Below are 57,671 nucleotides of genomic sequence, written 5' to 3'. Positions count from 1 at the left end.
GCTTTAATAACTAATGATTTTTTTTTTGTTTTTTCGAATATTTCTTTTGCTGCTATTACAGATTCTTCAGGAGTGTTAGAAACAATTCCGTAAGGAACCTTAATGGAAAAAGAATTCAATATTTCTCTTCCCTGAAATTCATGTAAATTCATTTGGAACAGTTTTTATGTGAGAAAATAAATTTAAACCAAAATTCGTTTATTTTTGAAACGTTTTTTTTGGTTTATTCAAAAGAAGATTTTTAAATTTACATAAAATTTCTATGGTTCAAGCTGAATATATATATAAATCATTTGGAAATGATGAAATCTTGAAAGGAGTTACTCTTGGAGTAAAAAAAGGAAGTATAATATGTATATTAGGAGAATCTGGATCTGGAAAAAGTACATTACTACATATATTAGGGACATTAGATAAACCTACTTTCAAGAAAAAAAAAAAAACTGTCTTAAAAATAAATGGAGAAAATGTGTTGTCTCTTTCAGAAAAAAAACTTTCTAAAATTAGAAATGAAAAAATTGGTTTTGTTTTTCAAACTCATCAACTTCTTCCTGAATTTACAGCATTAGAAAATGTTTGTTTACCTGGATTTATAAAAAAAAATGACAAAAATTATGTAAAAAAAAAAGCAAAAGAACTATTAAATGAATTAAATCTTTCTAAATATGAAAATTCTAAACCTGAAGAATTATCAGGAGGACAGAAACAAAGAATCAGCATTGCAAGAGCTTTAATTAATGATCCTAAAGTAATTTTTGCTGACGAACCTTCTGGAAATTTAGATGAAAAAAATGCTGAAATTCTACATAATATTTTGTTTTCTTTTAGAGAAAAATTGAAACAAACATTTTTAATAGTTACCCATAATCTAAAATTAGCAAACATGGCTGATCAAATACTTAGAATAGAAAAAGGGATAATAATCAAAAGTAAAGAAAAATGCATTTAAAGAATAAACTTTCTATTAAACACATTATAAAAAAACCAGTTTCGGGAAATATTCCTACTCTTTTTTTGATGATTCACGGATATGGAAGTAATGAAAACGATCTTTTTTCTTTAAAAAAAGATATTCCAGAAAATTTTTTTATAATTAGTATACAAGGAATTTATTCAATTGGATCCAACAAATATTCATGGTACAATATAGATTTTTCTAAAAAAAATCAATTCATTAATAACATATCACAAGCTAAAAATGCAATAGATAAAATCTCTTTTTTTATAGATGAAGCTATAGAAGAATATCAACTAAACAAAAATCAAGTATGGGTATGTGGATTTAGTCAAGGGGCAATATTAAGTTATGCAATAGCTTTAAAAAAAACTGATAAAGTAAAAAAAGTTATTGCGTTAAGTGGATATTTGGAAAAATGTTTTTTACCAAAAGAAATAAACATTACTTCTTTTTCAAATTTAGAAATTTTCATTTCTCATGGAAAATATGATCCGATTATTCCTATAGATTGGACCAAAAAAGGATTTGATTTTTTGAAAAAAAAGAAAATTATTTCTTTATATTATAAAGAATATGATTCAGGACATACTTTATGTCGTTCTAATTATCAAGATCTTATTAATTGGATAAAAGAAAAACAGAAAAAATTTTAGGAATGAAAAAACATACAAAAATAGTCTTATTTTTAATTTTATTAATAGGATCTATTTATTTTTTTTTTCAAAAAAATTATTTTTTTGGGGGAATTCTAGTTTTATTAAGTGGAATTCCTATTTTTTTAATTTTCAGAAATGAATTTTTGTTATTAGCTTTTCTTAAAATACAAAAAAAAGATATGAAAGGGTTAAAAAAATGTCTAGAATCTGTGAAAGATCCAAAATTGCAACTTACAAAAAGTCAAATATCCTATTATTATTTCCTAAACGGGATCTGCTATTCAGAATTAGATATTCGTAAATCGGAAAACTATATGCAAAAAGCTTTAGATTTTGGATTAAAATTTAAGCACAACATAGCCATAGCCAAATTAAATTTGGCAATAGCTTCTTTATCAAAAGGAGATAAAAAAAAAGCTGAAATATTACTATCAGAAGCAAAAAAAACAGATGTTACAGGATTATTACATGATCACATTCAAATTATAAAAAAAAAAATTAAAAGAACAAATAATATAAGTAGAAATAATAGAAGAAAAAATCATTTTTATTGAAAACTTATAATTCCAATATTCTATGAATATTTTTTTCACTTCCATTCATTAAAAATTTTATTGGATTTTCTATTGCTTCTTTTACAGAAACTAAAAATCCTACGGATTCTCTTCCATCAATTATTCTATGATCATAGGATAATGCCAAATACATTATAGGACGTATTTTTACTGATCCATGAATTACAACAGTTCTATCCATTATTTTATGCATTCCTAAAATAGCACTTTGAGGGGGATTAATAATTGGAGTAGAAAGCATAGATCCAAATATTCCCCCATTAGTTATGGTAAACGTACCTCCAGTCATTTCATCAATGGAGATTGTTCCATTTCTAACACGTTCTGATAATCTACTAATTTCTTTTTCAATTCCTCGAAATGATAGGTTTTCTGCATTTCTTATTACTGGAACCATGAGTCCTTTTGGTCCAGATATAGCAATGCTAATATCACAGTATTCAAAATTAATTTTTTCTTCTCCTTCTCCACTAATCATTGCATTAACATCTGGATATATATTTAATGCTCTAACACATGATTTAGTAAAAAAAGACATAAAACCTAAATTTACCCCGTGTTTTTCTTTAAAAATATTCTTATATTTTTTTCTTAAAATAAATATTTCCTGCATATCCACTTCATTAAATGTAGTTAATATCGCAGTTTTATTTTTAACAGATACCAACCTTTCAGAGAGTTTTCTTCTTAAAGAAGAAAGAGGGGTTTTCGTAAAATACCGAGACATTATAGTTGGTTTTTCACCTACAGGAGAGAAATATCTACTAGTCATTTCATCAGTAGTAATAGAATCTGAAGATGACGATGCAAAAATACAATCTCTCTTTGTAATTCTTCCATGTTTTCCAGTTCCTTGAATAGATTCCACTGAAATATTTTTTTCTGATAATATTTTTTTTGATGCTGGAGAAGGATATTTTTTAATTGTTTTCTTTTGTTTTCTTTCAGTTTCTTCTACCTGAGAAATAGAAATATTTGATTGATTCTTTTTTTTTTCATTTTTCTCACAAGAAGAAGTTTTGATGAGACATATAATATCTCCTACTGGCACTTTTTCTCCTTTTTTTTTCATTAAGGTTATTATTCCATTTTCTTCTGCTGAAATTTCCAAAGTTGCTTTATCTGAATCTATTTCTGCTATGATTTGTCCTTTAGAAACGGAATCTCCATCTTTAACAAGCCATGATGAAACCTCTACTTCTGTTATTGACTCTCCTGGAGAAGGAACTTTAACCTTTATTGTCATATATATTTTAAAATAATTTTATTCTTTAAAAAAAGCTTTTTCTAATATTTGATTTTGAATTTTCAAAAAACATGAATAAGAACCTGTAGAAGGACTGGAACTTTCAGATGGAGAAATTAAATGAAAAGGAATACTATTTCCTAATTTTCTCAAAATAAAACTCCATAATCCCATATTTTCTGGTTCTTCTTGGACCCAAAGAACACTTTTTTTGTTATTGTATTTATTCAGTAATTCTTGAATTTTTTTTTCTTTTAAAGGATAAATTTGTTCTATACGAATTATAGCTGTTTCTTTATCCTTTATAGATTCTTTTTTATTTAATAATTCATAGTATATTTTTCCAGAACAAAAAATTAATTTTTTGATTTCTTCAATTTTTTGAACAAAAGGATCATCCAAAATTTCTTGAAATTTTCCTTCAGAAAGTTCTTCTATTGTAGAGATACATTTTGGATGACGAAGTAAACTTTTTGGTGTAAAAACTATCAGAGGTTTTCTAAAATTTAATTTCATTTGTCTTCTCAAAAGATGATAGAAATTAGATGGAGTTGTGCAATTTACAACAAATAAATTGTTGTTTGCACAAAGTTGGAGATAACGTTCTATACGAGCAGAAGAATGTTCTGGGCCTTGCCCTTCATATCCATGAGGGAGCAACATGACGATTCCATTTCTAATTTTCCATTTATTTTCTCCAGAAGAAATGTATTGATCTATAATAATTTGTCCTCCATTTCCAAAATCCCCAAATTGAGCTTCCCATAAAGTCAAAATATAAGGCGAAAACAAAGCATATCCGTAATCAAATCCTAAAACTCCATATTCTGAAAGTGGGGAATTATAAACTTGTATTTTTCCTTGTCCTATCCGAATCTGATTCAAAAGTAGAATTTCTTCTTCTTCTTCTGTTTTTATGATTGCATGACGATGAGAAAACGTACCTCTTGCCACATCCTCTCCTGATAAACGAATATGAAATCCTTCATCTAAAAGTGTTCCATATGCTAATAATTCTGCTACACTCCAATCTGCTAAATGGTTTTTGATTACCATTTCTAATCTTTTTTGAAAAAGAAATTTTGTTTTTTTAAAAAAATGTTTTTCAATAGGAAGAGTAAAAATTTTCTTAGAAATTTCTATAATTCTTTCAATTGGAAATTGAGTTTTTACTTTTTTAAATATTTTTTTAGTATTGTATGTTATGGGAAAATTATTCCATTCTTCTTCTAAAAAAGAATTGAGTATATTCCATTTAATAGTTTTAGATTCATTATATCCTTTTTGAAGTATTTTTTCGTACTCATTTTCCATTTTTTTTATATCCAGATTCTTCCCCCATTTTTTTTCTAATTTTTTTTTATATAAATCATATGTACTAGGATGTTTAGAAATAGTTTTGTATAAAGAAGGTTGTGTAAAACGAGGTTCATCTCCTTCATTATGTCCATATTTTCTATATCCAATTAAATCTACAAAAACATCTTCATGATAATGCATTCTAAAATCTACTGCAAAATAAATAGCACGAATAACAGATTCTATGTCATCTGCATTAACATGTAATACTGGAGAAAGAACTATTTTGGAGATATCTGTACAGTAAATACTGGAACGTCCTTCAGTATTGTTTGTAGTAAATCCTATTTGGTTATTCATTACAAGATGAATTGTACCACCTGTCTTATATCCTTTTAATCTAGATAATTGTAGTACTTCATAGACAATTCCTTGACCTGATAATGCCGCGTCTCCATGAATAAGAATAGGGATAATTTTTTCAGAATTGCTGTCTTGATTATAATTAATATCAATCTTTGCTCTAGTAATTCCTTCTACAATAGGATCTACAGATTCTAAATGAGATGGATTGGGGACAAGACTCATTTTTATGATTTTTCCTTGACTGTTTTTTCTAACTTTTGTAAACCCTAAATGATATTTTACATCTCCAGAAAATGTTTTTTCTTTATATTCTTTTCCTTGAAATTCACTGAAAATATGAGAATAATCTTTTTTTAAAAAATTCGATAACAGATTCAACCTTCCTCTATGTGACATTCCTATTATAAAATCTTCTGTTAGATATTTATTGGAAGTATATTCTATCATTTCTTCCAATGCAGGCAATATAGATTCGTTTCCTTCTATAGAAAATCTTTTTTGTCCAACAAATTTAGTATGAACAAAATTTTCAAATACAATCGCCTCGTTTAATTTTTTCAAAAAAAATTTTCTTTTTTCTGTGGAAAAAGAGATTTTTTTTTGAAACCATTTTTCAATCCATTCTATTTTTTTAGGATTAGAAATATACATATATTCTATTCCTATAGAATTACAATAAATATTTTCTAGATGATTAACTATGTTTTTTAATGAATTTTTTCCTATTCCAATTAATCTTCCTGCTTCAAATTGAACATTAAGTACTTTATCTGATAATCCAAAATTTTTTAAATCCAAAGAAGGAAAATGTTTTCTTCTTTTTTTTATAGGATTTGTATTGGTAAAAAAATGGCCCCTTGTTCTGTACGAGTGAATCAAATTGGAAACTTTGAATTCTATATCAATGGAGTTATTCTGAGCAGAATAATTTTCTTTTTGAAGATCAAATCCATGAAAAAAAGCACACCAACTCTGTTCTACAGAATTAGGATTATTTTTATACTTTTTATATAAATATTCTATATCTTTAAAATGGATAGCGTTTAAAAAAGAATATCTATCACTCATACATAGAGAATTTTTACTCTATAAATTTAAACTTTTTATTATTAATTAATTGATTTAACATATTCTGTTATTTCTTTTGAAACCAAATTTAATCCTTCTCTATTACTTCCTACAGAAGTTGCAAAAAATGATTTCCCCCAACATTTTCCATGAATATGATCTGTCATTTTTTGTATAATTTTGTGAGCATGAATATTTCTCTCTTTAATAATGGAATCTGAAATTGATATAAATATCATTGGTTTTTCTTTTTTTATAAAACCTACTATCATAAATAGATTTGATATTTCATGTCGTAAGTCTAAAACTATTTTTTTAATTAGATGAATATCTAACTCTTTTTCTTCATTAGAAATATCACAGATGTATGTGAAAAAAGATAATTGAATAGCTTTTAAAAAATAGTCTCTCTTGAACATTTTTATTTTTTGATAATGCATTTTTTCAATTTCTTTTTTTAATTTTTTATTTATATCTTGTAATACAAAAAAACTCTTTATTGGTGATTCTGTGTAGAATTTCATTTCTTTTTTTAAAATTTCATGTTGAAAATAAATTTCTTTTAAATGTTGAATTGCTTTATTTGAAGTAATTGCTTTGATTCTTCTTATTCCATACGAAATAGAAGACTCTGATAGGACATTAAAAACTTGAATTAATCCAGTATATTTAACATGTGTTCCGATACATAATTCAGAAGTGTCTCCAAAAGTAACGACTCTGACTTTTTTTCCGTATTTTTCATGAAAATTTCCATGGTATCCTTTTTTTATAGCTTCTTGGAAAGGAAAATCTCGTTTTTCATCCATAGGAAGATTAGAGTTAATTAGAGTTTGAACTAATTCTTCTATTTTATGTAATTCTTCAATAGTTATTTTTTGATGATGTGAAAAATCAAAACGTAAGTAATCTTCTCCTATGTAAGATCCTTTTTGTTGAATATGCCCCCCCAAAATTTTTTTCAATGCAAAATGTAATAAATGAGTAGATGTATGGTTTTTTTCTATTTTTTTTCTCCTTTCTTCATTCACTATAGCATGAAAAGACGAATAAATATTTACAGGAAGTTTTTTAACAATATGTAAGATAATAGAATTTTCTTTCTTTGTATTTTCAATGCAAATTTCATCTATTTTATTTTTGATACAACCAGTATCCCCTAATTGCCCCCCTCCTTCAGGAAAAAAAGGAGTTTTTGAAAAAACTAATTCATAATAAGGATCTTTATTTAATCCAATTTCTACTACTCTATATTTTACAATTAAAACATCACATTTTAAAGAATCGTATCCTATAAAATTCTCATTAAAAGATAAATCATCATCGTGAACGTGTATTGAAATCCAATCCTTTTTTATATTCTTATTTTTTTTAGATTTTTCTTTTTGTTGTAGTAATTTTTTATGAAATGATTTTTCATCTATTAAAAAATTATTTTTTTCAGCTAACATTTTTGATAACTCTATTGGAAATCCATAAGTATCGTACAATTTAAATATTGTACTCCCATCAATTATTTTTTTCTTTTTTTCTTTATATTTTTCTATCAGATGTTGAATTCTTTTATTTCCTTTTTCAATCACTTTAAAAAAAGAGTATTCTTCTTCCTTGATTATATGTTGAATATATTCTTTTTTATTTTTCAATTCAGGAAAGAAACTTTCTAAAGAATTGACAAATTTATAAATAAAAGGTTTTTTTTGAGATAAATAACGAGTAATATAAATAACAGATCTCCTTAAAATTCTTCTTATTACATAACCAGCTCCATTGTTTGATGGTAATAAACCGTCTGAAATAGAAAAAACAACAGCTCTTAAATGATCTGCTATCATACGTATAGAAACGTCTTGATAAAATTCTTTTTTATAAATCCTTCCTAAGGATTCTTTTATATCTCGAATTATTGGAAAAAAAATATCAGTTTCATAACTAGAATATTTTCCCTGTAACACCATACATAATCTTTCCAATCCCATTCCTGTGTCTACATGTTTTTTAGGAAGTTTTTCCAAAATTCCATCTATTTTTCTAAAATATTCTATAAAAACGAGATTCCAAATTTCTATCACTTGAGGATGATTTTTGTTGATCAGATATTTTCCATCTAATTTTTCTTTTTCTTCTTTATTCCGTAAATCTACATGGATTTCAGAACAAGGTCCACAAGGACCTATGTCTCCCATTTCCCAAAAATTTTCTTTTTTACTAAAAAAAAGTATATTTTTTTTGCTAACGAATGATTTCCAACATTGTAAAGTTTCTTTATCCATGGATAATCCATCTTTTTCATCCCCCACAAAAATAGAGATATAAATATTTTCCTTTGGGATATTGAAAACTTGTATTAAAAGTTCCCAAGCCCATTCTATAGTTTCATTTCTTGAATAATCACCAAAAGACCAATTTCCTAGCATTTCAAACATAGTATGATGGTAATTGTCGTATCCTACATTTTCTAAATCATTGTGTTTTCCGGAAACTCTGAGACATTTTTGAATGTTAACAATACGTTTATATTTTGGTTTTTTATTTCCTAGAAAGTAATCCTTAAAAGGATTCATTCCGGCGTTAATAAAAAAAAGTGTCGGGTCGTCTTTCAATATGATAGGAAAAGAAGAAAAAATTTTATGTTTTTTTTTTTGAAAAAAATTCAGAAAAGTATCTTTTATATGTTTATATTTCATATAAATGTTTTTTTTTATAATATTTAGGAGATTGCTCTATAGAATCCATAATTTTCTCCATTATGTTTTCAGTAGTCTCCTTGTTGAAATCCAATTTTATTGGTTTTTTAAACTTCATTTTCTGTAAAACTCCTTTTTTTTTGACTCGAATTCCTTTTTTATCATAAGCTTTTTGAAATCCGTCTATAACAATAGGAACAACAACAGGACAAAATTTTCTTATGACGTGAACAATCCCTCTACGTCCTGGTGCAAATGCTTTTGTAGTTCCTTGTGGAAACGTTATTAACCATCCATCATTCAAAGCTCTCCCCATACGAGTAATCTCAGAAGGTTCCACAGATCTATTTACTTTTTTATTTCCTTTCCTCCATGTTCTTTTCACAGTAACAGCTCCAGAATAAGTAAATAATCTCGCAAGAAATCCATGATTCATGGTTTCTTTAGCGGCAACATAATATAAATTAACTTTTGGATTCAAAAGATAAATAGGATTTTTTATTGTGTTGATAAATCCATTTTTAACACTACAGAACACATGAAACATGGCAAAAACATCTGCAAAATAAGTTTGATGATTTGAAACAAAAAGAACTTTTTTGTCAGGAAGATCTTTAATATATTCTGTTCCTTCTAGTTTTAATTGATTAAATCCATTATAACGATTATAAGAAATACACCCAAAAGTGAAAATTAAAAAACGTTTTATAAAATGAAAATTCCCAAAGGCATCTCTAAAAAGAGTACTTTTTTTTTTTTTCAATTTTTTTTACTTTATTTTTATTATCTTCTATTATTAAAGTATTAAAGAAAAAGTAAGAAATAAGAAATACAGGAATATATAGAAAAATATTATTTTCTAATAATGAAATTGTCTATTTTTTTCGTAATGTTTTTTAGAAATATACGATAGAATAGCAACAACAATTAAAAAAAGCGAACTATAATAAATCCAGTAAGGAATAGAAATTGGTTCTCCTTTTGCGTAAGAATGTAATCCAGATAAGTAATAATTTACTCCGAAATAAGTCATAATAATGGAACTTATAGCTAAAACACTGGAAATATTAAAAGAAAATTCCCCTTTAAGCCCCGGAACTAAACGCATGTGTAGCACAAAAGCATAAATCATTATGCTTATGAATGCCCAAGTCTCTTTTGGATCCCAACTCCAATAACGTCCCCAACTATTATTGGCCCAAACTGAACCTAAAAAAGTTCCTATAGTTAATAAAAAAATACCTATTGTCAGACTCATTTCATTAATAATAGTCAGTTGATCAATATGAATTTGAATTTTTTTCTTATAATAATCAAGAATATTATCATTTCCTAATCCTAAAAAAATATATAAAATCAATACTAGAAATCCTAAGAATGCACTTGTGAAAAAAAAACCATAACTTGATGTTATGACCGCTACATGAATGATTAACCAATGCGATTTCAATACTGGAACTAGATTTGTGATTTCAGGATCCATCCCGTTTGCTAACATTAACAAAATAGATGAAATTAATACTGTAATTCCTGGAACAAATTGATTTTTATAAAATATAAATCCTACCCCAACCAAACACCAACTAATGAATATAGAAGATTCATACCCATTACTCCAGGGAGCATGTTCAGATATATACCATCTTGATACTAATCCTAAAAATTCTAAAATAAACAGAAAAAATAAAGTGAAAATAAATATTTTATAAAACCAATCCAAGTATTTTTTTTGAAAAAATATTTTTATAAAAGAAACTGTAAGAATAACCATTCCAATAATAACATAAAAGAAAGATAAATTATAAAAAATATTTAATTTATTATAAAGAATTTCTACATTGATTTTTTTATCAGAAGGAAAAATATGAGATGCATGTTGTAGTTGATATCCCCGAATTTTCTGAATTTCTTTGTTAGAAATATTCCAATTTCTTTGATTTTTAGAATAATACAAGGATTTTAAATAGTTATTTAACATAACTAATCCAACAGGATTAAAACTATTTGAATCTGGATTTATCCAACTAGACCAAGTATGTTTTTTATCATTTGGAATAGGAAAAATACGAAGATATTTTCCTTGAAAAATTCCATGAATAATTCCTACTTTTTCACTAAGATTAATGATAGCTTTATCATACTTATTTCTTTGAGCAGGATTTTTAGAAAAAGCTTTTTCATAGTCTTCTTGAAGAATAAATTTCAATTTTGAAGATTGATTATCTACAACATAAAGGTCTATCAGAGAGACATAATTTTTTTTATTTGCTTGGATTCGAGTTAAAAATTCATTTCCACCTTTTTTATCGACTTTAATAAAAGGAATCTTACTCCAAAAAAGATTATCTTGATGAATAGCAATCAACCATTGATTAGCATCTAAATTTTCTATATGGTTTTTCTTATGTATTTTTCTAAGAAGTTCAATTGCAAGTGTGTTTATCGGCTTAATTCTTCCTTTGTTATCCTGAACTAATAACCGTCCAAAGCTCTCTCCATGTTTTTTAGGAATATGAATATTTTCAGAAATACTCTCTAAAGGAATTTTTTTTAAATCATGCATGTTTTCATGAGCATGAGTAAAAAAAAATTTTCCAAAAAAAAACAAAAATAACATAGAAATTTTAGATAAATTTTTCAATTTTTTTCTTAAAAAACTAAATCTAGTTCCTTTCCAAAATAAAGTAAGAAACATTCCTATGCTCATAAATCCATATCCAATATATGAAAAATTCGTTCCTAGAGAATCGTTATTTACAGAAAAATGCGTTCCTTTTCCATCTGGATCATATCCGTATTGAAAAAATCTATATCCCTTATAACTTAGGACATTATTCATATAAATAAAATGATTTTTCTTTTTTTCTTTATCTGTTAAGGTAACATGACTAGTAAAAAAAGATGGAAATTCAGAACCTGGATAATTTTCTACTTTAAATTTATTTAACTTTAAGGAAAAAGGAAGATTCAAAAATATAGAACCATATCCAATGGACACTTTATGATTATTGTGGAAAAATATAGGAGAACTCATTTCTGTAGTATTGTTTTTACCTCCTAAAAAAGTAACCAATTTTGATTGCTTTTGAAATGAAATCTCTGCAGTAATAGCGTCCCGTAAATTTTTTTTATCACTTTCTTCATCATCTTCCTTTTCACATGATTGAATATATTCTAATTTACCTCTCATAATTTTTTCAGGAACGACCCATTGCATTTCATGTATTTGATCGGTTTTTTGTATTATGTATAAATTTTTTATTTTCAATGGTAGTATCGTATTTTTTAAGAAAAAATCTATTTTTTGAGACATCATATTTATTCTTTTTCCTGAAAAAGAAGATTTAACATAAAGATTATTTTCTTTTTCAAAGATTTGTATTCCAAATGGAATTTTTTTATTTAAAGAAAAAATAATTCCATTAATTTTTATTATTGTACCATTTTTAAGAAAATTTTCAGTTCTTCCTTTTTTGTTTGTTGATACAATTTTTAGAATTTTTTCTTCCGTATTCTTTTGAGAAAGAATCCCTTTTGCACATGGAATATAATTGACAATTTTTATTTTTAAAATATTTCCTTTGAAAAGGAATTTTCCTTTGTACCCATTATGAAAAGAAGATAAAATATAAGGATCTTGATAAAACATGATGTGTTTTCCTTGATCTATTTGTAATTTAATATAGTTTTTTTTAGAAACGATTCTTCTGTTAGTTTCTCCTTCTCTTAGAGAGAGAGTGCCTTCAAAACTATAATATCTAGAAAAAACCCCTCCAATAAAAATAAATATAAATGATATATGAAAAATAAATAAAGGAAACTTGTTTTTATTCCACAATTTATATTTCCATATATTTCCAATCAAATTAATGATAATTAGAAACATTATTGTTTCAAACCAAGTTGATTCATAAATAAATATTTTTGCCACATTTGTAGAATATTTTTTTTCTAAAAAAGTAGCTATAGCCATAGATAAGGAGAGTAATAGAAATAAAATGGAAGTAATTTTTATAGAGAAAAAAATATTTTTTAACGTTCGCATTATATAAGTTTTTTTTAATTTTCATAACAAAATAAAACCTTACATTTTTAAATAAAAAAAATTAAATAAATCAACAAATGGAAGTTTTTTTTTATTAAAAAAATAGAAATGGAAGAAAAAATAGAATAAAACTCTAATGACAATGAATGGAAATGAATTGATTGGAATTTTTTATTAGATTCTAAAAAGTTTTTTACATGAATTTATTAAATAAAAATAATCAATCCATCATAAGACAAATAAACATTTTTAGGAAGTTTTTTTTGAATTTCTTCATGAAATCCTAGAAAATGACTAATATGTGTGAGATAAGCTTTTTTAGGACTAATTTTTTGTATGATTTTCAAAGATTCTGATAATGTAAAATGAGATGTATGTTGGGGGACTTTTCTTAATATATTTAAAACTAAAACATCTAATCCTTTCAGTTGTTTTATTGTTTGAATAGGAATACAACTTGCATCTGTTATATAAGCGAAATCTTCTATACGGAATCCCAAAATAGGAAGTTTTCCATGCCATATAGATAAAGGAAAAATTTTTAAGTATTCTACAATAAAAAAATCCTGATAATTATCTAACTCATGAATGGATATATTCGAAGTAGTAAATTTTTTTTTTTCTGATGAAAAAATATAATCAAACCGTTTTTTTAAACTTTCTAATACACGACGTAATCCATAAACAGGAATAGGTTTTTTCATGATTAAATTGAGAGGTCTTATATCATCTAATCCTCCTATATGGTCCTGATGTTCATGGGTGATAAATATTGCGTTTAATTTTTCATGATTACTTCTTAACATTTGATAACGAAAATCTGGTCCACAATCAATCAAAAAATATTTCTTATTTTTTTCAATGAGAATTGAACTTCTAAGTCTTTTATCTTTTGCGTTTTTTGATAGACATACTGGATGTTTAGAACCAATAATAGGAATCCCTTGTGAAGTACCAGTTCCTAAAAAAGTAATTTTCATATTTGCTTCTATTGAAGATATTTATTAATTATATTTTTTTGCATTTCATTTATAATATTTTTTTTATCTTTTAAAAATTCTCTTACAGAATCTCGTCCTTGACCTAATTTTATATTTCCATAACTAAACCAAGATCCGTTTTTTTTAATAATTCCTAAATCTACACCTAAATCAAGTATTTCTCCTATTTTAGAAATTCCTTCTCCGTATAGAATGTCAAATTCTGCCGTTTTAAAAGGAGGAGAAAGTTTGTTTTTTACTACTTTTACTTTCGTTCTATTTCCTAAAATTTTTTCTCCATTCTTTATTTGACTTCCTTTTCGTATATCTAATCGTATAGAAGAATAAAATTTTAAAGCATTTCCTCCAGTAGTAACTTCTGGATTTCCATATACACCTATTTTTTCACGTAATTGATTAATAAATATTAGGATGCTTTTAGATTTTCCTATACTGGAAGTGATTTTTCTCAAAGCTTGTGACATTAATCTTGCTTGTAATCCAATTTTAGAATCTCCCATTTCTCCTTCAATTTCACTTTTAGGAGTCAAAGCCGCTACTGAATCAACTACTATCATGTCAATGAATCCGGATCTAATTAAATTATCTACTATTTCAAGAGCTTGTTCCCCATTATCCGGTTGAGAAATGATTAATTCCTTTATATCTACTCCTATTTTTTTAGCATAAATACAATCAAAAGCGTGTTCTGCATCAATGAATCCTGCAAATCCGCCTACTTTTTGCGATTGAGTAATTGCATGTAAAGCTAAAGTTGTTTTTCCAGAGGATTCGGGGCCAAATATTTCTATAATTCTTCCTTTAGGAAATCCTTTTATCCCCAAAGCAATATCTAAACTAATCGATCCAGAAGATATAATTTCTAAATTCTCAATCTGAGAATCTCCCATTCGCATGACTGTTCCTTTACCATAAATCTTATCCATTTTATCTAAGACAAGTCTTAAAGATCTTTTTTTTTGTTCAAATTTTTCATTCATAATCTTGAAAATAAATTTTTTCAGTTAGAAAAATGAAACATGATATAAATAATTTATCTTATTTTTTTTCTCTTTTTTTTGTAAAAAGGATTGGAGCTCTTGAGATTGAAAATCTACTGAAAGATACTTTTTCAGGTAAAGTGATATAGTCCATAAAAAAAAGGTATTGTGAATTGAGAAATTTGAAATCTGTAGTATTTAATGATGTAGAAGTAGAAAATAATAATTTGAAAGGAATTTTTTCTTTTTTTAGAGATTTATTAGAATCAATTGACCTTGTTTTTTTGTACTTATTCGAAGTATGGATATTATGTTCTATGTAATAATTCATTATATAATTAATGGCAATAAATTTAGGAATATAATTTTGAGTTTCTTTGGGAAGTGTTTCCCATAGATTCCAAAAATCCTTTCTTTTTTTTTTGTAACGGATTAATTTATCTATTCTTCCCGGACCTGCGTTATAAGATGCTAAAACCAATTCCCAGTTACCTATTTTTTTATATAAATATTTTAAGTATTTACAAGCAGCTTCTGTTGATTTTACGGGATCATTTCTTTCGTCATAACCATTATGATGAATTTTTAGATTATATTTTTTTCCTGTTCGAGGCATAATTTGCCAAATTCCTTTTGCTCCCGCTTGAGAGGTAACAGTAGAATTTAAATTTGATTCTACGATAGCTAGATATTTTAATTCTTTTGGAAGATGATATTTTTCAAATTTTTCTTCAAACATAGGAAAATAGGTATAAGATAATAAAATAATTCTACCTATATATTTTCCCATACGTAGATACCCTTCAACCGCAGCATGAACAAGAGTATTATATTTTAGTATTTTTATTTGTGATTTTTGATTAAGATGGAAGATTCTTGATTTGAGTTCATCAGCATTAATAGTGGTAATAATAACATTTTTTTTATGGGGGGGGGGATAATATTGTTTTAATTTTTTTTCTGGAATATATTTTTTTTTGATTCCAGAAATTTTTTTTAAAGAATTATCTATGTATACTAAATCAACATTTTTTACAGGTGTTTTTTTTAAATAAAAAATAATTACGTTTTTTTGTTCAGAAAATGGTTTTGATGCTGATTGTAGAATCAGGCTTCTTAAGATTAAAATAAAAAACATAATATTTCTTATTGTTATCATTAATTAGTTTTAAAAAAACACGTATCGTATACGTATAATTATCAATAAAATAAAATGAAATTTAACAGAGAATGAAAGAAGTTTCTATTCTTCTTCTACTACAGAATCTTCTTTTTCAGAAGCTTTTTTGAACTCTTTCAATCCTGTACCTAATCCTTTCATTAGTTCTGGGATTTTTTTCCCCCCGAAAAGTAAAAGTGCAAGAATAACAATTACCACAATTTCTGTGGTCCCAAAAGTTCCAAGTAGCATGAAAAAAATAAAAACAAAATCCATTGGATGGAATTTTTATTCAAATATAAAAAAAATTTTTAATTGTTTTTAATTCTGTTAATTAGATTGTTTTAATAAAATATTTCTTTTTTTTTTAGAAAAGAATATTTTATTTTATAGGAATGAAACCCCTTTTGAATTATTCTAAGTTTTTTTTAAAAAAACTAATTAATTAGTTTTTAAAAAAAAAACTTAGAATAATCTCCTAGACTAACTTCTTTTTCTCTTCCAATATAGGAAGTGTAATTTCCAATCATGGAATTGGAAATGTTAGCATGGATAATTTCTGTATAATTTTGGATTAAAGATTTTTCTATTTTACTGTTTTTTATTTTTGTATATTGTCCTATTGAGACATAAGGTCCGATAATACAATTTTCAATAATTGTTTTTTTTCCTATAAAACAAGGTTTTATAATTAAACTATTTTTTATAATCGATTCTTTGTGAATTAATTCTAGTTTGTTATTATTGTGCTCAATAGATAATATTTTTGAATTAGACGAAATGGTACTTTTTTTATTTCCAAAATCCATCCATTCTTGAACTTGTTTTACAACAAATCGTTCTCCTTTTTTTCTCATATTTTCTAATGCAGATGTTAATTGATATTCCTTTTCATTTTTTATGTCATGATCTAATATATATTGTAGTTCTTTTTTCAAAAGAGAACTATTTTTAAAATAGTAAAGACCAATAATTGCTAGATTCGATACAAAATTTTTTGGTTTTTCTATAAAATGAGTAATAAAACCTGTAGAAGGATCACATTTTACGATTCCAAATAAACTAGGATTTTTTACTTTTTTTGTCCATATAATATTATTATTAAATTCATTTTTTAGAAAAAGATTATCATTATAATATAAAGTGTCTGAAAAAGCAACAAAAACAGGTCCTTTTAAAGAATTTTTAGCCTTAAGTAAAGCATCTGCAGTTCCTAACGGTTTTTCTTGATAATAAATGGTTCCATCTAGGCCCATATTATTAGCTATATTTATCAATTTATTTTCTATTTTTTTTTCTAAATTCCTTATAATAAAAATGATTTCTTTCATTGGAATAGATTGAGACAGATTTTCCAATAATCTTTTCAAGATTGATTTTCCGGCAATAGAAATCAATGGTTTAGGGGTATTTAAAGTATGTGGACGAAGACGTGATCCTTCTCCTGCCATAGGAATTATAATTTTCATTTCAATATCATATTGAGTTTTATAAAAATATTTTTATATTCCTGTACTTCCAAAACTATTGCTACCTCTTATACTTTTGTTTAGTTTATTCGATGATTTCCATTTGATTTCAGGAGTTTTAGTAATATCCATGATTGCTATTTTTTCATAAGGTTGAATAATTAGAATGGATTTTAAGGATAAATTGATTATAACTATTTTTATTTGTTTTAAAAAAAAGTCAGTTGGGGATTTTTTTTCTGAGAAATGAATTAAACAGACAGTTCGAGAATCAATTATTTTTTTTTTTATAAAAAAGTGATTTTCATTTATTTTGGATAATTTAATATAAATCGCTGTGGGGATTAATATTCTTTCCAAAAAGTTTATGGAAATAGATTTTTTTATATAAGCCCTTAAAAATAAAAGTGTCAATTTAGATATTCTTTTTTACTTTTTCTTACTAATCTAGTAAACAATTTTCTTTCTAAAAAAGAAACAATAATTAAATACAGAAATTGGAGAAAAATACGAATTTCTATTTTATTTTTATTACTCACTATTACTAAAAAGAATGCAATCAATAAATATACAATGATTTTCCACGTTTTTTTATCTCTACTACAGAATTTAGTAAATTTTTTTTTACTCCAAAAATATAATACTAAAACCATACTTCCATAAGAAGTTAATGTTCCCCATGCAGGAATCATAAAACTAGGAATTAATAAAAAAATTCCATTAAATAAAATGGTAATCAATACACCTATCAAAGAAATATAAGTTCCTATAATAGGTTTATCTATAATTTTATAAAAAATAGATAGATTTATGTAAATCCCTAAAAATAAATACCCCATCATGATTATTGGAATAATGGAAATTGCAACATGGTATTTTTTATCAATCAAAAAACCTAAAAACATAGAAATATTTCCACATATCAATACATAAAATATTAATCCAATAATGACAAATATATATGTGATTTCTTCATAATAATGTCTTGCATCAGAATCTTCTGACTTCTTAAAAAAAAAAGGTTCGATTCCTAATCGAAATGCACGAATGTATAAACTCATAAAAGATGCTATCTTATAGCATGCAGAATAAGACCCATTCATTTCATCAGATAGCCATCTTTTGATCAAAATTTTATCAAGATTTTCATTAAGAGAAAAAGCAATGGTTCCAAACATAATAGGAATTCCATAACACAACATTTTTTGAGCAAGAATTTTACTAAATTTTTTTAGAGAAACTTCCTTTAAAAGAATAGGAAAAACTAAGAAAAAATTAGTTAAAGAAGAAATCATATTCGCAAAAAAAATATAACCAGTTTTATCTGTAAAAGAATTTACCAATTCAAAAATTGAAAAATAAGATTTTATGAGTGGAATGTTTGAATTACTATTAGTAGCATTAGTAGTAGTACTATTATAACTAGTAAACATATATATTATAAAAATAGATTGTATTAAGATGTTTACAATATTTATAATTGTATATTTTATAGCTTTTTCATTAACACGAAGCCAGGCCATAGGCAGAATACAAAGAGTATCAAAAAATATAATAAAAAAAAACAGAAAAAAATATTCTGAATGATTTTTATATCCTGCAATGGAAACTAAATATTTTATAGAATTCACAGAAATGATCAAAAAAAAAGATATGATAAATAATTGGACTATAACTCCTGTTGAAAAAACAACCTTTTTATTATAAGTTTTTTTAGACAAAAATCTGAAATAAGTATTTTCTAATCCGAAAGAGAGAAAAGCTATAACTAAAAAAGAGAGTGCATACATATCACTATAAAGTGAAAATTCTTCTCTTTTTAAATATTTAGTAAAAAATTTTAAAAAAGCATAGTTAATAATTTTTGGAAAAATGGTCCCTATAGAATAAACAATAGTTTGAATCATTAATTTTTTGTACAAACTCAATAAATTTTATCTTAAAACAATTTAACAAAAATCATCTCATAATAATTTCTACATTTTTTATTCATATTTTCATATGAAAATTTTTCGTATTTGTGTATAGATAAGAATTATGAGTAAATTTGAAAAAGATAACTTCTTAAAAATGGATTATAATCACAATAAAAAAAATTCAAAAGAATTTATAAAATATGTTACCAGACATAAACGAATTAATAGTTTAACAATTGATAGGTATATTAAATCAACCACTCCTTATATTGTTGAAGAACGAAAACTGAATGTCGCTCAAATGGATGTTTTTTCTAGACTAATGATGGACCGTGTTATTTTTTTAGGAACACCTATAGAAGATCAAGTAGCTAATATTATTCAAGCTCAATTGTTGTTTTTACAATCTGTAGATTCTTCGAAAGATATTCAAATCTACATTAATTCTCCGGGAGGAGATGTCTATGCTGGGTTAGGAATATATGATACTATGCAAATAGTTGAACCAGATGTTGCCACTATTTGTACAGGAATGGCTGCATCAATGGCAGCTGTTTTGCTTTGTGCAGGAGTCAAAAATAAAAGATCTGGATTAAAACACTCTAGAATTATGATTCATCAGCCAATAGGTGGAACGCATGGGCAAGTTTCAGATATTGAAATCACAGTTCGTGAAATTTTAAAATTAAAAAATGAGCTTTATGAAATCATTTCCATTCATACAGATACTCCCATTGAAAAAATAGAAAAAGATTCAGATAGAGATTATTGGATGACTTCTGAGGAAGCTAAAAAATATGGAATGATAGATGAGGTTTTAAAAGAAAAAAAATCTAAAGTCTCTTAATATCTTAATATTTAGATTAATTCGTGATCACGACAGGATTCGAACCTGTGACCTACTGCTTAGAAGGCAGTTGCTCTATCCATTTGAGCTACGTGATCAATAAAAATATTCCGTTTTATTTATACGTTATGAGCATAATAATAACTTGACTGACATAATGTGATGATAGTAAATTAGTCAGTCGAGTCGGGGTAGCAGGATTTGAACCTACGATCTCCTGGTCCCAAACCAGGCGCGATAACCAAACTACGCTATACCCCGTTGCGGAGAATGTGGGATTCGAACCCACGCGGTATTGTTATACCGACAGTTTAGCAAACTGTTCCGTTAACCACTCCGGCAACTCTCCCCATTTTTTTTAACACAATAATAAACAATTTACAAAATTAAAAAGATCATATCAATAAATAAACAAATTGATTATTTTTTTTTATTGATATGATTATTATACATGGGGTATTCTATCCTAGTATGATAGATGTTTAGTAACTTTTTTTTAAGAACTTGTTTGATTTTTTCTATTTCTTTCAAAGTAATATCTGAATTTGAAAACTGATTTTCTTCTTTTTGTTTATTAATAATATTTTCTACTAAATTCTCTAAATTTTTATCAGATGGATTCTTTATACTTTTTGAAGCTGCTTCTACAGAATCACATATCATCACAATAGCGGTTTCTTTCGAAAAAGGTTTAGGACCAGAATATTTAAATTGTTCTTTTTCTATCCAAATATTAGGATATTTCTTTTTTTGTTTCTCATAAAAATAATGAACCATACTATTTCCATGGTGAGTTCTTATAAAATCTGTAATTGGGTCAGGTAAATGGTATTTTTTTGCTAATTCTATTCCAATTGAAACATGCTCCAAAATAATTTTAGCGCTTTCTTTTGGACTCAAATATTCGTGAGGATTAATTGTTATATTATGCTGATTTTCTGTAAAAAAAATGGAATTTTTGATCTTTCCTATATCATGGTAAATAGCCCCTATTCTTACTAGTAATGAGTTAGCTCCGATAGAAACAGCTGCTTCTTCCGCTATATTTGCTACTGTTAATACATGTTGTAAAGTACCGGGAGCTTTTTTGGATAATAATCTTAATATAGGGGTATTAATATCAGAAAGTTCTAATAAAGAAATATCTGAAGTCAGATTCAATAGTTTTTCGAAAATAAATATTAATGGATGGACAAATAAAGTTAACAGTCCGCTAAAAAAAAATAGTGAAAAAGTGAATAAAGAAATTTTTTCTAAAGTTCCTTCTCTGATTAAAGTAAGTAAACAAAAAATAACTATAGAAGTTCCCGTGATTTTTCCTACAGTAAAAAATAGATTTTTCATTTTAAAAATGTTTTTTTTTGTTAACATGACTAAAAAACCTGTAGTGATTTGAATAAAAATAAATTCGAAACTATTTGGTGTTATTAATGATAACAATAAAATTGTTATTAAATGAATAAAAAAACTTAAGTTGAAATTGAAAAATGCACGAACACTTATGGGAAGAATACAAAAAGGAATTAAATATAATGTTTTAGAATAAAAATTTAAAGTGAATATTGTAATAAATGATATAAATAATATATTAATTACTAAAAAATTAATTTCTCTATTGTTTTGAAATATTTTATTTTGAAAATAAAAAAGATATAGAATAAATATAGAAAATATCACACTAATGATTAAAAAGTGTCCTATCATCAAATAATAGTTCTTTTTTTTATTCCATATTCTTGTTTCATATTCCTTTCTAAAGAAGGATAAAATTCTAAATTTAGATTCATTTATAACATCATTTTTACCGATAATTCTTTCTCCCTTTGCAATTGAATATTTTATTTTTTTAATAGATTTTATTTTTTCATTGAAAATTTTTTCAGTATAGTTTTTTTCATAATTAAGATCGGGAACTATAGTTTTTCTTAATATTTCTTTTACATGAATACTATTTTTAGGGATGACCCTTTCAATAAGGTGATTCACCTTATCAGAGGTGTAAATATTTTTATAAGAAATGTATCTCCAATATTTTTTTTTGTAAATAGAAAAGAAGATATTTTTTTTTGTTGATTGTATTGAAAAATTTTTAGTATTTAGATATCCATATCTGTAGATAGTATTGACTATTTTAAATATTTTTTTTCTAGTTCTAGAAACTAATTTTTTTTTTATTAATTTTTTTTTTATTTCTTTGACTACTTTTGTATTTTTATAATAAAAAAAATTTTTTTCTTTTTTTACATTTTTAATTTCTAGATCAATTTCTTTTTTGTTTTTAAAGACAAAAAAATTAAATGGAGAAAATAAATCTTCATAAATCCAAGGTTTTCCTTTTGAAAATTCGTATTTAAAAATCTTTTTTTTTGGAAAAAAAAATGTCAATGCAAAAATAGCAATAAGTGTAACTAGAAACTTATCTAAAATTTTTTGATATGTATCAAATCTGAAGAGTGTATTATTATACATTACCTTAATAAAAAATTGAAACTATGCAATTTTTTGGAAGGATGAATATTTTACATAGTACATAGATAGAAAATAAATCTCTATTCTCTATACTTAAGTAGTTAAGAGAGGAATGAAATTCCCTATTTTTTTGATTTTTCTATGATATGTGGATTGTTTGTAGTATTATTTTATTCAGTTCTACGTTATTAATAATTTTTCTTACTTAAAATTCAATTCATTAAGATGATTGATGTTTTTGTAATATCTTAGAAAGTAATCTATTTTCATCATTAATGCTTTCCTCAAGACAAATTGTCGACTCTGTTCTAAGAACACCTTTTATTTCTCCAATTTTAGAAATAACATCTCTAGCATCTGAAGGATCTTTGGCTATGATTCTACAAAAAAGATTATATTTTCCGGAAGTAATGTACAATTGTACAATATTTGGAATTTTTTTTAGTTCTTTTTTAACTAATTGGGATTCTCTAGAATCAGATAATATTCCTACAAAAGCTATTAAATGAAATCCTAATGACTCATATCCAATAATCAATGTACTTCCTTTGATAATTCCAGATTCTTCTAATTTTTTGACTCTAACATGAACAGTTCCAACAGATAAAGGTTTAATTTCCTTGCTTATTTGTTTGCTGATTTCAGTATATGGAGTTCTAGCATTTAGGTTAAGTTTTTTGACAATAGTATTGTCTATTTCATCAGTATTATATCTTAGAATCATTGTTTTATATTTTTTTATTAAAGGTATTAAAAATACCAAGATACAAAACTTTCTTTTTAAGATGTATTCTATTCTTTTTCACTATATTTTCATAGTAAACTTTTTTTTTCATAAAAATTTAAGAATTTAAAAAATAAACTATCCGATAAAATAATGAAAAAGATTTATTGTGAATTGAAAAAAAAATAAAAATAAACCAATAAAAAAATTATGAAAAAGAAATTTATTGTAATTGGAATAGAAACCTCATGTGATGACACTGCAGTATCTCTTGTCAATCAAAATAGAAATGTGTTATCTAATATTATTATTCATCAAAAAATTCACGAAAAATACGGAGGAGTTGTTCCAGAATTAGCTGCAAAACTACACGATAGAAATCTTTTTAAGGCAGTTAATAGGGCCATTTCATCTGCAAAAATAAACAGAAATCAAATCGACGCTGTATCTTTTACGTTAGGTCCAGGATTGATAGGTCCTTTATTGGTAGGAGCTTCTTTCGCAAAATCATTTTCAATAGGACTAAGAATTCCTTTATTAAGTGTCAATCATGTACAAGCACATATTCTTTCTCAATTTATACAAGAAAAAAAAGTCTCTTTCAATGAGAGTACTCATCCAAAATTTCCTTTTTTATGTTTAATGATAAGTGGAGGTCATACCCTAATAGTAAAAGTTAGGGATTTTTTTGAAATGGATATATTGGGATCCACTTTAGATGATTCTGTAGGAGATGCTTTTGATAAAATAGCTAGAATGTTGGGCCTTCCTTATCCTGGAGGACCAAAACTTGATTTTTTTTCTAAAAAAGGAAATTCCAAAAAATTCATTTTTTCAAAACCATTAGTAAATGGATTAAATTTCAGTTTTAGTGGATTAAAAAGTCATATTTTACAATTTATTAGAAAAGAATCAAAAAAAAATCCATATTTTATTAGAAATAATTTATCTGATTTATGCGCTTCTATACAAAGAGTTATTGCTGAAATACTTTTGGATAAAGTAAAAAAAGCCATTTCAGATACCGGGATATTTAGAGTTTCTTTATCAGGAGGAGTTTCTGCTAATGATGAAATTAGGAGATTTTTTCTTGAAAAGAAAAAGAAAAAATGGGAAATTTTTATCCCAAAAAAAAAATACGCGACAGATAATGCTGCTATGATAGCTATCACTGGATTGCTCAAATATGAAAAAAATATTTTCGATCCTATCGATATTCCTTCATATTCCAAATTTAAAAAGTTTTAAGTACATGTACAAATTAGATTTCTATCTCCATATCCATCATTTATACGATTTACAGAAGGCCAAAATTTTCTTTTCTTGACCCAATCTAATGGATAAGCCGCTTTTTTTCTAGTATATGAATATTCCCAATTATTCTCTGTTAGTAATTCTAAACTATGTGGAGCATTTTTTAATACATTTTCTTCTTTCGAAAATTTTCCTTCTGAAATTTCATGAATTTCTTTTCGTATATTTACTAGTGTTTCAATAAATCTATCTAATTCTTCTTTCGATTCGCTTTCCGTAGGTTCTATCATCATACATCCTTCTACAGGAAAAGAAATGGTTGGTGGATGAAATCCATAATCTATCATTCTCTTTGCAATATCTATTACATCTATTCCAATAGTTTTCTTGAATTTTCTGCAATCTAAAATCAATTCGTGCGCTACTGTATCATTCTCTCCAGAATACAGAATTCTATAATGATTTTTTAATCTTTCCTTTATGTAATTAGCATTTAATATAGATATTTCTGTACATTTTTTAAGACCATCTGGTCCTAATAAACGAATATAAGCATAAGAAATAGGTAAAATAAGAGGGGATCCATATGGTGAAGAAGAAATTGTTAATGGGATTGTTTTTTCTTTTTTTCTTTGTAAAGAATTAGGAAGAAAAGGAGATAGATGGGGAGCAACACAAATAGGTCCCATTCCAGGCCCCCCACCACCATGAGGAATAGCAAAAGTTTTGTGTAAATTAAGATGACAAACATCTACTCCTAAATGTGCTGGTTTGACTACCCCTACTTGCGCATTCATATTTGCTCCATCCATGTAGACTTGTCCTCCATTTTCATGAATAATATCTATTATTTTTTTTACATGTGATTCGTATACCCCATGAGTTGAAGGATAAGTGATCATGAATACGGATAAAAAATCTTTATGTTCTTTTGCTTTTTTGAATAAATCATTTTGATCAATAGATCCATCTTTTTGAGTGGAAATTAAAATTACTTTCATTCCAGCCATCATTGCGGATGCAGGATTAGTTCCATGTGAAGAAGAAGGAATCAACGCGACATTTCTTTTAGATTCGTTTGATGAATTATGATAAGACTTGATTACCATGAGGCCAGCATATTCTCCTTGAGCTCCTGAATTAGGTTGTAAAGAAATTCCATCAAATCCAGTGATTTCTTTTAAATATTTTTCTAAATTATTGATGATAAATCTGTATCCTTCTGCTTGTATTTCAGGAACGAATGGATGAATGTTTCTCCATTCAAATTGACTTAAAGAAAATAATTCTGCCGAGGCATTTAATTTCATAGTACATGATCCTAATGGAATCATCGAATGTGTTAATGAGAGATCTTTTTTTTCTAATTTTTTTATATAACGCATTAATTCATTTTCTGAGTAAAATTTATGAAAAACTTTATGTTTTAAAAAATTAGAAGTTCTTTTTAAAGAACTAGGAATTCTATTATCAGATTCTTTTTTTTTATTTTTTTTGATTTTTATTTTTTTTTCATTTTCAATATCAACTTCATGAAAAATAGAAAAAATATGATCAATATCTTTTTGACAAGTAGTCTCGTCTAGAGTGATTGTTAAATGATTTTTATCTATATATCTAAAATTTGTTTTTTTACGTTCAGCTACTTCTTTTAATTTTTTTAAAAGATTTGTTTTTTTTATTTTAATTCTTAGAGTATCAAAATAAAATGTATTTATTTGATTGAGCCATTCAATGTCATTCACTACTAATAGTGATTCAAGTTTCTTAGTATTATTATGAATATTTTCTGCTATGATTTTTAATCCTTTTGGGCCATGATATACAGCATACATGGATGCCATTATAGCAGGTAAAACTTGCGAAGTACAAATATTAGAAGTAGCTTTTTCTCGTTTTATGTGTTGTTCTCTTGTTTGTAGTGCCATTCGGAATGCTTTTTTATTTTTTCTATCTAAAGATTCTCCAATAATTCTTCCTGGAATTAAACGTTTATATTTTTCTTGAGTAGAAAAAAATGCGGCATGAGGTCCCCCATATCCCATGGGGATTCCGAAAGACTGTGTAGATCCAACAACTACATCTACCCCCCATTCTCCAGGAGGTTTTAACAAAGTTAGTGCCATCAAATCTGTAGTAGATACTATAACAGATATATTTTTTCTTTTTGCGTATTCTATTGTTTCTCCATAATCATAAATTTCTCCTAAAGAAGTGGGATATGGAAGGAGTAATCCAAATATTTTTTGTCTATTATATTTTTTTATATTTTCATAATAATCTTGAATGAGATTTATTCCTATTCCATAACATCTTGTTTTGATGAGATCAAACGTCTGGGGGAGAATTTCATCTGAAACAAAAAAATATGGAGAATTTTTTATGCGATTTTTTTTTAGATTATATTGATAAATCATAAATATCGCATCAGCTGTTGCGGTCCCTTCATCTAACATAGAAGCATTGCTAATATGCATTCCAGTAAGATCTGAAATCATAGTTTGAAAATTCATTAATGCTTCTAAACGACCTTGAGAAATTTCTGATTGGTAAGGAGTGTATGAAGTGTACCAACTTGGATTTTCTAAAATATTTCTTTGGATAACGGATGGGGTTATAGTATTTTTATATCCCAATCCTATATAGGAACGATAAACTTTATTTTTTTTACCAATTCTATGAATATGATTTAAATATTGGTATTCAGAAACGGAGTTAGGAAGATTTAGTTTTTTTTTTAAACGGATTTCCTTTGGAATTGTTTTAAAGATTAAATCTTTGATAGAATTACATTTTAATATTTTTAACATTTTTGTAATATCTTCATTGTTAGGCCCTATATGTCTATAATAGAATTTTTTTTTCATGAAATCCTCATTTATAATATATAAAATAAAATGTGTTGATTTTTTCTTCTTCTAACAAAGATAAAATAATTGATAAATATTTTTAATTCTTATCAAAATTGATACATTTGTTATATCAAATACATACAATAATAAATAAATGAAAAATGAAAGTTACTATTATTGGAGCAGGAAATGTTGGGGCGTCATGTGCCAGTCTTTTATCTCAAAAAAATATAGTGGAAGAAGTTGTTTTATTAGATGTGAGAAAAAAATTTTCTGAAGGAAAAAGTTTAGATATTTCTCAAATGCTATCCATTATAGAATCCAATACTCATGTTCTTGGAATTACTAATGATTATTCAAAAACAAAAAATTCTGAAATCATTATTATTACTTGTGGAATACCTAGAACACCAGGAATGAGTCGAGATGATTTAATGAATACTAATGCAAAAATTATTCATTCTGTGACAAAACAATCTCTCTTTTTTTCTCCAAAAGCAAAATTTATAATAGTCTCTAATCCACTGGATGTTATGGCATATGTCAGTTATATCACATCCAAAATAGACTCTTCTCGTATAATAGGAATGGCTGGAATATTAGATTCAGTTAGATATCGTTATTTTTTATCAAAAGAGTTAAATTGCTCTCCTCATGATATACAATCTATGTTATTGGGAGGACATGGGGATACTATGGTACCTTTATATAGATATACTTCTATATCTGGAATTCCAATTAGTGAATTTTTATCGAAAGATAAAAATCAGGTAATCATTGAAAAAACTAAAAAAGGGGGGGAAGAAATTGTGAATTTATTAGGAACATCCGCTTGGATGGCACCTAGTGCATCTATTGTACAAATGGTAGAAGCTCTTTTAAAAAACTCTAAAAAAATTTTATTATGTTCTGTTTTTTTAAAAGGAGAGTACGATTTGAAAAATGTGTATTTGGGTGTTCCAGTTATTTTGGGGAAATCTGGAGTTGAAAAAATTATAGAGTTGAAATTAAATAAAGAAGAAAAAAATCTTTTAACAAATTCTGCTAATCATATAAAAAATATGATGAAAAAATTAAAATTAAACGATATTAATTCTATTATCTAGGGGTTCAAAAATGAGAAAAATTTTGTTTTTGATAGCACATCCTAACATAGAAAAATCTATTTTGAACAAAAATATTGTAAAACGAGTTAAGAAGAATAAAGAAATAATTATACGAAATTTATACAACATCTACCCTGATTTTAAAATCAAAATAGATGAAGAAATTAAGATTGTATTAAATGTAAAATTTCTTGTTTTTCAATTTCCACTTTATTGGTACAGTTATCCATCTCTCCTAAAAGAATGGAAAGATAAAGTTTTTACAAAATTATATAATGATGAAAGAAATTCCCTTTCAGGGAAACATCTATTAGTATCTGTTACCTCTGGATCAGAAGAAAATTCTTTTCATGCCGGATCTAGAAATAATTTTACTCTAGATGAGTTTTTACGCCCCATTCAACAAACGGCGTTTGTTCTTAATATGATTTATCATGGATATGTACATATTTCAATGAATAGAATATTAGAAGAAAAAAAGAAAAAATTATATGTTTTAGAAAAACATACGGATCAAATTCTTTTTAAGATTAAAAAATTTATTCTGACTGAATGAGTCAAATTTATCTTTCTATAAAAATTAATAATTCTCCTTTTTCGTAATTTATTTCTATTTTATTTTCAATACTTTCATTCCTGATACCTATGTACTTTCCTATTTCTAAAAATCTGTTAGTAAGAGAATATCTTAATCCATAAGTTGATAGTCCTTCTACTTTTGGAAATGGAAAAAGAGATATTTTTTTATTTTTTCTACCCAAAAGAAAATTTTTTTTAAAAGAAAAAAAATAAGAATGATAATTATCATGAAAAATAATGGATAATTTGTTTTTGTATTTCAATGCAGTAGATAAATTACCTAAAAAATGATCTTGTTCTTTTCCACTAGCTCCCCAAACATTTATATTGTAATAACCTTTTTCATAGATTATTTTCAATGCTTTTTCAAAATCTGTATAATTTTGATCGGAAGTTACGAAAATTTTTTTCGAAAAAACTTTTTTTTTAATACAAGAATCAAAATCCCCTATTACACAATCAACTTGTATTTTTAATTTTTTAAGATAGGAAAAAGCTCCATTTACAGCAAATATTTTTTCGTAGAGAAAATAATATTTTTTATAGTCATTTATTGGAGTTTCTCCATTTAAAAATAATCCAACTTCTGGCCCATCAAAACGGTGATTCATTCCTTTCTATTTTTTGAAAAAAATTTTTGAAATTTTAAATGATTTCCTAAATAAACTTTTTTTGCTATAGGATCTTGTATTAATTCTTGATAAGTTCCATCTTTTATGATTTTTCCTTCAAACATTAAATAAAGACGATCTGTTATAAAAAATGTTTCTTGAACATTATGATCCGTTATTAAAATACCAATTTTTTTCTTCTTTAAAGAAAGAAGAATTTTTTGTAATTCTTCTGTAGCTATTGGATCAATTCCAGAAAAAGGTTCATCTAAAAGAATAAAATCAGGATTTCCTGCTAAACATCTAGCTATTTCAGTACGTCTTCGCTCTCCCCCAGAAAGAAGATCCCCCCGAATTTTTCGTATCTTTTGTAGACCAAACTCTTCAATCAATTTTTCTGTTTTTTTTTTTCTTTCTTTATAAGAATTTTTTTGCATTTCTAATATGCACAAAATATTATCTTCTACAGATAATTTTCTAAAAATAGATGTTTCTTGTGACAAATATCCAATTCCCTTTTTAGAACGATGATAAATAGGATATTTAGTGATATCTTCTCCATTAAGAAAAATTTTTCCTTGATCTGGTCTAATCAATCCTACTATCATATAAAAAGAAGTTGTTTTTCCAGCTCCATTTGGACCTATCAATCCAACTATTTCTCCCCTATTTAATTTTAGAGAAAAATTTTTCACTATGGATTTTTTTTTATGTTTTTTGTACATATTTTTGATTACCAAAGTCATAATTCTTAATTAATGATTTTAAATATTCAAAAATAATTCAATATATTATATTGCAAATTTATTCTAACATCAATCATGATCAAGAAATATTTTTTTATTTTTTTCTGTTATCCACTTTTTTCTTTGGATTTGGATAAGATAAATGGAATTTCTGCGGTAATAGGAAATGAGATTATTTTAACTTCAGAAGTTAAAAATTATTTAGATTTTTCTAATGAAAAAATGTCCCTTTGTAAGGGGTTAGAAAATCTTATGAGTCAGAAATTAATTCTTTTTCATGCTAAAAAAGATCCTGATATACAGATCTCAGAAGAAGAATTGACTGCAAATATTTTTTTTAGGAATCAAAATAATCATTCTGAAAAAGATTTTTATGTAAAATTAATTGAAGAAATAAAAAACAAGCAATACATAGAAAAATTTAATCAAAAAATTTTAAAAAATATAGAAGTATCTCCAGAAGAAGTGAGATCATTTTTTTATAAGAACAAAAAAAAATTCTCCAATGTTCCTAAACAAGTTTATATATCTTATATGATTTTTTATCCAAAATTGAGTAATTGTCATAGAAAAAAAATTCTTGATCGATTAAGAAAAATAAAGAATGAAATACATTCTGATATAGATTTTTCTCTGAAAGCTATTTTATTCTCTGAAGAAATCCATTCTGCACTCAAAGGAGGACTTATTCAGGGGATCAAAAAAGAAAACCTATCAAAAGAATTTGAACGTACCATTTTTTCTTTAAACGAGAAAGAAATTTCAGAACCTTTTGAAACAAATTTTGGATTTCACTTAGTAAAAGTAGAAAAAAAAATAGGAGATAAGATAGATATAAGACACATTTTTATTAAACCTAAATATACAGAAAAAGAATTTTCTAGAACAAAATCATTTATTAATTCAATCAAAAAACGGATCATAAATCAGGAAATGGTTCCTAATACTAAAACTAAAACAATTTCCAATGAAAAAAATGCAGTAGTGAATAATTCTTTTATATGGAAAAAACAATGGATTGAAGAAAATAATCTTCAGGAAAAAATGAAAAAGGCATTATCTCATTTAAAAAATGGAGAAATTTCTGATCCTTATAAAGAAGTTTTAAATAATAAACAAGAAGTTTTTTTCCTTGTTAAATTATTGAAAAGTATCCCTTCTCATAAAATTTCTTTAGAAGAAGATTACACAAGATTAAAGAACCTTTTAAAGAACATTAAAAAAGAACATGAAATTAAAAATTGGGTAAAGGCTCAATTAAAGAGAACTTATTTTAGAATAGAGGAAAAATCTTGTACATAATACATAAAATTAATTATATTAATTAAAGGATTCTTTATACAATTCAGAATAATATCCATTTAGTTTATTAATTAATTCTTCATGAGTTCCTTTTTCTACAAGAAATCCCTTATTAATTACTAATATTTTATCTGCGTTTTTTAACGTAGAAAGACGATGAGTAATAATAATTGAAGTTTTATTTTTAGTCAGGCTATCTATAGCATGATAGATCAATTTTTCTAATTCTTTATTTAAAGAAGTTGTTGCTTCATCTAGAATAAGCATAGAATAAGGATGCATTTGGACTCTTAAAAAAGAAATTAACTGTTTCTCTCCAAGAGAAAGGAGATCGCCTCTTTCTTTGACTATATATTTATATCCCTGTGGTAAAGATGTTATAAAACTATGTATTCCTATTCTTTTTGCCATGTTTTCTATTTTTTCTCTGCTGATAGAAGAATCTCCTAAAGTAATATTATTAATAATAGAATCATTAAATAAAAATGGATCTTGTGTAATAACTCTTATATGAGATCTTAAATTTTTTAGTTCAATATCTTGAATATGAGAGCCATCAATTAAAATACTCCCTTTCTTTATTTCGTACAACCTGGATATTAAATGCGTAATTGTAGATTTCCCTGAACCAGTGGCTCCTACTATAGCTACTTTTTCTCCCGGGTTTATTTCAAAAGAAATTCCTTTTAAAACCATTTCTCCATCAATATAGGAGAAATAAACATCATTAAATACAATATGTCCTTTTAATTTTTTGATTTGTGTCTTTCCTTTGTCAAGAACTGTTTCATCAGAATTTAATATAGAAAATATACGTTCTATTCCTGCTATTCCTCTTTGTATTATATTAAATCTATCTGCTATTTGTCGCAGGGGACGAAAGATAAGATAAATAAAAAAAATAAAAGCAATAATTTGTCCTGGTTTCACATTTCCATTCTCAATAATGGAATGATATCCTCCATAAAATAGGACAATACTTATTGTTGCTGCAGATATAATTTCGACTATTGGAAAAAAAATAGAAAAATAGAAAATAGTTTGAAAATGTGCATTCATCAACTTATGATTAATTGATTTAAATTTCAAGTATTTTTCTTTTTCTTTATGAAAAAGTTGAATGATAAGCATTCCTACAATATTTTCTTGTAGAAAACTATTTAAACGAGAGTTTTGTATACGTTCTTCATGAAACGTTTTTTTTAATGTTTTTTGAAAAAAACGAGTCACAATATACATCAATGGAATAGTAGAAAGGACAATAAAAGATAATTGTTTATGTATAGTAAACATCATAATTATGATCATCATTATTCTCAATACATCTCCAGATACTAATAATATTCCATCATTAAATATCACAGCAATTGTTTCCATATCTGAAACAGAATAAGAAACCAATTTTCCTATAGATGTTTTACTAAAAAAAGAATTTTTAAAATATAAAAATTTTTCAAATAAAAGAATCCTAATTTTCTTAATTACATTTTGAGCAAGTATATTGGACAGATATAATAAAATAAAATGAAACATACTTTCTAAAAAAAGAAGAGCAGCTATCCACATTAAAATTTTTTCAAGTCCAAAAAAATCTCTATAAACTATATAGGAATCTATAGATTCTTGGATTAATTTTGGTCTATAAGCAGATAGAAAAGATATTAATATAGAAATGATTATTGTTGATAATAGAGTCAATTTATAGTTTAAACTGATTTTTAAAAGTTGTTTAAAATAAGATTTTTTTTTATTCCAATTTTGTCTCATAACAAAATGTCTTCTGGATAAAGAATTTTAGTAAGAAATAAACCATGTGCAGGGACAACTGAACTATTCAAATTAGATTGATTTTTTGATTCTATAATTTCTACAAATTTATTTATACTAATTTTTTGTCTCCCCACATCAACAAGTGTTCCAATTATGGATCTTACCATATTTCTTAAAAATCTATTTGCTTCAATAGTAAAACAAAAACACGTGTTATTTTTTTCTATTGACCAATAAGCATTATATATATTACATATTTTACTTTTTTTATCGCTTTTTTTTTTACAAAAAAAACTAAAATTTTTGTAATTTTTTAAAATTTCAGAAGCTGTATTCATTTTTTGAATATCTAATGGATAAAAACAGTACCAAGAAAAATCTTGAAAAAACGGATTTTTTTCATATGTTAAATAATATTTATAGGTACGACTAATTGCACTAAATCTAGCATGAACATGTTTTTTAACTGGAAAAATATTCAACACCTTAATATCTTTAGGTAAGAAGATATTTAATTTTTTTAGAAAAGAATTGGTTATTTTTCTATTAATATCAAAATGTGCAAACATTTGTTTTGCATGAACCCCGCTATCTGTTCTTCCGGCTCCTACTACATTTAAAGACGTTTTCAATAATTTAGATAAACAATATTCTAATGTTTTTTCTACTGTATCTTCTTTTTTTTGTATTTGCCATCCATGATAATGTTTTCCATTATAAGATAATTCTATAAAAAATCTGAATAATTCCATGATTTATTATTTTTGCAATTTCAATTGAATTAATTCATTCAAACTTTCTCTAATAATAGAACATCCTATCTGAATTTCTTTTTCTGTAATAGTTAATGGAGGTGAAATACGTAAAGAAGAACTATTATGAAATAAAAAACGAAATAAAATTAATCCTTTTCTTATACAAGACTGTAATATTCTTTCTAGATGATTTTTTCTTTTTAACTCAATAGATAAAAGGAGACCTTTTCCATGAATGTTTTTTATTTCATCATGAACTAAATATTTTCTGATACATTTTTCTTTTATAGCTACTTTTTCCATGATATTAGAATCAACTAGTTGAGTTAATGTTGCCAAAGAAGCTGATGCTGAAACTGCATTTCCACCAAAAGTAGTTATATGTCCTAATGGAACACGATCGCAAAAAGATTTCATTATTTCACTAGAGGATATAAATCCGCTTATGGGCATCCCCCCCCCCATTCCTTTCCCCATAATTAAAATATCAGGAACAATTTCATAATGCTCAAAAGCAAATAGTTTTCCAGTTCTTCCAAACCCTGTTTGGATCTCATCAAGAATCATTAAAACATTTTTTTTTTCACACTGTTTTTTGACTTCTTTTAAAAAAGAATGATCAGGTAATATTATTTTTGAATAGGTTTGTATTGTTTCTAAAATAACACAAGCCGTTTTTTCTGTAATGGAAGAAATAAATTCTTCGATTTTATTAAATGTTATAAATTTTACTAAAGGAAGTAAAGGTCTAAAAAAGATTTTTCTTCTTTCATCACCCATAATACTCATGGATCCATGTGTGCTTCCATGATAAGACCATTTACAAGAAATGATTTCTTCTCGTCCTGTATAACATTTAGCAAGTTTTAAAGCTCCCTCCACAGCTTCACTTCCAGAATTTACTAAATAAGTAGTATTTAGAGGAGGGGGGGTATTCTCTGCTATTTTTTTACAAAGTCTTACACAAGTTTCTTGTATAAACTCCCCATATACCATAGTATGCAAATATTTATCTACTTGATTTTTAATAGCTTTTTTTATTTTTTTATTTCCATGTCCTAATACATTTACGGAAACTCCTGCTACAAAATCTAAATATTTTTTTCCATCTTTTCCATAAATATAATTTCCTTCTGCATGATCTACAATGATTTTCATGGGATTAGGATTAACTTGAGTTTGGTATTGAATAAAATCATTCTCTAACTCGAATTGTTTCATAGAAGAATTCATATTTTTTTATTTTTTTGATTTCTTTTTCTTCCAAAAAACTTTCTTTTTTATATTTTTCTATCTGTTTCAAAAGAAAATCTTTTTTCATTTTTTGGGGATCTTTTTTTATCCAAAAAAATTTCGGAAGAAAAAGTTTTTTTTCTATATCTGTAATATTTTTAGAAAAAGGAAAAATTTCTGAATAAGTTTTTTCTGTGCAAGAAATTTTTCCTTTTTCTAAATCCAATAGAATCATTCCACAATCCGATTTTTGAATGATATTTTTATCTAAAAAAATAATACTTTTAATATTTCCTTGAATCAAAACTTTTTTTATATTTTTTTCACTAAAAAAAACAGTCATTTTATCTCCTTGTATTTGATGAAATTTTTTTGAATCTATTTTTTTTCTAAGAAAAACATTTTTTATATCTAATGAATTGATAGAATCTTTTTTTCTATGAATGGAAATACTATCTCCAGTCAATTGTAAATTGTTGTTGATCCAAAAAATGGGATTTCCATCTAATAAAATTGAAGAAAAATAGGAATTATTATTTGTTGATTGTTCATAGACTAAAGAATGGCATTTTCCTTCTACTTGTAGATGATGGAAAATGCCATTCAAAAAAAATCTGTTAACAGGAAAAGCTTTAATTATTAATAGATTAGATTCCTTTTTGAATAAAATTTTAATAGTATCAGAATGAATAATAAAAATAGAATTTTTATAGTTTTTTATTCCTTTTATTATTATTGTATTTTTTTTCAAAAAAAAAACTCCAGAATTCAAATCAAAATTGGAAGTCTCTCCTATGAGGAAATATTTTTTTTTAGGATCTTCAAAAAAAATATTTTTTATAAATCCATATTTTTTTTTGTGATCAAAAAATAAATATTCTCCTTTTACAATTTTTCCATTATAATGGATACTAAAATATTTTCTAAATAAAAAAATTCCTTTTTTAAGAAAAAAAGATCCTTCCTTAGCGTAAAGAAAATTATTTGATTTAGTATTATTATTCTCTACTATAATAGTAGGACTAAAAAAATCAATTTTTTCTAAACGAAATAAATACTCTATTGTATTGGAAAATATTGTATAATTTTTATTAACGAATTTGATTTTATCCTTAAATTTTGCTTTTCCTTTTTTTAAAAAGTAACTTCCTTCTCTACTATAAAGTTTTATAAAATTACCATAAGAAATTAATCCACCTTTTTTATAAGAAACTTTTTTCAGTTGAAGATCGTATTCTAAAATATTGGTAGATAATTTTAATTTTTTAAAAAATAAAATAACATTTTTTGCCTGAAAATATTTTTTTCTCAAATTATAGTTGATTCTACTCGCTGTTAATTTTATATTTTTTTGAATAAATATTACATTTCCTGATACTTTAAAAAAACCAAAACGTCCAGAATATTCTATTTCTTTAGAAAAAATTCTATTTTTAGATGATACTAATTGAACATTTCCATATCCGTGAAATTGATTGTTTTTTTTATAATATATAGCTTTGTCACAAAATAGGTGCGATCCATTATGTTCAAAATGAATATGTCCAATCAAATAAATGATATTATCATTTTTTTTTTGTACAAAATCAGCATGAATAAGCTGTACTTTTTTTTTTATTGGGGTTTTATTAGCAATCTGAAAATTGGATCCCTGATTATTAAGTATCAGTAGAAATAAAAAAAAAACAAAATAATAATATTTTTGATTCATTAATTAATCTTAATCATGATCTCTTCTTAGTTAGTTAGATTAGATTGAAAAAATTATCTATAAAAAACTAGAAATTAATTCATGTTAATTTAATTTTTGTGCTATTAAGGAAATTTCTATGTTTGCATTTTTTGGTAATCCTAGAACTTGTATAGTTTCTCTAGCAGGATAATCTCTTTTATGAAAAAATTTAGAATATACAGAATTGATTTTTGGATAATCATCTATATTTCTTATAAAGAAAGAAGTTTTTATGACATTTTCAAATCCAATTTGATTTTCTGAAAGAATAATTTTAAAATTTTTCATAATTCTTTCAGTTTCCATTTCTATCGTTTCTGAAATTAATTTTTTGGTTGTTGGATCAATAGCTATTTGTCCAGAAATAAATAAAAAATTTTCTACCAGAACACATGTACTATACGGTCCTAGAGATGGAATTTTTTTCGTTGAAATTTTTTTCATAATTCAAATGTTTTTTTCTATTTTATCTCTTTTCTCGCTATACTGCAAAATCTTGCTAAAGATAGGATCTTTTATTCCAATAAAAAAGGACCAAGAACGATTTTTTCCTATGGGGCTCCAATTAAAATTCATTTTAAAACTTCTTAAATCTCTATAAAAAATCACATTAAAAAATGTAATTTTTTTTATTAATAAATCGTAATCTGTACGAAAGTCTATTTTCCAATATTTTGTTATTCCTACAGATCCATTTACACTTAAAAATGTGTTAAAAAATTTTTCTGTGTCAGTTTTTTTATAAAATTTTGAATGCAAATCAATTATAAAATTCAATGGAATTTCATATTTTGCATAATTTTTTTTATCAAAAAAGAAACATTCAAAACGATTTTTCCCTTTTTTTTCATTTTCTTTATTAAAAAAATGAATTTTATTTCTAATAAAATTAGAACTAAATAAAAAATCAAAATATGTTTCTTTTTTTTCATCAAAGTTTATCTTTCCTTCATATTTGAATTTTATAGGTTTCGTGAAATTAATATATCCCACAAAATGAAAATCTTTCCATTTAAAAAATAATTCATCTAAAATCCATGAAGTATTTACTTTCAAATATTTAAATATTTTTATTTTTTTTTCTGTTTGAAACTCAAAATTATTGTTCAGGATAAAATTGATTTTTTTTACAGAAAAAAATTTTTTTCTATTCTGTGAATATTGAATATTAAAAGACAACATAGGTTCTATTTCATGTCTTAAAAAAATAGAATTTTTGTTTATTTCTTTATAAAAAGGAATAGAAATTATATCTGTTGATATATTTGCAGTTCGACTCATACATTTTGAATCAAAATCACATGTAGAAAAAAATACATTATAATGAATTTTAGGAGATATTTTAAAAAAAGGAGAAAAAAAAACGTAAGTAGACAGATTTATGGAATTGTGAATTCCAGATTGGAATTCTATTTTTTTTTTCATATTCATAGTAGTAGGCATAGAAGATGAGAAAAGAATAGTAGAATAATTTCTAATAGAATTATATATCAATGTTTGATAATTAAACATAAATTTATGAATGAATGGATTTTCTTTTTCTAAAAAGAAATTCTTTCGCATAGAAAAACGAATCTCGGGAATTTTTAACTTCGTTTCTCCTTTATTTACATCTTGAAGAAGATCAGATGATATATTTAATAAGGAATGATTGTCAAATTTTTTTTTTATGTTAATATTTGAAACAAAAATTTCATTTTTTTTTAAAAAATTATTTCTTGTTAAATAATTTATATCTGCAGTAAATTTTAGATCAGTACTAAATTTCAAATCCTTATTATGTTTCCATTTAAATTGATAATCAAAATTTCGATTTGAAAATTCTTGATAATTCTTTAAAAGAATCAAACCATTACAAACATTAAATGCGTATTTCATTTCTGTTTCTAATTTCCATTTTTCTTTTCCATATATAGAATTCAACATTGTAAAATTGAAATAATTGGAAATAGGAAAAGAGAATTCTATATTTTCTATAGAAATTTTTTGATTATGAATTTGAAATATAGGGAATTTCATTCCATAATATTTTTTATTCTTTTTTTTCATATATAAAAATGGAAAAACAATCGGGAGAGGAACTTTATACCAATAAAAAAATACTGGTCCAGTAATAATGGATTTTTGTTTATGAAAATATTTTAAACTATCTGTTTTTAAATAAAAATCAGGATTGATATCTTTTTTTTCTATGAAAAAGGGATCCGATATATACATAACTTTTTTCAAAATACTCGTTCCATCCTTTTCTTTATTTATCTTATTTGCTATAATCACATGATCTCCTTCTTGGATATAAAGATCATTAGCTTTTCCCTTTTTGTTATTCAAATTGATATAAAAATTCTTTAAAAGATATTTATTCTTTCCTTGATTAATAGTTACATAATTATTATTTTCTCCTTTTGCATTGAGATCCCCATTTTTCCAATTAAATTCGATCCAATCTGCCTTAATTTTTGTCTTAAGATACTCTAGAGAAGCATTTCCTTTTAAATAAGATTTTCCTTCTTTTATATCATGTTCTTGTATATTGGAATTATACTTGATAACATTTTTGAATTTTTCATTCAAAAGATTTACGATTTTTGATTCATCTTTTTCTATAGAATATTTTTTGTCAAAAAGAGAAAAAGAAAATGGACTATCGTCTTCTTTTTCTTCTGCAAAAAGAAAAAAAGAAAGAAAAAAAAATAATAGTATTTTTTTGTATCTAACATTTAGCAAATTAATTGTAAATTAAAAAATTATATTTTAATTACATACAATATCCATTCTTTCAATTTTAGGATATTGATAGTTTTTTTACTTCTAACTTATCTGTACATACTCCTAATATTTCAATTAGTGTTAAATGAAATACAGGATGAAACTTTTTTGGTGAAATTTCACACATTGGAACTAAAGAAAATCTACGAAAATGTAATAAAGGATGTGGAATAGTTAAGATAAAACTATGTATTATAATCTGATCATAAAATAAAATATCTAGATCTATTTCTCGATCGAAATATTCTCTCTTTTTTTTTTTCTCTCTTCCTATAAGAGATTCAATCTTTAAAATTATTTCTAAAAGATCAATCGGTGAATGAAATGTTTTTATATGTAAAGCTCTATTATAAAAAGTAGATGTGTTTCTGTTCATGTTCCATGCTACACTTTCATAATAAGAAGATTTTTGAATTACTTTGCCAATCTTTTCTGAGATCAATGATAAAGATTCATCTAAATACTTCTTTTTATCTCCCTTATTACTTCCTTGCAATAAATAGATGTTATGTTCTTTCAAAGAAAAATTTTCGTACAATATACTCAAAAACTGAAAGTGGAAAAATATTTTTTTTTAAATTGAGAAAATATTCAGCATATGAAATATGGGATTAGTTGACTTTATAAAAAATCTATTTACTCAAGAAATTGCTATAGATTTAGGAACTGCGAATACTCTCATTATGCATAAAGATAAAGTTATTGTTGATTTACCTTCAATAATAGCTATAGATATAAGAAGTAAAAAAGTACTAGCTGTCGGTGAAGAAGCAAAACAAATGCAAGGTAAAACACATGAAAATATTAAAATTTATAAACCATTAAAAGATGGAGTAATAGCAGATTATAAAGTTGCTGAGCTTATGATTAGAGAATTTATAAAAAAAATTCCTGGAATAAACAAAAAACTATTTACACCATCATTAAATATGGTTATTTGTATTCCATCTGGAATTACAGAAGTTGAAAAAAGAGCTGTGAAAGATTCCGCTCAACATCTAAATGCCAAAGAAGTTTATCTTATTGAAGAACCTATGGCAGCAGCTATTGGATCCGGTATATCCGTCACAAAAGCTGAAGGAAATATGATTATTGATATAGGAGGAGGAACTACAGAATGCGGTGTTATTGCTTTAGGTGGAATTGTTTGCCAAAAATCCATTAAAATAGCTGGAGATGTTTTTACTAATGATATTGCATATTTTCTTCGCAGTAAGTACAATTTATATATTGGAGAAAGAACTGCTGAAAAAATTAAAATAGACATAGGTTCCGCTATAGAATCTATTGACCCCCCACCTGTAGATATTCATATACAAGGAAGAGATTTAGCAACAGGAAAGCCGAAAGAAATGAATATTTCTTATAAAGAAACTATTCCTGCACTTGATAAATCTATTTTACGAATCGAAGATGCTGTTATGGAAACCCTATCAAGTACACCTCCAGAACTTGCGGCAGATATTTATAAAACAGGGATATACATGGCAGGTGGGGGCTCTCTTTTAAGAGGATTAGATAAAAGAATTTCAAAAAAAACGGGGCTTTCTGTTTCTTTAGTAGAGGACCCTTTAAGAGCTGTTGTTAAAGGAACAGGAGTTGCTTTAAAAAATATTGAGAAATTTACATTTCTCATGAAATAGGAAAAAAGTTGAATTCTAATACCGTTATTTTATGCGTGAATTTTTTAATTTTTTTCTTAGATTTCGTTTTTTTATTTTCTTTTTCTTACTAGAATTTTTAGCTCTTTTTCTTTCATTTTCAAAAACTGATTTTCATCAGTATATCTATGCAGGATCTTCCAATTTTTTCGTAGGAAAAGTTTATGAAAAAATTCATAGATTCCAAACTTATTTTTTATTGGAAATTGAAAATGAAAGGCTTGTTAAAGAAAATATCCGATTACGTCATTCTCATATATCTTCTAAAATTAGAAAAACAACTAAAGATTTTAAAAAGAATAATCTTGTTTATTTACAAGAGTATGTCTTTACTCCTGTAAAGATTATCAATAATAGTATCCATGAGCAGGAAAATTATCTCACTATCAATAAAGGAAGTTTAGATGGAATAAAAACAGATATGGGAATTATTCTATCTAATGGAATTGCAGGAATTATTATAAAAACCTCCCCGCATTTTAGTGTAGCAATTTCTCTTTTAAATCCAAAAATTAAAGTTAATGCAAGATTAAAAAAAAATAAATATTTTGGAACTGTTAGTTGGGATGGGGTAGATCATGAACATGTTATATTATATGACATTCCGAAACATTCTTCTATATATAAAGGAGATATAGTCGAAACAGATGGAAAATCTGCAACTTTTCCTGAAGGAATTCCAATTGGAAAAGTCACTTGTTATAGATTTGATGAAGAACAATCTAATTATGTTATAAAAGTAAAATTATTGGAAAATTTTTCTAGCATAGAAAATGCTTATGTTGTAAAAAATTTATTTAAGAAAGAGTGGGACACTCTTCAACTTTATAAAGTTGAAAATAAATAATGAATTTTATAAAGAATTTTTTAGAGTCTGTTTTTTCCATTTTTTTTATTTGTTTAATTCAAGTATCAATATTAAATCCCCTATTTTTTTTAGGGGGATATACTTATCTATATATAATTTTTATATTAATTTATTCATCTCATGAAAATAGATTTATGTTTCTGTTTTTATCTTTTATGATCGGTTGGATTATAGACCATTGTATGAACTCAGGGGGAATACATGCTTTTTCTACTACTCTTTCCGCTTTTTTTAGATTAAAAATTATTCAATTTTTTGAAGGTAAAAATTTTTTTAAAAAAAGTAATTTTTCTATTTATGAATTACCTTTTATTAGAAAATGTCTTTACATTTTTTCATTGATTTTTACACACCATTTTTCTTTGTTTATATTAGAAATATTGAAGTTATCTTATTTTAGTAAAATAATTTTAATGAGAATTATATTTAGCAGCATTTTTACAACTATTTTATGTATTATATATTTTTTTTTTAGAAGAATTAAACATTGAAAAAATTATATGTATTTTACATTTTTTTGAGTCTTGTTGGGTTAATTTTTATAACTAGACTATTTTATATCCAAATATATACTGAAAAGTATATTTTAAATGCGTTCAATACTTCTATAAAACAAGAAATTATTATTCCTGAAAGAGGGGCAATTTTTGATAGAAACAATAATTTATTAGTATTTAATAAACCCATTTATGAATTAATAGTGATTCCTATGCTTATAGATGAAAATTTCAATATTATTGAATTTTGTAATCTTGTAGGGATAAAAAAAAATACTTTTCACAAGAATTTAGAAAAAGCAAAATCTTATTCAAAATATTTACCTTCTGTTTTTCTTCCTTTTATTTCAAAAGAAAAATTTGCTTCTATACAAGAAAAACTTTATAAGTATAAAGGATTTGATTGGACAAAAAGATCTCTTAGAGATTATAAAGTAGAAAGTTCTGCGAATGTATTGGGATATCTTGGAGAAGTAAATCAAAAAGACATTAAGAAAGAATCTAATTACTATCAAATAGGAGATTTTATTGGTTGGGCAGGAGTGGAAAAATCTTATGAAAAAATATTGAGAGGAAAAAAAGGAGTAAAATATTGGATAAGAGATAGAAAAGGATGTATTATAGAAAGTTATAATAATAGTAAAAATAATATTAGAGCAATTAGCGGAAATGATATTTCTTTAACCATAGATTGGAATCTACAAAATTATGCAGAAAAACTTATGTTTAAAAAGAAAGGAGGAATCGTGGCTATTAATCCTAAAAATGGAGAAATATTATCTTTAGTTTCTAGTCCTATCAATAATCCTAATTTATTTGTGGGAATCAATCGGACTAAAGAATTTAATAAATTAATTAAAGATACAATAGATTATCCTTTATTTGATAGAACAACACAAGCTCGTTATCCTCCAGCTTCTCCATTTAAGTTAATGACAGGATTAGCAGGTCTTCAAATGGGAGTAGTAAACACAAAAACAACTTTTATCTGCTATAATGGATTTAAATATGGAAAAAAAAGAATCCATTGTCATTCTGGAATTCATGGATTACCTATAGGAATAGAAACTGCAGTAGCTGTTTCTTGTAATAATTATTTTGCACAAGTTTATAAACGGGTCATTGAAAAATATCCAAAAAATTTAACAAAAGGAGTTAATGAATGGGGTGAAATTATTAAAAGTTTTGGATTTGGAAATTACTTTTATAATGATTTAGACACTGGAGAAAAAGGAGTAATTCCTTCTGGAGATTTTTATAATAAAAAATATGGATCTACAAAATGGAATGCTATTACAATTATTTCCAATAGTATTGGGCAAGGAGAAATAAATGTAACACCTATACAATTAGCTAATATGGTTTGTGCTATAGCAAACAAAGGCTTTTTTTACACACCGCATATTGTAAAATGCATTAATCATTATCCTATTTCTAATCCAAATTACACTTTAGCTAAATACACTAAAGTGAAAAAAAAATATTTTGATTTAATTATTAGAGGAATGGAAAAAGTATTTATAATTGGAACTGGAAGAAGATTTAAATCGTCGGAGATTAGAATGGCTGGAAAAACAGGTACTTCGCAAAATTTTATGAAAATTCATAATAAAAAAATAATTCCTCTTCCTGATCATTCTATTTTTATTTTATTTGCTCCAGTAGAAGATCCTAAAATAGCAATTTCTGTAATCATAGAAAATGGAGGTTTTGGATCTCGTTGGGCGGGGCCTATAGCTACTCTACTTGCAGAAAAATATATTCTAAATAATGTTCATAGAAAAAATCTTGAAAAAAATATTATGGGTTCAGGGTTACAGAAAGTGTACGATTATATAGCAGGAATAAAAAAAATAAATTTTCATACAAAAAAAAATCGACTTGATAAAGAATATAAAAAGAAAAAATAAAATCTTATTAAGAAATATCGATTGGTGGATCGTTGTTATTTATATTTTTATGACTTTTTTTGGATACATGAATTTATATTCTGTTTCCCATGAAAAAGGAGAAAAACAGTTAATATGGATTTTATTCAGTTTCATTTTTATATTTTTAGTTTTTTTATTAAAACCAATACATTATAAGTATTTTTCTTTTTTTTTATTTTTATTTACGATATTTCTTTTAATTGGAGTATTTTTTTTTGGAAAAAATATAAATGGTGCAAAATCCTGGTACGTTTTGGGGGCCATTAGTTTTCAACCTTCAGAACTATCCAAAATATCTACATCTTTAATGATAGCTCATATCTTGAGTCAAGAAAATCTTCAAAAAAATAAAAATGTACTGTTATTTGTATCTATAATTTTAATAATATTCCCTTCATTATTAATATTTTTTCAACCAGATCCAGGGACATCTTTAGTTTTTTTTTCATTTATTTTGACTTTATATAGACAAGGAGTAGTATCCGGATATTTTATTTTTTTTCTATTATTTTTAGTTTTTTTGTTTGTAATTTCTTTATTAATATCATTTTGGATTATTATATTTTGTTTGTTTTCAATTTTATTCTTTATTTTTTTTCTAAAAAAAAATAGATCTATAAAGAATTTATTTTTCTATTTATTTTTTTTTCTTTTATCATCCATCTTTGTTATTTTTTCTCCTATTTTTTCTGACAAGTTTTTAAAGCCGTATCATAAAAATCGGATTAATATCCTATTTCAAAACGAATTTGATAGAAAATATAGAGATAATGTCGGATACAATCTTCTATATTCTAAAACGGCTATTGGATCTGGAAAATTTTTTGGAAAAGGATATCAAAAAGGAACTATTACAAAAGGTAAATTTGTTCCGGAACAACATACGGATTATATTTTTTGCACTGTGGGAGAAGAATGGGGATTTATAGGAAGTGTAACATTAATCATATTTTATTTATTGTTGATTAGCAGAATATATTTTTTATCTGAAAAACAAAAGAATGTTTTTGGAAAAATTTTTGGATATTCAGTAGGAAATATTCTATTTACTCATTTTTTCATTAATTTAAGTATGGTAATGGGGCTTTTTCCAACCATAGGAATAGTTTTACCTTTTTTTAGTTACGGAGGATCTTCTTTTTGGTCTTTTACTATATTATTATTTATTTTCATTCGATTAGATTATTCAGATCAATCTAGTTTGATTTAAAAAAAATTAGAAAATAATGTAATAAATTTATTATGTTATATTTAAAATTTTTAATAAATTTGTTATTTTAATTCTGAGTTACTAATTGTTTGAATGAATGGGGCTGACTTTGGAATTGACAGCAAGATTAGTTATGAAAGTAAGCATATCGTGTTACGTAAGGTTTTACACGTAAATCTAACGTTACAAAACATATAAACGGCGAAAAACAATACGCTTTTGCTGCTTAATGCTGCATGATGTGATTATTCCGTCATAAATCTGCAATATGCAGAAGCAAAATATCTCTCAGTTATTTTTTCTTATAGATACTGATTCAGAGATACTCAATATATAAGGATAAAAAAACAGATGATTCTTAAGTTTTTGAAGTGATTATTATTCGGAATCTAAGCTAAAATTTGGGATCCAAAAACCGATTTTAGTCTAAAAAAAATAACTTTTGGATAAGTATGTAGAAATCTTTCATGCTTCTTGTTTGGACGCGGGTTCGAACCCCGCCAGCTCCACAATATTTTTTTTTATGAAATGTAGTCTTCAGTCAAGTAATTTTTAATGTAAATCAGATAAGATAAGAAGTGATTCAATACATAATAAAATTGAATTTTTTTTCTATAGTCTCCTTTCTGGAATTTTATTAGGATTAGGATGGCCTACTAACGGAAATCCTTTTCTTTTATTTATAGCTTTTATTCCACTTTTATATGTAGAAGAACAGTTATTTAAAACTAATGATTATTTTTCTTTATTATCTATATTTTTACTGTCTTTTTCTGCTTTTTTGACCTGGAACGCTATCTCCACATGGTGGTTATCTTATGCAAAAAGACCTAATGGAAGTTTTGCCACAGAAGCTTATTTAGCTCCTGTTATTCTTAATGCCTTTTTTATGTCAGTTGTATTTACGTTTTACTCATGGATAAAAAAACACGTAAAAAGTAAAAAAATAGGATATGTATTTTTAGTTTGTATATGGATTTCTTTTGAAAAAATGCATTTAGAATGGGAATTATCCTGGCCATGGTTAAATTTAGGAAATGGATTTTCTAATCGTATAGAGTGGATTCAATGGTATGAATATACTGGAATTTTAGGAGGGACAGTATGGATATGGATGGTCAATATAGGGTTTATCAACTCTATTATAAAATATCAAGAAAATAAAAATGTACTTTTTTTCTACAAAAACATACTTTTTAATATAGGAAAAATTTTTTTACTCATTTTAATTTCAAACTATATCTACTTAAAGTATATCTACTTAAAGAATGAAGAAAAAAAAAAAGGAAGAACTGTTGATGTTTTAATTTTACAGCCTAATATCAATCCATATAATCAAAAATATAAAATGTCAACAGAAAGATTGATTTTTCTATTGAAAGAATTAATAGATAAAAAAATTGGAAATAATTCTTTTATTGTAGCACCTGAAACTACATTTCCAGGAAATGAAATTAAAATTTTTATAAAAGACTTAAAGAAAAATAGAATCATAATTTCTGGATTTAGAAATTATCTCAAAAAAGTTTCTCCAAAAACAGTATTTATTACAGGAATAGAATTATTCGATCTTTATAAAAAAGAGAACAGAAGTAAAACTTCTAATCCAATTTTTTTTAAAAATGAAAATAATATTCAATGGATTGATATATATAATTCTATAATCCAAATAGGAACGTACAAGGATGATGTTGTCATTCATCATAAATCTAAATTAGTCCCTGCTGTAGAAACTTTTCCTTATAAAAGGTTTCTTTTTCCTATATTAGGAAACATTTTACTTAATTTTGGTGGTTCAATTATGGAACATGGAAAGCAAAATGACCCTCATTCTGTATTTTTACATCCTTTTTTAAAAGTGAAGTTTGCCCCTATTATATGCTATGAATCTGTATTTGGGGAGTATGTATCTCAATTCTTTAAAAGAAATGCAGAATTTATGGTGATCATTACTAATGATGCGTGGTGGGGGGTGTCACAAGGATATCAGCAACATTTATATTATGCACGTCTTAGAGCTATTGAAAATAGAAAATATATTGTAAGATCTGCTAATACTGGTGTATCTTGTTTTATAGACGAAAAAGGAGAAATTGTATCTTCTATTCCATATGGAATAGAAGGAGTTTTATCAAAAAAAATTTTCATAAATAAAAATCAAACTTTTTATATAAAATATGGAGACTATATTTCTAAAATAAGTTTATTATTATCAATAATAATTATTTTATATACGTTTATGTATATGGTATGTATAAATAAATAAGGTCAAAAAAATATTCATTCATTTTTATTTTTTTTGATTTCTTTGTAAGCTTTTCCTATAGAATTTAGAATATCCATAGCTATTATAGATTCTTCACTAAATTTTTTTGAAGAAAGGTCACCAGATAATCCATGTAAGTATACCCCCATGATACAAGATTCTTTTGGAGAATAACCTTGAGAAAGGAGTCCAGTAATCATTCCAGTCAAAACATCTCCGCTTCCTGCTGTAGACATCCCCGGATTTCCAGTACTATTGAAGTAAAGCTCCCCATGAGGAGTCGAAATAACAGTATGCGCACCTTTCAATACAACGAAAACCTTATGTTTGACAGAAAATTTTTTCAAAAAATCTAATTTTTGATAATCATTTTTCCATATTCCACATAATCTTTCAAATTCTTTTTGATGTGGAGTCAGAATAGTTTCTTCTTTTAAAAGATCTAACAATTTGTTTGATGATTGATCAGATAGAATGTTGATTGCATCTGCATCTATAACTAGAGGAATTTTATTTTTTTTTACTCTTAACAAAAAAGATTCTAACGCATATACAGTCATAGGATGTTTTCCCATTCCCATTCCGATTCCTATAGCATCATATTTTTTAGTAAAAAAACTATTAGGAATAGAACTTATCAAATCTTCTTGTAAATCTGTTTTTACAATTGCTTCTGGGAGAGAAGTTTGTATTATTTGATTTCCACAACGAGGAATATATACACTTAATTTTCCTATTCCTACTCTAAAACTTGCTTTTGCAGAAAGAAGAATCGAACCAATCATTCCGTAACTTCCACCTATAATGAGGCCATTTCCATAATTTCCTTTATGAGAAAATTTTTTTCTTTTTTTATATATGTAACGAATATCTATATCATTGATATAAAATTTTTTTACATGAATATTTTTTATGAATTCTTCTTTCCATCCAATATTTAATAAATACCATTTTCCAACATAATTTTCATAATCTTGCAAAAGAAAAGGAAGTTTTGGAAATTGAAAGGTTAATGTATAAGTAGCTTTTATTATAATCTCTTCAAAATTATCATGACTTTTTCCTATAAAAATTCCAGAAGGAATATCTATAGAAATAACAGATGAAAATTTGGAATTATTAATATAATGAAAAAAAGATTTCCAATATTTTTTTCTGATAGGACGATTCAATCCTATTCCAAAAATTGCATCAATTAGTTTACTATTTTTATCATGCTTGAAAGATGGATATTTTTCTCCCTCATTAATTGTTTGCAATTCTATTCCATATTTTATTATTCTATTTTTATTAATTATAAATTCTTTTGAAAAACGATTAGAAATATTAACAATGTATATTTTTACATTAGCCCCATGTAAATATAACATTCTAGAAAGAGCTAGTCCATCCCCACCATTCTTTCCATTTCCCACTAATATTATAAATGAAACTTTTCTGAGTTGATGAGAATAATGTTCTCTAATCCAATTAAAACAACTTTTTGCTGCCCTTTCCATTAATTCTATAGAAGAAATATCTTCGTTATCAATACAGTATTGATCAATTTTTTTAATTTGATTCAATGAAAGAATTTTCATTTTTTAAGATGAATTTATTATTTTTGATTTTATTGTTTTTTTCTTTTTGTAAAATTAATATCAACAAAAATAATAATATATAAAACGATAACAATTTAAATGTCCGAGTATAATTTGACCCTTCCAGCCATGGGTGAAAGTATAGCAGAGGCGACTATCATTCGTTGGTTAAAAAAAGAAGGAGATTCTATAAGAAAAGAAGATCTCTTAGTAGAGATAGCTACGGATAAAATAGATTCTGAAATTTCTTCTCCTGTAAATGGAATTTTGAAAAAAAAATTATTTTTTCCAAATGAAGTGGTTAAAGTAGGAACGGCTATAGCTATTTTAGAATTAGAAGAAATAAAGGAGAAAGAAAAAGAGTTATTCAAAAAAAGATTTTATTCTCCTCTTGTACGTTCTATTGCTCGAAGAGAAGGAATTAATTTCTATGAATTAGAAACTATAGAAGGGACCGGCGGTACAAAAGGACGTGTAACTAAAAAAGATATATTAAAATATATTCATTTTAGAAATACAGAAAATAAAATTATTTTTCCTTTACAATATTCTCATAATAATAGTAGTGAGGAGGAAATTATAGAAATGGATAGAATGCGTAAAATGACGGCATCACATATGATAGAAAGTAAAAATATATCTGCACATGTTACTTCTTTTGTTGAAGCAGATGTTACAAATATTGTAAAGTGGAGAGAAAAACTGAAAGATGCTTTTCAGAAGAATACAGGAGAAAAATTGACTTTAATGTCTGTATTTGTTGAATGTGTAGTGAAAGCTATCAAAGATCTTCCTATGATAAATATTTCAGTTCATGGAACTAATATTATAAAAAAAAAAAATATCCATATAGGATTAGCTACTGCATTGCCTAATGGTAATTTGATTGTTCCAGTAATTAAACACGCAGATTCCTATAGTTTAGGAGGATTAATAAAAATTATTAACGATTTAATAAAAAGAGCTAAATCTAACCAATTAAGACCTGAAGAAACGCAAGGAGGGACTTATACAATAAGTAATATTGGTAGTTTTGGAAATTTATTTGGAACTCCTATTATTCATCAACCGCAAGTGGCTATATTGGCAATAGGAGTGATACAAAAAAAACTTTCCATAATAGAAACTCCAGAAGGAGATTTTATTGGGGTTAGACATAAAATTTATTTATCACACTCTTATGATCATAGAGTAATAGATGGTATTTTAGGTGGTGGATTTGCGAAACAAGTTGCTTTGTATTTAGAAAAATTTAATTGTTGTACAAAAATAATATAGTGAATAAATATGGAAGTTAATTTTGATGTATTAATTGAAATCCCCAAAGGGAGTAGAAACAAATATGAATTTGATAAAAAAAGTAATTTAATTCGTTTGGATAGAGTTTTGTATTCTCCTATGAGTTATCCTACAGATTATGGTTTCATTCCAAAAACTCTTTCAAAAGATGGAGATCCATTGGATGTTTTGGTTTTTTTAACTGAACCTACTATTCCTGGTTGTTTGATTCGAGTTAAACCTATTGGAATTTTTTTTATGACTGATGAAAAAGGAGAAGATGAAAAAATTATTTGTGTCCCTATAAAAGATCCAAACTATAATACAATTAATAATATTAATGAAGTTTCTTCTCATACTAAAAAAGAAATAGAACATTTTTTTATGGTTTATAAAGATTTAGAAGGAAAGAAAGTAACAGTAGGAGATTGGAAAAATAAAAAAGAAGCTATTTCTGTTTATAAAGAATCTTATTCTAGATATAAAAAAAAAGAATAGATGTTAAATTTTTATAACAACAAGTTTAATTCTTTTAATTTGTTTTTTTCTAAAAAATATGGAGCATTAATCATTAGATCTTTTCCAGAATTATTTTTTGGAAATGCAATAAATTCTTTTATATTTTCTTTTCCTTCTAAAATTGAAATTAATCTATCTAGGCCGAAAGCAATTCCCCCATGTGGGGGAACTCCATATTCAAAAGCATTGATAAAAAAACCAAATTGAGATTGAATTTCTTTTGTAGAAAGACCTAAATGTTTCAAAATTAAGTTTTGAATGTTCTTATTATGAATCCGAATAGATCCACCTCCTATTTCAACTCCATTGATTATAAGATCGTAAGACTGTGAACGAACATTTTCCGGAAAATGTTCCAAGAAATGAACGTCTTCTTTTTTTGGGTTAGTAAAAGGATGATGAAAAGGTTTATATTTCTGAATATTTTCATTCCATTCTAAAAGAGGAAAATCTATGATCCATAATGGTTTTAATGTTTTTTTTCTCTTTTCTATCAGATTTAAACAATGGATTATTTCTAAACGTAATTGATTTAGTTTATGTTTTTTTTCTGTTTTTATTCCGTAAAAAATGAACAACAAATCTCCGGGGTTTGCTTTAAAATACTTTACAAGATCTTCTTCATTGTTCATAAAACTGTTCATAGAAGAAAAAAATGTTTTATCTGGAAAATATTTCAACCAAAAAATGGTTTCAATTTCTAACTCTTTTTGTTTTATCTGTTCAATAATGAAATTTATTTTTTCACATGTATAGTGACTTCTATTTGGAATTGACACCCCCATTGTAAATTCTTTTTTTTTCAAAAAAAAAGAGTTTCTTTTAAAAAAGAAATCCTTCAATTCCAAGAATTTTATATCAATTTGTATATCAGGTGTATCTGTTCCATACATTTTAATTGCATCGGAATAGGAAATCCGTTTAAAAGGTTCCAATTGAATATTTTTTACTTCTTTGAAGATATGTTTTATAAAATTTTCAAAAAATGATAGTATATCATTTACATTGACAAAAACCATTTCACAGTCTATTTGTGTAAATTCTATTTGTCTATCCGAACGAGCATCTTCATCTCGAAAACATTTTACAATTTGAAAATATCTATCAATTCCACCAATCATCAATAATTGTTTAAATAATTGAGGGGATTGAGGTAAAGAATAAAATTTTCTAGAATGTATTCTAGATGGAACAACAAAACTTCTAGCCCCTTCAGGAGTATGATTAATTAATATAGGTGTTTCTATCTCTAGAAATCCATTTTTAGAAAGAAAATTTCGTATTTCTAAAGAAATTTTATGACGAAGTTTTAAATTATTTTTTATTGGATTTCTTCGTATATCAAGATACCTGTACTTCATACGAGATACTTCATCCCCATCTGTCTGGTCTTCTATTAAAAAAGGAGGTTTTGTAGAGTAATTCAATATCTCTAATTGAGAAACGAATACTTCTATTTCACCTGTATAAATTTTATAATTTTTAGAGACTCTTTCTCCTACTATACCGCTAATTTTAATGATAAATTCCTTGCCTAATTCAGGATTTTTTTTTTTTAGTTTTTTTGAAAGAATTAGCTGTGTGATTCCAAAATAATCTCTAAGATCTATAAAAGTTATAGACCCTAGATTTCTCAATTTTTGAATCCATCCAGATAAAACTACATTTTTTCCAATATCCTTTTTACATAGTTCTCCACAATTATGTGTTCTATATATTATTTCATTCATCTGATTGGATCTATTATTTTTTTCTACTTTTATTCTTATCTGTTGTAATTAATTCTTCATAAACTTCTACAATATCTCCATATTTTAGGTTATGGTAATCTTTTATTCCTAACCCGCATTCATATCCTTTAGAAACTTCTTTTACATCTTCTTTAAAACGTTTGAGAGAAGTAAAAATTCCATTATGGATAACAATTCCTTCTCTGATTAGTCTTACTTTTGCTTGACGTAATAATTTTCCTTCAACGACCATACAGCCTGCTATAGTCCCTGTTTTTGGAATATTGAAAATTTCTCTTATTTCTGCATTCCCTAATATTTTTTCTCTTATTTCTGGAGAAAGCATTCCATCCATAGCTTCTTGAATGTCATTAATTACATCATATATAATTGAATAAGTTCTGATTTCTATATTTTCTTTTTTTGCTATATTTTTAGCTCCAGTATTTGGACGAACATTAAATCCGATTATAATAGCATCTGAAGCGCTTGCCAATAAAACATCTGATTCAGTAATTTGACCAATACTTTTATATATAATGTTGATCATAATTTTATTTATAGATAATTTTTGTAGAGAATCAGCAATAGCTTCTACAGATCCGTCTACATCGCCTTTAAGAATAATTTTTACTTCTTTAAAATAACCTAAAGCTATCCGTCTCCCTATTTCATCTAATGTTAAATGTTTTTGAGCTCTTATATTTTGTTCTCTTTGTAGTTGTTCTCTTCTAGAGGCAAGTTGTTTGGCGATTTTTTCATCTTGAAATACTTTAAATTTATCTCCAGCTGTAGGCGCTCCATTTAATCCTAAAATTGTAATAGGTTTTGATGGACCTGAAGTAGAAAGAGATTTTCCACGTTCATCTAAAATACTTTTTACTTTTCCATGATGACTTCCTGCTAAAACATAATCTCCTACTTTTAATGTTCCGCCTTGTAAAAGCAAGGTTGTTATATATCCTCTTCCTTTATCTAAAGAGGCTTCTATGACAGTTCCTATAGCAGGTTTATTTGGATTTGCTTTTAAGTCTAAAAATTCGGATAATATCAGAACCTTTTCTAATAGTTTATCTATTCCGTTTCCTAATTTTGCTGAAATTTCTTGAGATGGATATTTCCCCCCCCATTCTTCTACCAAAAAATTCAAGTTAGCTAACTGTTCTCTAATTTTATCAGGATTTGCATTAGGTTTATCAATTTTATTGAATACAAAAATAATAGGAACATTTGCTGCTTTTGCATGGCTAATCGCTTCTTTAGTTTGAGGCATTACTTGATCGTCTGAAGCAATCACTATAATTGCTATGTCTGTTATTTGAGTTCCTCTGGCTCTCATGGCTGTGAAAGCTTCATGACCAGGAGTATCAAGAAAAGTAATATTTTGATTTTTAGATAGTTCTACACTATAAGCCGCTATATGTTGAGTAATTCCTCCCGCTTCTCCAGCAATTACATTAGTATTTCTAATATAATCTAACAAAGATGTTTTTCCATGATCTACATGTCCCATTACAGTAATAATCGGGTGTCTAGGTTTTAGATTTTCTTCTAAATCCTGATCTCCTTGAATAGCTTCTTCTAAATCTAATCCTACAAATTCTACATTGTATCCGAATTCATCAGAAACAAGTGTTAAAATTTCTGCGTCCAATCTTTGGTTCATGGTCACCATGATCCCTAAAGACATACAAGAAACGATTACATCTGTTGCATTAACGTTCATCATAGATGCTAATTCATTAACAGTTGTAAATTCAGCTATTTTAAGAATTTTGTCTTGTTTTTTATTTTCAATTTCATTTTGAATAATTTTTTTTTCTTTTTTGTATTGTCGTTTTTCTTTTCTAATCTTTGAGTATTTTGATTTAATTCCCTTTTTTGAAGAAATCTTTTCTAAAGTTTCTTTAATTTGTTTTTCAATTCGTTCATTAGTAATTATAGATTTTTGATAATGTTTCTTATTTTTTGATTTTTCTTTTCCCATTTTTTTATCAAAAGGATAAGAATAATTTTTGTTATTATCTTTCTTTTCTTTCTCTTGTTTTTTTCTATTTACTGGAACATTTTTTATATCCTCAATAAGGATTTCTTTTTTTTTATTAATTCTTTTACGTTTCTTTTTAAGAAAAATGGGATTGTTCTCTTGTTTTGTTTTTTTTCTTTCAAATTGAGAAAGATCTATCCTATCTCCTGTTAACATTACTCCATCTAGTTTTTGATAGACCGTATCTATATGTTCTGGCTTGTTCTCTTTTTCTCTGTTTTTTTCTAATGCAGGTTTTTTATACTTATGTTCGTGTTGATTATTTTTTTTTTCTTTTCCATTTCCATATTTTTTTTCGAATATATCAATGTCTATTTTACCTAGTTTTTTAAACCTAATAATTCTTTCTGATCTTGCACGAATAATTTTCTGATTACTTATAACTTCTTTTTTTATTTTTTCTTTTTCAATTCTCTTTTGTAAAAAAGCTTTTTCAGAAGCATCTCGTATCTCTTTATAAGTTTGAAATTCTCTTACGAGAAATCTATACACTTTTTCTTCTATTTTTGCGTTAGGATTGTTTTCTATTTTTATTCCTTTTCTTTGCAAAAAATTGACCACTCTTTGTAAGGAAATATTAAATTTCGTTAATACTGTTTTTAATCTGATTTTATCAGTCATATATAAATCTAAAATAAGAACAAAAGTAAAAATTTAGATTAATTATTATTGAATTCTTCTTCAAATTCTTTTTTGAGTATTCTAACTACTTTAGTTAGAGTTTTTTCTTCTATGTCTATCCGTTCGCTAAGATCATTGTTTCTATAATTTAAAACTGACTTTGCCGTATTTAATCCTACTTTGTGAAATTTTTCTAATATTTCTGGTTCTATTTCATCAGAAAATTCTGTTAATTCGACATCATCTTCATAAGGAAAATCTCTAAATATATGTATTTTGTATCCAGTTAATTGACTGGCTAATTTTATATTTTGACCTCCTCTTCCAATGGCTTTAGATATTTCTTCTAGTTTTACATATACGTTGACATATTTGTGTTTTTCGTCAACTTCCATCATAGAAACTTTAGCCGGACTTAAAGCTCTTGTTATATATAGTTGCGTATTAGATGTATAATTAATTACATCTATGTTTTCGTTTTTTAATTCTCTTACAATAGGATGAATTCTAGAACCTTTCATTCCTACACAAGCACCTACAGGATCTATGCGATCATCATAAGATTCTACAGATACTTTTGCTTTTTCTCCTGGAATACGTGCAACTTTCTTGACAGTGATTAATCCTTCAGAAATCTCAGGAATTTCTAGTTTTAAAAGTTCCTCAAGAAAAGTATCATCTCTTCTAGTCAAAATAGCAAAAGGTTTGTTATCTTTCCAATCTACTCGTTTCACTAGTACTCGAATAGGATCTCCTTTACGGAAAAAATCATTTGGAATTTGCTCTTGTTTCGGAAGAACCATTTCATTTTGTTCTTCATCTCTCATAATAATTTGTCTAGGTAAAATGTGATAGACTTCAACGTTAATAATTTCTCCTATTTTTTTTTTAAATTTTTGATAAGTATTTGTATTGTCATATTCGTTTACTTTTGAAAGGAGATTTTGTCTTAGAGATAAAATAGATCTTCTCCCAAGAGATTTTAGCTCAACTTTTTCCGTAACTTCTTCTCCTATTTCGAAATCTTGTTCTATTTTACGAGCAGTAGATAATTCTATTTCCTTATTGACATCTTTTACTGTTCCATCTTGAACTACTATGCGATTTCTCCAAATTTCTAAATCCCCTTGATCAGGATTAACAATAATATCATAATTCTTAGAAGAATTGTATTTTTTTCTTAATACACATCGTATAGATTCTTCCAAAATAGCCATGAGATTAACTCTATCTATATTTTTTTCTGATTTAAAATCTGAAAAAGAATCTATTAAAGCTTCATTATCCAT

44 protein-coding genes, 3 tRNA genes and 1 other RNA gene (1 of these 48 running past the window's edge) are annotated in these 57,671 nt (G+C 25.7%); 16 read left to right on the top strand and 32 right to left on the bottom strand.

Going from position 1 to position 57,671, the window contains the following annotated elements; all coding sequences use genetic code 11:
* On the bottom strand, positions 1-152 hold the beginning of the coding sequence (gene sucC, locus H0H71_RS00240; protein WP_185856118.1) for an ADP-forming succinate--CoA ligase subunit beta. The gene continues 1,048 nt to the left of window position 1, outside the view; 152 of the gene's 1,200 nt are visible here — the first part of the coding sequence; its start codon is at positions 150-152; its stop codon lies off the left edge, out of view.
* Between the two features lie 110 nt (positions 153-262).
* Here sucC and H0H71_RS00235 point away from each other — a divergent pair, with 110 nt between their 5' ends.
* From H0H71_RS00235 to H0H71_RS00225, 3 genes are read left to right on the top strand one after another with little or no spacing between them, the layout of a single operon-like run.
* Positions 263-949, top strand: a complete 687-nt coding sequence (locus H0H71_RS00235) for an ABC transporter ATP-binding protein (RefSeq protein WP_185856116.1) — start codon at positions 263-265, stop codon at positions 947-949.
* Positions 940-1,611, top strand: coding sequence for an alpha/beta hydrolase (locus tag H0H71_RS00230; protein ID WP_185856114.1), 672 nt, complete (start codon positions 940-942; stop codon positions 1,609-1,611). The genes H0H71_RS00235 and H0H71_RS00230 overlap by 10 nt, the downstream gene beginning before the upstream one ends.
* A gap of 2 nt (positions 1,612-1,613) precedes the next feature.
* Complete coding sequence (locus H0H71_RS00225) at positions 1,614-2,168, top strand: hypothetical protein (protein ID WP_185856112.1); 555 nt, start codon at positions 1,614-1,616, stop codon at positions 2,166-2,168.
* A 4-nt stretch (positions 2,169-2,172) separates the two neighbouring features.
* Here H0H71_RS00225 and odhB read toward each other — a convergent pair whose 3' ends face one another.
* From odhB to H0H71_RS00165, 12 genes are all read right to left on the bottom strand, one after another.
* Complete coding sequence (gene odhB / locus H0H71_RS00220) at positions 2,173-3,435, bottom strand: 2-oxoglutarate dehydrogenase complex dihydrolipoyllysine-residue succinyltransferase (protein WP_185856110.1); 1,263 nt, start codon at positions 3,433-3,435, stop codon at positions 2,173-2,175.
* Between the two features lie 18 nt (positions 3,436-3,453).
* Entirely contained in the window at positions 3,454-6,168 is a 2,715-nt protein-coding gene (locus tag H0H71_RS00215) for a 2-oxoglutarate dehydrogenase E1 component (RefSeq protein ID WP_185856108.1), read from the bottom strand.
* Between the two features lie 41 nt (positions 6,169-6,209).
* Complete coding sequence (gene alaS / locus H0H71_RS00210) at positions 6,210-8,855, bottom strand: alanine--tRNA ligase (RefSeq protein WP_185856106.1); 2,646 nt, start codon at positions 8,853-8,855, stop codon at positions 6,210-6,212.
* Entirely contained in the window at positions 8,845-9,618 is a 774-nt protein-coding gene (locus H0H71_RS00205) for a lysophospholipid acyltransferase family protein (RefSeq protein ID WP_185856104.1), read from the bottom strand. Before H0H71_RS00205 ends, alaS begins: the two co-directional genes overlap by 11 nt.
* Positions 9,619-9,714: 96 nt before the next feature.
* Complete coding sequence (gene ccsA / locus H0H71_RS00200) at positions 9,715-12,828, bottom strand: cytochrome c biogenesis protein CcsA (RefSeq protein ID WP_238784456.1); 3,114 nt, start codon at positions 12,826-12,828, stop codon at positions 9,715-9,717.
* A 278-nt stretch (positions 12,829-13,106) separates the two neighbouring features.
* The gene (locus tag H0H71_RS00195; RefSeq protein WP_185856100.1) at positions 13,107-13,880 is read right to left on the bottom strand and encodes an MBL fold metallo-hydrolase; all 774 of its coding nucleotides are present in this window, start codon (positions 13,878-13,880) and stop codon (positions 13,107-13,109) included.
* An 8-nt stretch (positions 13,881-13,888) separates the two neighbouring features.
* Positions 13,889-14,881, bottom strand: a complete 993-nt coding sequence (gene recA / locus H0H71_RS00190; RefSeq protein WP_185856098.1) for a recombinase RecA — start codon at positions 14,879-14,881, stop codon at positions 13,889-13,891.
* Positions 14,882-14,939: 58 nt separating this feature from the next.
* Complete coding sequence (locus H0H71_RS00185; protein WP_238784455.1) at positions 14,940-16,019, bottom strand: lytic transglycosylase domain-containing protein; 1,080 nt, start codon at positions 16,017-16,019, stop codon at positions 14,940-14,942.
* Positions 16,020-16,124: 105 nt separating this feature from the next.
* On the bottom strand, positions 16,125-16,316 hold the full coding sequence (locus H0H71_RS00180) for a Sec-independent protein translocase subunit TatA/TatB (RefSeq protein ID WP_185856094.1): 192 nt from the start codon (positions 16,314-16,316) through the stop codon (positions 16,125-16,127).
* 176 nt (positions 16,317-16,492) lie between these two features.
* Positions 16,493-17,509: a sugar phosphate nucleotidyltransferase gene (locus H0H71_RS00175; RefSeq protein WP_185856092.1), complete on the bottom strand. Its 1,017-nt coding sequence runs from the start codon at positions 17,507-17,509 to the stop codon at positions 16,493-16,495.
* 33 nt (positions 17,510-17,542) lie between these two features.
* Positions 17,543-17,869: a dCTP deaminase/dUTPase family protein gene (locus tag H0H71_RS00170; RefSeq protein ID WP_238784454.1), complete on the bottom strand. Its 327-nt coding sequence runs from the start codon at positions 17,867-17,869 to the stop codon at positions 17,543-17,545.
* A gap of 50 nt (positions 17,870-17,919) precedes the next feature.
* On the bottom strand, positions 17,920-19,416 hold the full coding sequence (locus tag H0H71_RS00165; RefSeq protein ID WP_185856090.1) for a lipopolysaccharide biosynthesis protein: 1,497 nt from the start codon (positions 19,414-19,416) through the stop codon (positions 17,920-17,922).
* Positions 19,417-19,579: 163 nt separating this feature from the next.
* Here H0H71_RS00165 and H0H71_RS00160 point away from each other — a divergent pair, with 163 nt between their 5' ends.
* Positions 19,580-20,272, top strand: coding sequence for an ATP-dependent Clp protease proteolytic subunit (locus tag H0H71_RS00160; RefSeq protein ID WP_185856447.1), 693 nt, complete (start codon positions 19,580-19,582; stop codon positions 20,270-20,272).
* A gap of 24 nt (positions 20,273-20,296) precedes the next feature.
* Here H0H71_RS00160 and H0H71_RS00155 read toward each other — a convergent pair.
* The 5 genes from H0H71_RS00155 to H0H71_RS00135 form a co-directional block, all read right to left on the bottom strand.
* Positions 20,297-20,370, bottom strand: a tRNA-Arg gene (locus tag H0H71_RS00155).
* Positions 20,371-20,458: 88 nt separating this feature from the next.
* Positions 20,459-20,533: transfer RNA gene (locus H0H71_RS00150), tRNA-Pro, on the bottom strand.
* A 3-nt stretch (positions 20,534-20,536) separates the two neighbouring features.
* A tRNA-Ser gene (locus tag H0H71_RS00145) sits at positions 20,537-20,621 on the bottom strand.
* 71 nt (positions 20,622-20,692) lie between these two features.
* A complete protein-coding gene (locus H0H71_RS00140) occupies positions 20,693-22,741 on the bottom strand; it encodes an HD family phosphohydrolase (RefSeq protein WP_185856088.1) in 2,049 nt (682 codons plus the stop codon).
* 220 nt (positions 22,742-22,961) lie between these two features.
* Positions 22,962-23,465, bottom strand: coding sequence for an Lrp/AsnC family transcriptional regulator (locus H0H71_RS00135; protein ID WP_185856086.1), 504 nt, complete (start codon positions 23,463-23,465; stop codon positions 22,962-22,964).
* Positions 23,466-23,675: 210 nt separating this feature from the next.
* Here H0H71_RS00135 and tsaD point away from each other — a divergent pair, with 210 nt between their 5' ends.
* A complete protein-coding gene (tsaD, locus tag H0H71_RS00130) occupies positions 23,676-24,713 on the top strand; it encodes a tRNA (adenosine(37)-N6)-threonylcarbamoyltransferase complex transferase subunit TsaD (protein WP_185856084.1) in 1,038 nt (345 codons plus the stop codon).
* On the opposite strand, the gene gcvP is transcribed toward tsaD, so the two are convergent.
* On the bottom strand, positions 24,710-27,586 hold the full coding sequence (gcvP, locus tag H0H71_RS00125; RefSeq protein WP_238784453.1) for an aminomethyl-transferring glycine dehydrogenase: 2,877 nt from the start codon (positions 27,584-27,586) through the stop codon (positions 24,710-24,712). The two genes, tsaD and gcvP, sit on opposite strands and share 4 nt — an antisense overlap.
* A gap of 146 nt (positions 27,587-27,732) precedes the next feature.
* Between gcvP and mdh the strand changes: the two genes are divergently transcribed.
* Together mdh and H0H71_RS00115 are read left to right on the top strand one after the other, a co-directional pair.
* A complete protein-coding gene (mdh, locus tag H0H71_RS00120) occupies positions 27,733-28,677 on the top strand; it encodes a malate dehydrogenase (protein WP_185856083.1) in 945 nt (314 codons plus the stop codon).
* Positions 28,678-28,687: 10 nt separating this feature from the next.
* Positions 28,688-29,233 carry an NAD(P)H-dependent oxidoreductase gene (locus H0H71_RS00115; protein WP_185856082.1) on the top strand — a complete coding sequence of 182 codons (546 nt, stop codon included), beginning with the start codon at positions 28,688-28,690 and terminating at the stop codon, positions 29,231-29,233.
* 7 nt (positions 29,234-29,240) lie between these two features.
* On the opposite strand, the gene H0H71_RS00110 is transcribed toward H0H71_RS00115, so the two are convergent.
* Positions 29,241-29,867, bottom strand: a complete 627-nt coding sequence (locus H0H71_RS00110; protein ID WP_185856081.1) for a thiamine diphosphokinase — start codon at positions 29,865-29,867, stop codon at positions 29,241-29,243.
* Positions 29,864-30,613, bottom strand: coding sequence for an LPS export ABC transporter ATP-binding protein (gene lptB / locus H0H71_RS00105; protein WP_185856080.1), 750 nt, complete (start codon positions 30,611-30,613; stop codon positions 29,864-29,866). The genes H0H71_RS00110 and lptB overlap by 4 nt, the downstream gene beginning before the upstream one ends.
* Before the next feature lie 75 nt (positions 30,614-30,688).
* On the opposite strand from lptB, the gene H0H71_RS00100 reads away from it, so the two are divergent.
* Complete coding sequence (locus tag H0H71_RS00100; RefSeq protein WP_185856077.1) at positions 30,689-31,915, top strand: peptidylprolyl isomerase; 1,227 nt, start codon at positions 30,689-30,691, stop codon at positions 31,913-31,915.
* 18 nt (positions 31,916-31,933) lie between these two features.
* Here the strand turns inward: H0H71_RS00100 and H0H71_RS00095 are convergent, their stop codons facing one another.
* From H0H71_RS00095 to folK, 7 genes are all read right to left on the bottom strand, one after another.
* Positions 31,934-33,682 (bottom strand): ABC transporter ATP-binding protein, encoded by a 1,749-nt coding sequence (locus H0H71_RS00095; RefSeq protein WP_185856075.1) that lies wholly within the window; start codon positions 33,680-33,682, stop codon positions 31,934-31,936.
* Positions 33,679-34,437 (bottom strand): tRNA pseudouridine(38-40) synthase TruA, encoded by a 759-nt coding sequence (gene truA, locus H0H71_RS00090; protein ID WP_185856073.1) that lies wholly within the window; start codon positions 34,435-34,437, stop codon positions 33,679-33,681. The genes H0H71_RS00095 and truA overlap by 4 nt, the downstream gene beginning before the upstream one ends.
* A 6-nt stretch (positions 34,438-34,443) precedes the next feature.
* Positions 34,444-35,661 (bottom strand): aspartate aminotransferase family protein, encoded by a 1,218-nt coding sequence (locus tag H0H71_RS00085; protein ID WP_185856072.1) that lies wholly within the window; start codon positions 35,659-35,661, stop codon positions 34,444-34,446.
* Positions 35,636-37,384 carry an OstA-like protein gene (locus tag H0H71_RS00080; RefSeq protein WP_185856071.1) on the bottom strand — a complete coding sequence of 583 codons (1,749 nt, stop codon included), beginning with the start codon at positions 37,382-37,384 and terminating at the stop codon, positions 35,636-35,638. Before H0H71_RS00080 ends, H0H71_RS00085 begins: the two co-directional genes overlap by 26 nt.
* Positions 37,385-37,468: 84 nt before the next feature.
* Positions 37,469-37,849 (bottom strand): Rid family detoxifying hydrolase, encoded by a 381-nt coding sequence (locus H0H71_RS00075; protein WP_185856070.1) that lies wholly within the window; start codon positions 37,847-37,849, stop codon positions 37,469-37,471.
* Positions 37,850-37,852: 3 nt separating this feature from the next.
* Entirely contained in the window at positions 37,853-40,132 is a 2,280-nt protein-coding gene (locus H0H71_RS00070) for a putative LPS assembly protein LptD (protein WP_185856069.1), read from the bottom strand.
* A 58-nt stretch (positions 40,133-40,190) separates the two neighbouring features.
* On the bottom strand, positions 40,191-40,694 hold the full coding sequence (gene folK / locus H0H71_RS00065; RefSeq protein WP_185856068.1) for a 2-amino-4-hydroxy-6-hydroxymethyldihydropteridine diphosphokinase: 504 nt from the start codon (positions 40,692-40,694) through the stop codon (positions 40,191-40,193).
* 85 nt (positions 40,695-40,779) lie between these two features.
* Here folK and H0H71_RS00060 point away from each other — a divergent pair, with 85 nt between their 5' ends.
* The 6 genes from H0H71_RS00060 to lnt all read left to right on the top strand — a co-directional run bounded on the left by H0H71_RS00060 (position 40,780) and on the right by lnt (position 48,607).
* Entirely contained in the window at positions 40,780-41,817 is a 1,038-nt protein-coding gene (locus H0H71_RS00060; RefSeq protein WP_185856067.1) for a rod shape-determining protein, read from the top strand.
* 31 nt (positions 41,818-41,848) lie between these two features.
* Entirely contained in the window at positions 41,849-42,682 is an 834-nt protein-coding gene (gene mreC, locus H0H71_RS00055) for a rod shape-determining protein MreC (protein ID WP_185856066.1), read from the top strand.
* Positions 42,683-43,190: 508 nt separating this feature from the next.
* Entirely contained in the window at positions 43,191-45,110 is a 1,920-nt protein-coding gene (gene mrdA / locus H0H71_RS00050; protein WP_185856065.1) for a penicillin-binding protein 2, read from the top strand.
* Positions 45,094-46,341, top strand: coding sequence for a rod shape-determining protein RodA (gene rodA, locus H0H71_RS00045; protein WP_185856445.1), 1,248 nt, complete (start codon positions 45,094-45,096; stop codon positions 46,339-46,341). Before mrdA ends, rodA begins: the two co-directional genes overlap by 17 nt.
* A 99-nt stretch (positions 46,342-46,440) precedes the next feature.
* Positions 46,441-46,853: a transfer-messenger RNA gene (ssrA, locus tag H0H71_RS00040) on the top strand.
* 59 nt (positions 46,854-46,912) lie between these two features.
* Positions 46,913-48,607 (top strand): apolipoprotein N-acyltransferase, encoded by a 1,695-nt coding sequence (lnt, locus tag H0H71_RS00035; RefSeq protein ID WP_317168094.1) that lies wholly within the window; start codon positions 46,913-46,915, stop codon positions 48,605-48,607.
* A 14-nt stretch (positions 48,608-48,621) separates the two neighbouring features.
* Here lnt and H0H71_RS00030 read toward each other — a convergent pair whose 3' ends face one another.
* Complete coding sequence (locus H0H71_RS00030) at positions 48,622-50,187, bottom strand: NAD(P)H-hydrate dehydratase (RefSeq protein ID WP_185856064.1); 1,566 nt, start codon at positions 50,185-50,187, stop codon at positions 48,622-48,624.
* 99 nt (positions 50,188-50,286) lie between these two features.
* On the opposite strand from H0H71_RS00030, the gene H0H71_RS00025 reads away from it, so the two are divergent.
* Both H0H71_RS00025 and H0H71_RS00020 read left to right on the top strand, forming a co-directional pair.
* A complete protein-coding gene (locus H0H71_RS00025; protein WP_185856063.1) occupies positions 50,287-51,465 on the top strand; it encodes a dihydrolipoamide acetyltransferase family protein in 1,179 nt (392 codons plus the stop codon).
* A gap of 9 nt (positions 51,466-51,474) precedes the next feature.
* Positions 51,475-51,963, top strand: coding sequence for an inorganic diphosphatase (locus H0H71_RS00020; protein ID WP_185856062.1), 489 nt, complete (start codon positions 51,475-51,477; stop codon positions 51,961-51,963).
* Between the two features lie 11 nt (positions 51,964-51,974).
* Here the strand turns inward: H0H71_RS00020 and aspS are convergent, their stop codons facing one another.
* From aspS to nusA, 3 genes are read right to left on the bottom strand one after another with little or no spacing between them, the layout of a single operon-like run.
* On the bottom strand, positions 51,975-53,714 hold the full coding sequence (gene aspS / locus H0H71_RS00015) for an aspartate--tRNA ligase (protein ID WP_185856061.1): 1,740 nt from the start codon (positions 53,712-53,714) through the stop codon (positions 51,975-51,977).
* 13 nt (positions 53,715-53,727) lie between these two features.
* Positions 53,728-56,382 carry a translation initiation factor IF-2 gene (gene infB, locus H0H71_RS00010; protein WP_185856060.1) on the bottom strand — a complete coding sequence of 885 codons (2,655 nt, stop codon included), beginning with the start codon at positions 56,380-56,382 and terminating at the stop codon, positions 53,728-53,730.
* Between the two features lie 38 nt (positions 56,383-56,420).
* The gene (gene nusA, locus H0H71_RS00005; RefSeq protein WP_185856059.1) at positions 56,421-57,671 is read right to left on the bottom strand and encodes a transcription termination factor NusA; all 1,251 of its coding nucleotides are present in this window, start codon (positions 57,669-57,671) and stop codon (positions 56,421-56,423) included.

The organism is Blattabacterium cuenoti, assembly GCF_014251375.1.
GTDB classification, from domain to species: domain Bacteria; phylum Bacteroidota; class Bacteroidia; order Flavobacteriales; family Blattabacteriaceae; genus Blattabacterium; species Blattabacterium cuenoti_K.
Note: the sequence above shows the minus strand (reverse complement) of the source record. Positions and strands in the feature narration are given on the sequence as shown.

Bases quoted from the DNA above. Each gene is read 5' to 3' on its own strand.
- H0H71_RS00235 (WP_185856116.1), top strand. From the start codon at position 263: ATGGTTCAAGCTGAATATATATATAAATCATTTGGAAATGATGAAATC.
- H0H71_RS00230 (WP_185856114.1), top strand. From the start codon at position 940: ATGCATTTAAAGAATAAACTTTCTATTAAACACATTATAAAAAAACCA.
- H0H71_RS00225 (WP_185856112.1), top strand. From the start codon at position 1,614: ATGAAAAAACATACAAAAATAGTCTTATTTTTAATTTTATTAATAGGA.
- odhB (WP_185856110.1), bottom strand. From the start codon at position 3,435: ATGACAATAAAGGTTAAAGTTCCTTCTCCAGGAGAGTCAATAACAGAA.
- H0H71_RS00215 (WP_185856108.1), bottom strand. From the start codon at position 6,168: ATGAGTGATAGATATTCTTTTTTAAACGCTATCCATTTTAAAGATATA.
- alaS (WP_185856106.1), bottom strand. From the start codon at position 8,855: ATGAAATATAAACATATAAAAGATACTTTTCTGAATTTTTTTCAAAAA.
- ccsA (WP_238784456.1), bottom strand. From the start codon at position 12,828: ATGGCTATAGCTACTTTTTTAGAAAAAAAATATTCTACAAATGTGGCA.
- H0H71_RS00195 (WP_185856100.1), bottom strand. From the start codon at position 13,880: ATGAAAATTACTTTTTTAGGAACTGGTACTTCACAAGGGATTCCTATT.
- recA (WP_185856098.1), bottom strand. From the start codon at position 14,881: ATGAATGAAAAATTTGAACAAAAAAAAAGATCTTTAAGACTTGTCTTA.
- H0H71_RS00185 (WP_238784455.1), bottom strand. From the start codon at position 16,019: ATGTTTTTTATTTTAATCTTAAGAAGCCTGATTCTACAATCAGCATCA.
- H0H71_RS00180 (WP_185856094.1), bottom strand. From the start codon at position 16,316: ATGGATTTTGTTTTTATTTTTTTCATGCTACTTGGAACTTTTGGGACC.
- H0H71_RS00175 (WP_185856092.1), bottom strand. From the start codon at position 17,509: ATGAAAATTATAATTCCTATGGCAGGAGAAGGATCACGTCTTCGTCCA.
- H0H71_RS00165 (WP_185856090.1), bottom strand. From the start codon at position 19,416: ATGATTCAAACTATTGTTTATTCTATAGGGACCATTTTTCCAAAAATT.
- H0H71_RS00160 (WP_185856447.1), top strand. From the start codon at position 19,580: ATGGATTATAATCACAATAAAAAAAATTCAAAAGAATTTATAAAATAT.
- H0H71_RS00140 (WP_185856088.1), bottom strand. From the start codon at position 22,741: ATGTATAATAATACACTCTTCAGATTTGATACATATCAAAAAATTTTA.
- H0H71_RS00135 (WP_185856086.1), bottom strand. From the start codon at position 23,465: ATGATTCTAAGATATAATACTGATGAAATAGACAATACTATTGTCAAA.
- tsaD (WP_185856084.1), top strand. From the start codon at position 23,676: ATGAAAAAGAAATTTATTGTAATTGGAATAGAAACCTCATGTGATGAC.
- gcvP (WP_238784453.1), bottom strand. From the start codon at position 27,586: ATGAAAAAAAAATTCTATTATAGACATATAGGGCCTAACAATGAAGAT.
- mdh (WP_185856083.1), top strand. From the start codon at position 27,733: ATGAAAGTTACTATTATTGGAGCAGGAAATGTTGGGGCGTCATGTGCC.
- H0H71_RS00115 (WP_185856082.1), top strand. From the start codon at position 28,688: ATGAGAAAAATTTTGTTTTTGATAGCACATCCTAACATAGAAAAATCT.
- H0H71_RS00110 (WP_185856081.1), bottom strand. From the start codon at position 29,867: ATGAATCACCGTTTTGATGGGCCAGAAGTTGGATTATTTTTAAATGGA.
- lptB (WP_185856080.1), bottom strand. From the start codon at position 30,613: ATGACTTTGGTAATCAAAAATATGTACAAAAAACATAAAAAAAAATCC.
- H0H71_RS00100 (WP_185856077.1), top strand. From the start codon at position 30,689: ATGATCAAGAAATATTTTTTTATTTTTTTCTGTTATCCACTTTTTTCT.
- H0H71_RS00095 (WP_185856075.1), bottom strand. From the start codon at position 33,682: ATGAGACAAAATTGGAATAAAAAAAAATCTTATTTTAAACAACTTTTA.
- truA (WP_185856073.1), bottom strand. From the start codon at position 34,437: ATGGAATTATTCAGATTTTTTATAGAATTATCTTATAATGGAAAACAT.
- H0H71_RS00085 (WP_185856072.1), bottom strand. From the start codon at position 35,661: ATGAAACAATTCGAGTTAGAGAATGATTTTATTCAATACCAAACTCAA.
- H0H71_RS00080 (WP_185856071.1), bottom strand. From the start codon at position 37,384: ATGAATCAAAAATATTATTATTTTGTTTTTTTTTTATTTCTACTGATA.
- H0H71_RS00075 (WP_185856070.1), bottom strand. From the start codon at position 37,849: ATGAAAAAAATTTCAACGAAAAAAATTCCATCTCTAGGACCGTATAGT.
- H0H71_RS00060 (WP_185856067.1), top strand. From the start codon at position 40,780: ATGGGATTAGTTGACTTTATAAAAAATCTATTTACTCAAGAAATTGCT.
- mreC (WP_185856066.1), top strand. From the start codon at position 41,849: ATGCGTGAATTTTTTAATTTTTTTCTTAGATTTCGTTTTTTTATTTTC.
- H0H71_RS00030 (WP_185856064.1), bottom strand. From the start codon at position 50,187: ATGAAAATTCTTTCATTGAATCAAATTAAAAAAATTGATCAATACTGT.
- H0H71_RS00025 (WP_185856063.1), top strand. From the start codon at position 50,287: ATGTCCGAGTATAATTTGACCCTTCCAGCCATGGGTGAAAGTATAGCA.
- H0H71_RS00020 (WP_185856062.1), top strand. From the start codon at position 51,475: ATGGAAGTTAATTTTGATGTATTAATTGAAATCCCCAAAGGGAGTAGA.
- aspS (WP_185856061.1), bottom strand. From the start codon at position 53,714: ATGAATGAAATAATATATAGAACACATAATTGTGGAGAACTATGTAAA.
- infB (WP_185856060.1), bottom strand. From the start codon at position 56,382: ATGACTGATAAAATCAGATTAAAAACAGTATTAACGAAATTTAATATT.
- nusA (WP_185856059.1), bottom strand. From the start codon at position 57,671: ATGGATAATGAAGCTTTAATAGATTCTTTTTCAGATTTTAAATCAGAA.